Annotated in this window: 45 protein-coding genes and 1 pseudogene; 17 read left to right on the top strand and 29 right to left on the bottom strand. The window is 60.4% G+C overall.

Translation table 11 applies throughout. The annotated features are described in order from the left end of the window. Positions 1-368: AMP-binding enzyme (locus C3Y91_RS28815; RefSeq protein ID WP_425523620.1), on the top strand; the 368-nt coding region annotated here is incomplete at its 5' end. 161 nt (positions 369-529) lie between these two features. On the opposite strand, the gene C3Y91_RS28810 is transcribed toward C3Y91_RS28815, so the two are convergent. The 10 genes from C3Y91_RS28810 to C3Y91_RS28765 form a co-directional block, all read right to left on the bottom strand. After that, positions 530-1,504 carry an ABC transporter substrate-binding protein gene (locus tag C3Y91_RS28810; RefSeq protein WP_245278459.1) on the bottom strand — a complete coding sequence of 325 codons (975 nt, stop codon included), beginning with the start codon at positions 1,502-1,504 and terminating at the stop codon, positions 530-532. Positions 1,505-1,653: 149 nt separating this feature from the next. Further along, positions 1,654-1,809: a hypothetical protein gene (locus tag C3Y91_RS28805; protein ID WP_165417437.1), complete on the bottom strand. Its 156-nt coding sequence runs from the start codon at positions 1,807-1,809 to the stop codon at positions 1,654-1,656. Positions 1,810-1,820: 11 nt separating this feature from the next. Continuing rightward, the gene (locus C3Y91_RS28800) at positions 1,821-2,399 is read right to left on the bottom strand and encodes a YceI family protein (RefSeq protein WP_018073550.1); all 579 of its coding nucleotides are present in this window, start codon (positions 2,397-2,399) and stop codon (positions 1,821-1,823) included. Positions 2,400-2,443: 44 nt separating this feature from the next. After that, positions 2,444-3,313 (bottom strand): hypothetical protein, encoded by an 870-nt coding sequence (locus C3Y91_RS28795; protein ID WP_024323660.1) that lies wholly within the window; start codon positions 3,311-3,313, stop codon positions 2,444-2,446. A 253-nt stretch (positions 3,314-3,566) separates the two neighbouring features. Further along, on the bottom strand, positions 3,567-4,376 hold the full coding sequence (locus C3Y91_RS28790) for an ABC transporter permease (protein WP_024323659.1): 810 nt from the start codon (positions 4,374-4,376) through the stop codon (positions 3,567-3,569). Positions 4,377-4,385: 9 nt separating this feature from the next. Continuing rightward, on the bottom strand, positions 4,386-5,591 hold the full coding sequence (locus C3Y91_RS28785; protein WP_024323658.1) for an ABC transporter permease: 1,206 nt from the start codon (positions 5,589-5,591) through the stop codon (positions 4,386-4,388). 112 nt (positions 5,592-5,703) lie between these two features. Continuing rightward, positions 5,704-6,744 carry an ABC transporter substrate-binding protein gene (locus tag C3Y91_RS28780; RefSeq protein ID WP_024323657.1) on the bottom strand — a complete coding sequence of 347 codons (1,041 nt, stop codon included), beginning with the start codon at positions 6,742-6,744 and terminating at the stop codon, positions 5,704-5,706. 76 nt (positions 6,745-6,820) lie between these two features. Further along, complete coding sequence (locus tag C3Y91_RS28775) at positions 6,821-7,936, bottom strand: ABC transporter ATP-binding protein (protein ID WP_050574289.1); 1,116 nt, start codon at positions 7,934-7,936, stop codon at positions 6,821-6,823. A 112-nt stretch (positions 7,937-8,048) separates the two neighbouring features. Continuing rightward, positions 8,049-8,432, bottom strand: coding sequence for a carboxymuconolactone decarboxylase family protein (locus C3Y91_RS28770; protein WP_003577023.1), 384 nt, complete (start codon positions 8,430-8,432; stop codon positions 8,049-8,051). Then, positions 8,432-9,355 (bottom strand): fumarylacetoacetate hydrolase family protein, encoded by a 924-nt coding sequence (locus C3Y91_RS28765; protein ID WP_024323655.1) that lies wholly within the window; start codon positions 9,353-9,355, stop codon positions 8,432-8,434. Before C3Y91_RS28765 ends, C3Y91_RS28770 begins: the two co-directional genes overlap by 1 nt. 179 nt (positions 9,356-9,534) lie before the next feature. Here C3Y91_RS28765 and C3Y91_RS28760 point away from each other — a divergent pair, with 179 nt between their 5' ends. Next, positions 9,535-10,239 carry an IclR family transcriptional regulator gene (locus C3Y91_RS28760; RefSeq protein ID WP_020397622.1) on the top strand — a complete coding sequence of 235 codons (705 nt, stop codon included), beginning with the start codon at positions 9,535-9,537 and terminating at the stop codon, positions 10,237-10,239. 47 nt (positions 10,240-10,286) lie between these two features. On the opposite strand, the gene C3Y91_RS28755 is transcribed toward C3Y91_RS28760, so the two are convergent. After that, positions 10,287-10,874, bottom strand: coding sequence for a VOC family protein (locus tag C3Y91_RS28755; protein ID WP_003577030.1), 588 nt, complete (start codon positions 10,872-10,874; stop codon positions 10,287-10,289). Positions 10,875-11,000: 126 nt separating this feature from the next. On the opposite strand from C3Y91_RS28755, the gene C3Y91_RS28750 reads away from it, so the two are divergent. Next, the gene (locus C3Y91_RS28750) at positions 11,001-11,564 is read left to right on the top strand and encodes an NADPH-dependent FMN reductase (protein WP_130665047.1); all 564 of its coding nucleotides are present in this window, start codon (positions 11,001-11,003) and stop codon (positions 11,562-11,564) included. A gap of 91 nt (positions 11,565-11,655) precedes the next feature. Here C3Y91_RS28750 and hpaI read toward each other — a convergent pair whose 3' ends face one another. The 7 genes and pseudogenes from hpaI to C3Y91_RS28715 all read right to left on the bottom strand — a co-directional run bounded on the left by hpaI (position 11,656) and on the right by C3Y91_RS28715 (position 18,669). Next, positions 11,656-12,468 (bottom strand): 4-hydroxy-2-oxoheptanedioate aldolase, encoded by an 813-nt coding sequence (gene hpaI, locus C3Y91_RS28745; protein WP_130656143.1) that lies wholly within the window; start codon positions 12,466-12,468, stop codon positions 11,656-11,658. An 11-nt stretch (positions 12,469-12,479) separates the two neighbouring features. Then, the gene (gene hpaH / locus C3Y91_RS28740; RefSeq protein WP_168576099.1) at positions 12,480-13,283 is read right to left on the bottom strand and encodes a 2-oxo-hept-4-ene-1,7-dioate hydratase; all 804 of its coding nucleotides are present in this window, start codon (positions 13,281-13,283) and stop codon (positions 12,480-12,482) included. Between the two features lie 2 nt (positions 13,284-13,285). Beyond that, a complete protein-coding gene (locus tag C3Y91_RS28735) occupies positions 13,286-14,155 on the bottom strand; it encodes a fumarylacetoacetate hydrolase family protein (RefSeq protein WP_130665046.1) in 870 nt (289 codons plus the stop codon). A 20-nt stretch (positions 14,156-14,175) separates the two neighbouring features. Beyond that, a pseudogene (gene gabD / locus C3Y91_RS28730) lies at positions 14,176-15,631 on the bottom strand (NADP-dependent succinate-semialdehyde dehydrogenase). Between the two features lie 65 nt (positions 15,632-15,696). Then, positions 15,697-16,677, bottom strand: coding sequence for a 3,4-dihydroxyphenylacetate 2,3-dioxygenase (gene hpaD, locus C3Y91_RS28725; RefSeq protein ID WP_130656140.1), 981 nt, complete (start codon positions 16,675-16,677; stop codon positions 15,697-15,699). Between the two features lie 38 nt (positions 16,678-16,715). Next, a complete protein-coding gene (gene hpaE / locus C3Y91_RS28720; protein ID WP_130656139.1) occupies positions 16,716-18,233 on the bottom strand; it encodes a 5-carboxymethyl-2-hydroxymuconate semialdehyde dehydrogenase in 1,518 nt (505 codons plus the stop codon). Positions 18,234-18,276: 43 nt separating this feature from the next. Continuing rightward, complete coding sequence (locus tag C3Y91_RS28715) at positions 18,277-18,669, bottom strand: 5-carboxymethyl-2-hydroxymuconate Delta-isomerase (protein WP_024323647.1); 393 nt, start codon at positions 18,667-18,669, stop codon at positions 18,277-18,279. Between the two features lie 122 nt (positions 18,670-18,791). Here C3Y91_RS28715 and hpaR point away from each other — a divergent pair, with 122 nt between their 5' ends. Further along, positions 18,792-19,265 (top strand): homoprotocatechuate degradation operon regulator HpaR, encoded by a 474-nt coding sequence (hpaR, locus tag C3Y91_RS28710; RefSeq protein WP_024323646.1) that lies wholly within the window; start codon positions 18,792-18,794, stop codon positions 19,263-19,265. A 14-nt stretch (positions 19,266-19,279) separates the two neighbouring features. Here hpaR and C3Y91_RS28705 read toward each other — a convergent pair whose 3' ends face one another. The 6 genes from C3Y91_RS28705 to C3Y91_RS28680 are packed head-to-tail and all read right to left on the bottom strand — an operon-like array spanning position 19,280 to position 25,670. After that, the gene (locus tag C3Y91_RS28705; protein ID WP_024323645.1) at positions 19,280-20,293 is read right to left on the bottom strand and encodes a phosphotransferase enzyme family protein; all 1,014 of its coding nucleotides are present in this window, start codon (positions 20,291-20,293) and stop codon (positions 19,280-19,282) included. Between the two features lie 8 nt (positions 20,294-20,301). Beyond that, positions 20,302-21,585 carry an aspartate aminotransferase family protein gene (locus C3Y91_RS28700; protein ID WP_024323644.1) on the bottom strand — a complete coding sequence of 428 codons (1,284 nt, stop codon included), beginning with the start codon at positions 21,583-21,585 and terminating at the stop codon, positions 20,302-20,304. A gap of 1 nt (position 21,586) precedes the next feature. Next, a complete protein-coding gene (locus tag C3Y91_RS28695) occupies positions 21,587-22,948 on the bottom strand; it encodes an aspartate aminotransferase family protein (RefSeq protein WP_024323643.1) in 1,362 nt (453 codons plus the stop codon). 17 nt (positions 22,949-22,965) lie between these two features. Further along, the gene (locus C3Y91_RS28690) at positions 22,966-23,616 is read right to left on the bottom strand and encodes an HAD family hydrolase (protein ID WP_024323642.1); all 651 of its coding nucleotides are present in this window, start codon (positions 23,614-23,616) and stop codon (positions 22,966-22,968) included. Next, positions 23,613-24,884 carry a Tm-1-like ATP-binding domain-containing protein gene (locus tag C3Y91_RS28685; RefSeq protein ID WP_024323641.1) on the bottom strand — a complete coding sequence of 424 codons (1,272 nt, stop codon included), beginning with the start codon at positions 24,882-24,884 and terminating at the stop codon, positions 23,613-23,615. The genes C3Y91_RS28690 and C3Y91_RS28685 overlap by 4 nt, the downstream gene beginning before the upstream one ends. Continuing rightward, positions 24,885-25,670, bottom strand: coding sequence for an IclR family transcriptional regulator (locus C3Y91_RS28680; protein ID WP_024323640.1), 786 nt, complete (start codon positions 25,668-25,670; stop codon positions 24,885-24,887). 322 nt (positions 25,671-25,992) lie between these two features. Here C3Y91_RS28680 and C3Y91_RS28675 point away from each other — a divergent pair, with 322 nt between their 5' ends. Further along, on the top strand, positions 25,993-27,444 hold the full coding sequence (locus C3Y91_RS28675) for an APC family permease (RefSeq protein WP_018073574.1): 1,452 nt from the start codon (positions 25,993-25,995) through the stop codon (positions 27,442-27,444). 58 nt (positions 27,445-27,502) lie between these two features. Further along, a complete protein-coding gene (locus C3Y91_RS28670) occupies positions 27,503-28,981 on the top strand; it encodes an aldehyde dehydrogenase (protein ID WP_024323639.1) in 1,479 nt (492 codons plus the stop codon). Between the two features lie 121 nt (positions 28,982-29,102). Here C3Y91_RS28670 and C3Y91_RS28665 read toward each other — a convergent pair whose 3' ends face one another. Both C3Y91_RS28665 and C3Y91_RS28660 read right to left on the bottom strand, forming a co-directional pair. Further along, positions 29,103-29,615 carry a flavin reductase gene (locus tag C3Y91_RS28665; RefSeq protein ID WP_018073576.1) on the bottom strand — a complete coding sequence of 171 codons (513 nt, stop codon included), beginning with the start codon at positions 29,613-29,615 and terminating at the stop codon, positions 29,103-29,105. 9 nt (positions 29,616-29,624) lie between these two features. Then, complete coding sequence (locus tag C3Y91_RS28660; RefSeq protein WP_024323638.1) at positions 29,625-31,187, bottom strand: 4-hydroxyphenylacetate 3-hydroxylase N-terminal domain-containing protein; 1,563 nt, start codon at positions 31,185-31,187, stop codon at positions 29,625-29,627. Positions 31,188-31,240: 53 nt separating this feature from the next. On the opposite strand from C3Y91_RS28660, the gene C3Y91_RS28655 reads away from it, so the two are divergent. The 11 genes from C3Y91_RS28655 (at position 31,241) to C3Y91_RS28605 (ending at position 42,835) form a co-directional block, all read left to right on the top strand. After that, a complete protein-coding gene (locus C3Y91_RS28655; protein WP_024323637.1) occupies positions 31,241-32,176 on the top strand; it encodes a helix-turn-helix domain-containing protein in 936 nt (311 codons plus the stop codon). A gap of 170 nt (positions 32,177-32,346) precedes the next feature. Then, positions 32,347-33,291 (top strand): helix-turn-helix domain-containing protein, encoded by a 945-nt coding sequence (locus C3Y91_RS28650; protein ID WP_376774820.1) that lies wholly within the window; start codon positions 32,347-32,349, stop codon positions 33,289-33,291. Between the two features lie 126 nt (positions 33,292-33,417). After that, positions 33,418-34,824: an aldehyde dehydrogenase family protein gene (locus C3Y91_RS28645; protein WP_024323635.1), complete on the top strand. Its 1,407-nt coding sequence runs from the start codon at positions 33,418-33,420 to the stop codon at positions 34,822-34,824. Positions 34,825-34,827: 3 nt separating this feature from the next. Next, positions 34,828-36,423 carry a GMC family oxidoreductase gene (locus C3Y91_RS28640; protein ID WP_024323634.1) on the top strand — a complete coding sequence of 532 codons (1,596 nt, stop codon included), beginning with the start codon at positions 34,828-34,830 and terminating at the stop codon, positions 36,421-36,423. A gap of 69 nt (positions 36,424-36,492) precedes the next feature. Beyond that, positions 36,493-37,749 (top strand): ABC transporter substrate-binding protein, encoded by a 1,257-nt coding sequence (locus C3Y91_RS28635; protein WP_024323633.1) that lies wholly within the window; start codon positions 36,493-36,495, stop codon positions 37,747-37,749. A gap of 84 nt (positions 37,750-37,833) precedes the next feature. After that, positions 37,834-38,700 (top strand): branched-chain amino acid ABC transporter permease, encoded by an 867-nt coding sequence (locus C3Y91_RS28630; protein ID WP_168576098.1) that lies wholly within the window; start codon positions 37,834-37,836, stop codon positions 38,698-38,700. Then, a complete protein-coding gene (locus C3Y91_RS28625) occupies positions 38,697-39,734 on the top strand; it encodes a branched-chain amino acid ABC transporter permease (protein ID WP_024323631.1) in 1,038 nt (345 codons plus the stop codon). The genes C3Y91_RS28630 and C3Y91_RS28625 overlap by 4 nt, the downstream gene beginning before the upstream one ends. Beyond that, on the top strand, positions 39,731-40,435 hold the full coding sequence (locus tag C3Y91_RS28620) for an ABC transporter ATP-binding protein (protein WP_003550310.1): 705 nt from the start codon (positions 39,731-39,733) through the stop codon (positions 40,433-40,435). The genes C3Y91_RS28625 and C3Y91_RS28620 overlap by 4 nt, the downstream gene beginning before the upstream one ends. Next, the gene (locus C3Y91_RS28615) at positions 40,435-41,154 is read left to right on the top strand and encodes an ABC transporter ATP-binding protein (RefSeq protein WP_024323630.1); all 720 of its coding nucleotides are present in this window, start codon (positions 40,435-40,437) and stop codon (positions 41,152-41,154) included. Before C3Y91_RS28620 ends, C3Y91_RS28615 begins: the two co-directional genes overlap by 1 nt. Positions 41,155-41,169: 15 nt before the next feature. After that, a complete protein-coding gene (locus C3Y91_RS28610; RefSeq protein ID WP_130682224.1) occupies positions 41,170-41,886 on the top strand; it encodes an SDR family NAD(P)-dependent oxidoreductase in 717 nt (238 codons plus the stop codon). A 10-nt stretch (positions 41,887-41,896) separates the two neighbouring features. Next, positions 41,897-42,835, top strand: a complete 939-nt coding sequence (locus tag C3Y91_RS28605; RefSeq protein WP_024323628.1) for a helix-turn-helix domain-containing protein — start codon at positions 41,897-41,899, stop codon at positions 42,833-42,835. A 21-nt stretch (positions 42,836-42,856) separates the two neighbouring features. Here the strand turns inward: C3Y91_RS28605 and C3Y91_RS28600 are convergent, their stop codons facing one another. The 3 genes from C3Y91_RS28600 to C3Y91_RS28590 are packed head-to-tail and all read right to left on the bottom strand — an operon-like array spanning position 42,857 to position 44,834. Beyond that, positions 42,857-43,246 (bottom strand): nuclear transport factor 2 family protein, encoded by a 390-nt coding sequence (locus C3Y91_RS28600; protein WP_024323627.1) that lies wholly within the window; start codon positions 43,244-43,246, stop codon positions 42,857-42,859. Positions 43,247-43,255: 9 nt separating this feature from the next. Continuing rightward, the gene (locus tag C3Y91_RS28595) at positions 43,256-44,035 is read right to left on the bottom strand and encodes a MoaF C-terminal domain-containing protein (RefSeq protein ID WP_024323626.1); all 780 of its coding nucleotides are present in this window, start codon (positions 44,033-44,035) and stop codon (positions 43,256-43,258) included. A gap of 13 nt (positions 44,036-44,048) precedes the next feature. Then, positions 44,049-44,834: an SDR family NAD(P)-dependent oxidoreductase gene (locus tag C3Y91_RS28590; RefSeq protein ID WP_024323625.1), complete on the bottom strand. Its 786-nt coding sequence runs from the start codon at positions 44,832-44,834 to the stop codon at positions 44,049-44,051. Positions 44,835-45,148 lie beyond the last annotated feature (314 nt).

Genomic DNA, 45,148 nt, shown 5'->3' with positions numbered 1-45,148 from the left:
TGGAATCCGCTCTCGTCTCGCACAATCTGGTCTCGGAAGCCGCGGTCGTCGGTTACCCGCATCCGATCAAGGGCCATGGCATTTATTGCTATGTGACGTTGATGGCCGGCCACGAGGGCTCGGACGCGCTTCGCCAGGATCTGGTGAAACATGTTCGTACCGAAATCGGGCCGATCGCCGCGCCCGACAAGATCCAGTTCGCACCCGGCCTGCCGAAGACCCGCTCCGGCAAGATCATGCGCCGCATCCTGCGCAAGATCGCCGAGGACGATTTCGGGGCGCTCGGCGACACCTCGACGCTTGCCGATCCGGCAGTCGTCGACGATCTGATCGCCAACCGGCAGAATTGGACAGGTGGCGGCGCATAACAAAGGCGATTGAGCAATGTCTGTCGGCAGGCTTCATCGCCTTAAAGTTCCATAAATTAGGATTATCCCACACGATCGGGATTGCGGGTCGTCGGTTCAGATGCGTTTCAAGGCGCTCAGCGGAGGGTCGGAGGTTTGTCTCCTGATGGCGATATAGCCGTTCAGTGCGGAAGGGCTTTTTCCGGGTAGAGGCCAGGGTGGCCGGGAGAGGGTTCGCCCTTGGATTCACCGAGATAGAGACCGATCTGCGCGCGGAAGCGCTCCACGGCTCCCCGGTCTGAAAGGAAACGACCAAAGGCGGTCGGATCGCCGTTGCTATATTCCCAGATCCGCTTGTAGCCCGCCGGCGGGGCCACATCCGTGCGCACTGACCACATGTACCAGACGTTTTTCTGGGTGTCCTTGTCCAGCAGCCAGCTGAGATAAAGCTTGGCTGCCTCGGGATGCGGAGCGCCCTTCAGGATTGCGGCTTGCTGTGGCCATGCGACAAAAGGATCTTCCTTGGGCAGCACAAAACGGGAGACCGTGCCGTCGAATGGCACCAGACCGCCGTCGGTGGAGAAGGTCGCGGTTGCAGCGCCGCTTTCCACCATGTCTGCCGGAGCCTGCGTGCCACGCACATAAATCGGCTCCTGCTTCGCTAGCGCCTCGACATAATCCCAGCCGTATTTGTCGACGACCTGCTTGAACCAGAAGAGCACGGCGTCATCGTCGGTGGGATAGGTCAGAACCAGCTTGCCCTTGAATTCAGGGCGGAGGTAATCCTTGGCTTCGCGTGGCCAGGTTTTTTCATCCGGCATGAGCTTCGAATTGACCACATTCGAAAACGCATCAACAAACACGCCCGTATAGGCGCCATCCGGATCGCGGAATTTTGCATAGACCTTGTCCCAGCCGATGGGCTTGTAGGGCATCAAAATGCCTTCCGCCTTCCAGCGAGGGAAGTTCTGCAGGGTCTGGATCTGGATGACGTCGGCAACGTGCTTGCCGGTCGCGACCTGGTTGTCGATGCGGGCCTCGTGGAACTTGCTGTAGTCTACGACCACGTCCAGTGTGACGCCCGGAAAGCGTGTTTCAAAGGCCTTCTTTATGCCGTCCTGCTGGCCGGGCGTGTCGCCGCCCGCATAGACGATCACGCGGCCACCTTCCTTCAGGGCTGCCTTATAGAGGTCATCAAGACCTCGTGTCTCTGTCGCCTTGGAATTTGCCGCCTGTGAAACAGCAGCGCTGCCCGCCAGCGTTGCTGCTGTGGTGAATGCCAATACGGTTCTTCGGGTCAGTTTCATTACATGTCCTTGCTGATGTTCTTGCTGCCTTGCACGGTGTCTGGCCTGGAGAGGGGGCTGCGAAGGAGCGCCGTCATTTCCATGAATGCGGCGACCTTCGCGGGACGAAGCAGGCCGCCGGGATGCGCATCCCAGCGGCTTTCGGTAAAATCCAAGAAGAATTTCGTTACTTCTTGATGGCTTCGATATCGATGTCGAGCGCAAGGTCCGGACCGAGGCCGAAATCCGTAAGTTTCTTCAAGCCGAAATCCAGGCCGTTGAACTTGCCTGTGGCGGAGAAACCGGTCTTGACGGTCTTGGCATCCCAGGGAAGCGGAGACTCGGCATTCCATACGACATCCAGGGTGACCGGCTTGACGGCGCCGGCAAGCGACAGGTCGCCGGTGACCATGGCGGTCTTGTCACCGGTCTTTTCGATCTTCGTGCTGGTGAAGGTGACATCGGGAAATTCCTCGACATTGAGGAAATCGGGGCTCTTCAGGTCGGAATCACGCTGATCGAAGTTCGTGTCGATGCTGTTGGCATCGAGCTTCAGCGAGATCGAGCTTTTCGCAATGTCTTCCTTGTCGAAGGAGATCGTGCCCCCAACGGTCTTGAAGATCCCGTGGGCATTCGACCAGCCGGCATGATTGATCTTGAACGAGACCCAAGCGTGAGTCGGGTCAACATCATAAGTATCTGCTGCAAAAGCAGATCCCGCAAAAAGCGCGCCGGTCAGGGCCGCGACTAGAGCTGCGAATTTCATTGGTACTCTCCTTTGATTGGGCCGGCCCGTCCTGGGTCGAATGTTCATCCCTGAAAGAGGACGGCGGCGATGGTGATGGCGATGGTGGCCGGAACCGCGGTGGCAATGCCGGCAGCAATGGGTCGAAGGAACCGCGGAAGGCGATGGAAAGCGATGCCTCCGAGAAGAATGAAAGCGGCGACGACAAGGGGGAGAACCGCGAATATGATTGCGGCGGGCGCCGCCTTCGGCGCAAAGAGTGCTGTCATAATCAAATGCACCGAGATCACGGCGGCAAAGGCAAGCCCCTCGAAACCGCGCAGTGCGAGCGCATGGTCGTCGCCCCTGAAATAGCTGATATAGTTGACCAGCAGCCAGCCGCCGGTGAGCGCCGCAAGCGCACCATCGATTTGGGCCATGCCGACGAACGCGCCTAACGCGGCCGAAAGCGCAGCCGCGATGGAAACGCTAAGCAACGCAGTCGCCAACGCCGATGGCTCCCCGCGGCGAGCACCGGCCGGCTTTGCGATCGCTGGGCCGATCGCGGCGGTCGTGACCACAAACACGGCGAGAACGACGATGGATTTGGTGGAATTGGCAACGAGCACGTTCTTGCCCAGCAACCAGCCTGACAGGGCGAGCGCGACGCCAACCAGCATCGTGCTGACCGCCACCGGAAGCGGCCTGCGCACAAGTGCCGGGATCGCAAAGATGCCGGCGCCGAAGAGCAGAATTATCGGGAGCTTCTGCTTTGCGGAAACGGGAGGAAGCACCGGCATACCTTCGAGCATCAAGTGGATGACAACAGCAGCCAGCGGGATCAGCAGGGCGATGATGAACCCGCGCCTGGCTGGAAACACCATCGAGGCCAACGCAACGGCCATGCCGAGAAAAAACGGCACGCCGACAGTCGTCAACAGAAGCTGCTTCATCATGGTTGTATTTCCCCGAAGCCGGATCAAGATTATCGGTCGGCACGCTATAAGCGCCCATTTTATTTAACAAGTGTACTATCTGTGGCGAGGCAACACAAATTCGTGATCAAATCCGAAACACAAGGCGGCAAACTGTTCAAAAATAGTGAACGAGCAAACCCGTTCTCGCCGATGCTGGGGAGGCCCAATCGACTCCCCTCGCGACTGGAACTGGGGATGAGGTAAATGCTTGAACGGGGCTCTGTCAGATCACCTATTTGTCCTTGTCGATCAGCCTGTTGCCACGCTGCTGAAGGGCGGTGAAAACCAGAAGCAGGATGACCGACAGCGTAATCAAGAGTGTTGCCACGGCCATGACCGTCGGGTCGAGGTTCTCGCGCGTGCCGCTTAGCAGTTCGCGCGGCAGGGTGCGTTGGTCGGGGCCGGTGAGCAGGATTGCTACCACCACCTCGTCAAAGGATGTGGTGAAGGCAAAGATTGCGCCCGAAACGATACCGGGCATGATCAATGGCATGGTCACGCGCCGGAAGGTCGTCAGCCCGCCGGCGCCAAGGCTGGCGGATGCCCGCAACAACACTCGGTCAAGCTGGCTCAGCGAGGCGCTGACGGTGATCACCACGAAGGGCACGGCAAGGGCTGTATGGGCGAGCACCAGTCCAGTCAGGCTGTTGGCGAGGCCAAGCCGCGAGAAGAGGAAATAGATGCCGACGGCGGTGATCACCGTCGGAACGATCATCGGCGACATGAAGCTCGCGATGAGGAAGGACTTACCGCGAAAGCTGGAGATGGACAGCCCGAGCCCTGCCAACGTGCCGAGTGGCGTGGCGATGCAGACGGTCGCGGTCCCGACAATCAGGCTGTTTTTGATGGCGATCCACCAGCGCGGGTCGGCGAAGAACTTAGCGTACCATTTGAACGAGAAGCCCTCCAGCGGATAGGCGAGAATGCTCGACGTGTTGAAGGAAAGCGGGATGATCGCAATGATCGGTGCGATCAGGAAAAGCAAGACGATGAAGCCAAATGTCCTGCCCGCTAGTTTCCACCAATATGTGCTGTCGGTCATGACGGGCTCCTATCCCAATCCGATGCGCTGGACGCCGACCAGCCGGATATAGGCCGCGTAGAGCAGGAAAGTCGCAGCCAGCAGTACGGAGCCAAGCGCGGCAGCAAGGCCCCAGTTGACGGTCTGGGTGGTGTTGAACGCGATGTAGTAGGGCAGCAACTGATCGCCCGCACCGCCGAGAAGCAGGGGGGTGATGTAGTAGCCGAGTGAAAGAATGAAGACGAGAAGTCCACCAGCGGAAATGCCCGGCAGGATTTGAGGCAGGTAGACGGAGAAGAAGGTTCTGAGCGGGCCGGCGCCAAGCGAGTTCGCCGCCAGCGTCTGGTTTCTGGGAACGTTGCGCATCGCGCCGAGGATCGGCAGAACTGCATAGGGCAGGAGAATATGGGTCAGCGCGATCAGCACGCCCGTCCGATTGTAGATCAGTTCCAGCGGCTGTCCGATCAGGCCGATGTTGATGAGCAGCGTATTGATGAGCCCATTCTTCTGCAGGATCACCATCCAGGCGGCAGAGCGCACCAGAACGGAGGTCCACAGGGGCAGCAGCAGGACGATCATCAGCAGGCTGGATACGCCGGCACCGGTCGACATCAACAGAAAAGCGGCCGGCAGGGCAAGGACGATGCAGATGACCGTGACGGTGAAGGCAATGGTGAAGGTGCGGATCAAGACATCGACATAGAGGCCGCCTTCATCCCGCGCCGCGTGGAGGCGGCCGGCGGGGTCACGGCGCAGGTCGAAGGCAGAGAGCAGATAGAAATCACTCCATGGTCCTCGTGCCCGGGCGATTGCCTGCCAAATCTCGGGCCTGCCCCAAGCCGGGTCGATGACGGGCAGTTCCGCCGCCCAGTCGGTTCCGGTGCCGGCTGTTTCCGGCAGGCTGCGCACTGTCGCGGTGATAACGGTGCGCAGCGAGGGAGTATCGTAGTTGAGCCGTCTTGCTGCGACCCCTGCGGTGCGTGTCTTCTTGGCAGCCATCAAATCCAATGCAACCGCGTCGTAGACAGCCGGTGCCGGCAGGCCGGTTCCATCCCATCGCTTTATCGCCTCCGCCGTCAAAGGCATGACGCTGGACAGGTCCCTATCCTCTATCGACAGCCGTAACATTCCTGCCAGCGGCACGAAGAACACTGCCAGCAAAAACAGAACAAGCGGCAGGACGAGGAAGAGGCCCGCAGCCTTGATGGAAAACCCGGTAGTCGTCGTCTCGCTCATGGCATCGGCTGCTTCTGTTGCAAGGGAATGGCCGGAAGGCAGCTCCGGGACAAGGAGCCTCTTTGCCGTATGGAAAGCCCCCGGGCTCTGGACGTGCCAGGGGGCCTCGCGTTTACTTCGCTGCCCAGGCGGAGAAGCGCTCGGTCAACTGGTCGATATGGTTGACCCAGAAGCCGGCATCGAGCGTGATGGAGGCTGCCAGATTTTCCGGTGCCGTCGGTAGGTTTGCTGCGAGTTCTGCAGGCACCAGCTTCTGTGCCTCGGTAACACCGACACCGTAGTTCAGCTTGGCCGGCCAATTGGCCTGCACGGCGGGCTTGGCCATGAATTCGATCAGCTTGTAGGCGCTGTCGGCATTGGGCGAGCCTTTCATGATGACCCAGCTGTCGACGTTCAGCATCGCGCCTGGCCACATGATCTTGAAGTTGCGCTTGTCTGCAGCGTTGGCTGCGGGAATGCGGCCATTGTAGGAAGTGGTCATGGACACTTCGCCCGAGCCCAGCAGTTGCATCGGCTGATTTCCAGAGGTCCACCAGACGATATTAGGCTTCAGCGCGTCGAGTTTGGCGAAGGCGCGATCGACGCCCTCAGGCGTTGCCAGCGTTTCATAGACCTTGTTTGCAGCAACGCCATCGGCCATCAGCGCGAATTCGAGATTCATCTTCGGACCGCTGCGCAGCGCGCGCTTGCCCGGAAATTTCTTCACATCCCAGAAGTCGGCCCAACTTTTCGGACCATTGGCGAACTTTTCGCCGTCATAGGCAACCGCGATGCTGAAGATGTTGGCCGGAACACCGCACTCCGATGCCGTGCCCGGAAGGTATTTCTCCGCGCCACCGAACTTTGCGGGATCGAGGACCTCGAACAGGCCCTCCTCGCAGCCTATCGTCAGCTCTTCCGCCTCTACCTCGACAAGATCCCAGGTGTTGCTGTCGCCAGCCTGGGCCTTGGAGCGCAATACGCCGACGCCACCATCCCAGCTGTCTTCTGAAAGCGGCGCCTTGGTTTCCGTCTTGAACGGCGTGAAGAACACGTCACGCTGCGCGTCTTGAAAGATCCCACCCCAGGACACAATGGTAAGGTCACGCGCAGCGGCCATCCCAGGTAAGGCAAGTGCGGCCGCCAGTGCGGCCAGATGGACTATTTGTTTCATGTTGGCATTCCCCTTGTTTTTAGGTTCGTTTTCACACTTGAGATCGCACGGCACCGGTGACCGGTTGTCGCCATGCCTATTCCTTCGGCAGGACCCGGCAGGCGCCGGCCGAGAGTTCGATGTCGATCCGCTCTCCTTGCGCGATCGGCTTTTCGCCGCCAGCACTCGTCTTGAAGACCAGCCGGCCGATGCCGTCGGCCTCGACGAGGATGCGCCTCTGGTCACCGAGATAGACGATGTCGATGACAGCGGCGGAGACGTGCTGGCCGGCATCGGCTGACGCACGGCGAATGTTTTCCGGTCGGATGCTGAGGATGATTTCGTCGCCGGACCTGCACGAAGTCTGGCACCGAGCCCGCAACAGGCCTCCGCCTGCGAAACGGATCGCAACCTCATCGCCGTCCTTGGCTTCAATACGGCCCGGCAGCATGTTGTTCTCGCCGATGAAGGAGGCGACGAAAGGTGTCGCAGGCCGTTCATAGAGAGCTTCCGGGGTGTCTATCTGCTCGATCCGTCCCTTGTTGAATACGGCGACCCGGTCGGAGAGCGTCAGGGCCTCGGATTGATCGTGGGTGACGAACACCATGGTCGTGCCGAGGTCGCGGTGGAGCGCCTTCAGTTCCGCCTGCAAGTGCTCGCGCAGATTTTTGTCGAGCGCGCCGAGCGGTTCGTCGAGAACGATCAGGCGCGGCTTGAAGATGATGGCGCGAGCAAGCGCCACGCGCTGTTGCTGTCCGCCGGACAGCTGCACCGGCTTGCGGTCGCCCAACCCTTCCAGATGCACCATGGCCAGCGCAGCATCCACCCGGCTTCGAATGTCTGCGGCCTCCACCCGGCGCACGCTGAGCGGAAAAGCCAGATTGTCGCGCACCGACATATGCGGAAAGAGCGCGTAATTTTGAAAGACAACACCAATGTTGCGTTTGTGTGCCGGCAGCCTCTCGATGCGGCGTCCATCCATCTCGATTGTGCCTTCGCTCGGCGTTTCGAACCCGGCCAGCATCATCAGCGTCGTGGTCTTGCCCGATCCCGACGGGCCTAGAAACGTGATGAACTCGCCCGGCACAATATCGAGATCGATCCCGTCGATGGCCTGGTAGATTCCATAGTTCTTGGAGACACCGCTGAAGCGGACGATCGGGCTCGCCGTTGCAATGGCCATCAGCGCGACCTCCGGCTCGCGGCAATCCATGCGGACAGCCGGCCTTCCCGCTGAACTCTGGCTTCACGCATTTTCATAGGCGGTGCCCTCTTGGGGGTTAGTGGTCTGTTCGGTCTGCCATCCGGTGCCTGGCGTCAGATGATCATTCGGCGGCCTCGATCTCGGCGAAGACTTCACGGGCCAGGCGAAATGCCTCCACACCGGCCGGTATGCCGGCATAGATGGCGAGTTGGATAAGCGTGTCCTTGATTTCGTCCCGGCTGCAGCCGTTCGTCAGCGCACCTTTCAGGTGCAGCTTGAACTCCGTGCTCCGGTTGAGCGCGCCGAGCATGACCAGGTTCAGCAGGCTTTTGTCGCGCAGACTGAGCGCGGTGCGCCCCCAGCCGGCGCCCCAGCAATACTCCGTGACGAGATTCTGGAAGTCACGGTTGAAATCATCGGCCGCGTCTAGCGATTTCTCGACATAGGCCGCGCCCAGCACCGCCTTGCGAATATCGAGGCCACGTTCGAAGACGTCCTGTCCCATTACGCAGTTCCTTCATCGATAACGGGGTTCGACAGCGTGCCGATACCGGGGATTTCAACGGTGATCCGGTCTCCATGTTTCAGAAAGATCGGTGGCTTGCGCTTGAAGCCGACACCGGCCGGCGTCCCCGTCGGGATCACATCGCCCGCTTCCAGATCGATGAAGTCGGAAATGTGCTCGAGGATCGTCGGAATGTCGTAGATCATCGTTTCGGTGTTGGCGAATTGCATCACTTCGCCGTTCAGCGTCGTGCGGATGTCAAGCTTGTGCGGATCTGCAATCTCGTCGGCCGTGACGATCACCGGACCGAAAGGTCCGGAGGCGCGGAAGTTCTTGCCCGCCGTGTATTGGGTAACCCGGAACTGATAGTCGCGCACGGTCACGTCGTTGAAGATGGAGTAGCCGAAGACGTAGTCCATGGCCTCTTCCTTTTTCAGGCGGCGACCATTGGTATTTTTGCCGATGATGATGGCCAGCTCGCCTTCCCAATCGAGATGGGTGGAGACAGACGGCACGATGACCGGGCCGCCGTCAGCGACAAAGGTGTTGGCGAAGCGCGCGAAGATGATCGGAATCGGTGAGATTTCGAGGCCGGCTTCCTTGGCGTGCTCAGCGTAATTGCGCGCTACGCAGATGATCTTGGGCGGGCGGCCGATCGGCGGCAGCAACTTCACGTCCGAACGCAGCTTCGAGATCGCATCGTTCGCAATGTGGTCCGCTTCGAAACGAGCGATGACTGCACGCGCCGATTCAGAGAAAACATCCGGCTCCTCGAAGAACGTCTCGATGCGTGAAGGGATGATTTCGATCGTCTCGTCGTCTGCGGCGTAAAGTTCACTGGCGCCGGCAAGGTCGATCACACGATCGCCACAGAGGGCGCCAAAGCGTGGGGTGCCATTTTCATCGTAACTGACGAGTTTCATTTTTTTGTTCCGTTATTTGAACATTTATGTTCGTATTTAGATCATATTGTGCGATACTCGTCAATGATCCGCTTGCTACAAAAACGGTGTCGAAGTAGTAGTCTTCTGATCATTTCCGGCCAGAAACCGGTATGACCTACGCAGCGGAACGGGCGGCTCGACCTTCACAGGAGTTGAAATTGGCGGAAATCTCATCGACGGGAGACCAGATGCTGACCGTTCTCGAAACGGTGGCGGGGCAGGGGCCCGTCAGCGCGTCCGACGTGGCGCGAATGTGCGACATCAACCGCACGGTGGCCCATCGTCTGCTCGTGACGCTGGCGCAACGCGCTTATGTCCGCCGAAGCGACGAGGGCTATATCGTCGGGCCTGCCGTCTTCAGTCTTGCACGACAGACCGGCACGGATCTGCGCAGCGTCGCCAAACCCGTCATGCAGAGACTGGCGGCGGAAATAGGCGAGACTGTCGTTCTGCACGGGCTGGACAATTGGGAGGCCGTCGTCATCGACCAGGCCGTCGGCCAGCGGCATCTGGTGCGCGTCGAACACAGTCCCGGTTCGCGCCACCCGCTCTACAAAGGAGCCAGCGGCTGGTCTATCCTGGCGTTCCAGGGCGAAAAAGCGATCACTCGTATCCTGAAGAAAACCGACGACCCGGTTGCGGCCCTTGCACGGATCGAAACGACGAAGGCCGATGGCTGCTCCATTTCTCATGACGAGCTGCAGATGGGCGTTCACGGGATCGCCGCGCCCCTTCTCGAAAAGAACGGGCGCTGCGAAGCAAGCCTTGGCGTTCTTGTGCCAAGTACGCGTGCCCATTTGCTTTTGTCGGTGCAAAAGCCGCTCCTCGAGGCGGCCGCGGAGATCATGAAAGGCCTCAACTGACCGATTGAAGATGCGCATCATCGCGTTGAGGCCCTTCTGTTCAGTTGTCAGGTGTTGAGACCGGAGCGAATGCCCTTGCGTGCCTCGGCTGCATCACGTTCGCGCCGGTCGACATAGGCTTCGAAATCGAAGTTGAGGAGGTCGATTTCCTCGATCGGGTCGTATGCGCGCGATGCGCCTTCCCAGCCGATCTTGTCGATGCCCCAGTAGAATTCCAGCAGATTGCCGTCGGGGTCGCGGGCATAGAAGCGCGGCTGGTTGCCGGGTCCGCCTTTGCGGCTGTTGACGATCTCGACGCCCCCGTCCCGCATCTTCTTGAAGAGCCCTTTCAGGTCTTCCGGCGTATTCAGCTCAAACGCGATATGGTGCAGTCCGAAACCATAGCGCGGCGCATCCGGTGCATCGGCGGCGAGAATGTCGCGGCGCATCCGGAAGATCGACATTTCATGATGAGTGACGTCACAGCGCAGGAAGGCTCCCGCGGCGACGGCCACGCCATGGCCGATCTTCTCTTCCGGATATTCGAACTTTTCCGTCAGACGCATACCCAGATACGTCGAATAGAAATCGATCGTGCGATCGATATCCCTGACTGTGAGGCCAACATGACCGAGCCTGACAACGCGAACCTCCATTCGATGATCCTCCTTTACATTATCCGTTAATTGAACATATATGTTCTTTATACGAACATCATCGTTCGCGCAAGAGGCGCGAAACAGGCAATGTCATCGCTGACAAATGAATGAAAACGAGGGAAAATGACCGATACAATCAGCATCGCGGTAATCTGCGGAAGTCTTCGCCAAGGATCGTTCAATGCGGCGATCGCGCGGGAATTTTCGACGCTTGCGCCAACCGGGATCTCTTTCCACCCGCTGGACGGCATGGAAAGTATTCCTCACTACAATGCGGATATTCAGTCTCAGGGCTGCCCCGCCATCGTACTTGACTGGGCCGAGATCATCCGGTCTTCGGATGCCGTTGTGTTCGTCACACCGGAATACAATTACTCGATCCCCGGCGTTTTGAAGAATGCGCTCGATTGGCTGTCACGGCTGTCTCCGCCGCCGTTCTCGGGCAAGCCGGTCGCTATCCAGACGGCTTCGGTCGGCATGCTCGGCGGTGCGCGGGCGCAATACCATCTGAGACAGGTGCTGCTTTATCTCGATGCACTGGTGCTGAACAAGCCGGAGATCATGATCGCAGATGCAGCCAGCAAGATCTCGCCGCAGGGCGAGCTTACTGACGACACGACACGGCGGCTGATCGCAGAACAGCTCGCCGCGCTTCAGGGGCTTATCCGGAGAGTAGCGGCGTCTTAAGCATGTGCCGCAAAACTGCGCGGCGATCACGACATGGGGACAACCAAAGACTTAAAGCGCCGGCAGCGAATCTGATAGATTGCGACGCGCGTTAGTAAACCTTTGCCGTGTCAAAACTTCCGGCGGTGGTCGCTCCAGCACTCCGAAAATCGGAAAGCTGGCGTGAAGCACCGTTTGCCAGGAGGCCGACATCGTTGCCGATGGCGACGAAGGTGGCGCCAAGTTCCACATAGCGGTTGGCAAGCGACTGGTCAGCGGTCAGGATACCGGCGGCCTTGCCGTGCGACTGGATACGGATCAGCGCCGCTTCCACCGCCTGCTGCACCTCGGCATCGCCAGGCCTGCCGAGATGGCCCATGTCGGCGGCAAGATCGGCCGGTCCGATGAAAACACCATCGACGCCGTCGGTGGTGGCGATGTCATCGAGTGCGGCCAGCCCGGCGCGGCTTTCGATCTGCAGCAGCAGGCAGACCTCGTCATTGGCGGTCTGCAGGTAGTCGGGAATACGATTGAATGCCGAAGCTCGGGCAAGCGCTGCCCCGACGCCTCGCACGCCGTGCGGCGGATAGCGCACCGCGCGCACCATGGCTCTTGCCTGGTCGCCGCTCTCGATCATCGGCACCAGCACCGTCTGCGCGCCGATATCGAGGATCTGCTTCAAGATCCAGGCCTCGCCGATCGGTGCCCGCATGATCGGATGGCTCGGCGAACCCCGGAGCGCTTGCAACTGCGCCATCATCAGAGGGATATCGTTCGGCGCATGCTCGCCATCGATCAGCAACCAGTCATAGCCCGCGCCTGCGCAGACCTCGGCCGCATAGGGGTTGGCGAGCGCCAGCCAGAGGCCGATCTGCGGACGCTTCTCCATCAAGGCCGCCTTGAATGTGTTTTTTGGCGCCGGCATGGGCATCGCTCCTATGCGAAATAGCTGCTAACGGTGCCGTAGGGTCCGAAATCGGCAACGATCGTATCGCCGCGACGTGCTTCGACCGGGCGAATGAAGGAGCCGGCAAGGACGATCTGGCCCGCCTCGATGCCGTCGCCATAATCAGCCAGCCGATTTGCAAGCCAGGCAATGCCGCGCGCCGGCTGGTTGAGAACTCCGGCACCCAGACCGGTTTCCTCGACCTCGGAGTTGCGACTAACAATTGCGCCCATCCAGCGCATGTCGACAGTGTCGGGTCGCATCATGCGTCCGCCGAGCACGATGCCGGCATTGGCCGCATTGTCGGAAATCGTGTCGACGATGGTCCGGGCCTTCTTCGTTTCCGGATCGACACGCAGGATCCGCGTATCGAGAATTTCCAGCGCCGGCGTCACATAGTCGGTGGCATTGAGCACGTCGAAGACCGTGGCGTTTGGGCCCTTCAACGGCGCCTTCATGATGAAGGCGATTTCCGCCTCGATGCGTGGCTGGATAAAACGATCCTGCGGAACCGTCTCGCCGTCCTCGAATATCATGTCGTCGAACAGGACGCCGGAATCGGGAATGTCGATATTCAGCGCATACTGCATCGCCTTGGAGGTAAGGCCAATCTTCCAGCCGATCACCTTGCGACCGGAAGCGACCTTCTTCTTGACCCAGGCCGACTGCACAGCATAGGCGTCGCCCATCGTCATGCCGGGGTACTGCAGCGACAAAAGACCGGTCTGGACGCGTGTCCGCTCTGCGATGTCAAGCCTTTCGGCCGCTTGGCGGATCTCATCGGGTGTCAACATGGTCAAACCTCGTCTGTGATCGTGTTGCGCAAGATGCCGATACCATCGGCCTCGACCTCGACGACATCGCCCGGCTTCAGCCAGATCGGCGGATCGAAGCGGGCACCGGCACCGGTTGGCGTGCCGGTGACGATCACATCGCCGGGAACCAGCGTAGTGAAGGTCGAGATGTAGTTGATGATCTTGCGAAAGGAAAAGATCATCCGGCTGGTGCGGTCGCTCTGGCGGACGTCTCCGTTGACGCGGGTTTCGAGCCTGATGTCGGCGATCTGCGCCTCGTGCGTGAACGGGATCAGCCAGGGGCCGATCGAGCCGGTGCGGTCGAAGTTCTTGCCCTGGGTGACGTTGAACTTGGCGTGGCGGACCCAGTCGCGGATCGTGCCCTCATTGCACAGAGACAGCGCCGCGATGTGGGATAGTGCCTCAGCCTCGGGAATGCGCCGGCCGGTCTTGCCGATGATGATGACGATTTCACCTTCGTAGTCGAGCTGCGGGCTTTCCGGCGGTCGGATCAGCGGCTGATCGTGGCCGGTGAAGGAGCGCGGAAAGCGAGTGAACAGGGAGGGATTGGAAGGCGCTGCCTGCCCATCCTTATATTCCTCGTTGCGGTCGGGGAAGTTCACGCCGACGCAGATGATCTTCTCCGGGGCGGGAACAGGGATTTCGTAGCGGATGTCCGACACCGGGAAATCGGGCTCCAAGCCCGCCGCTTCCTCAGCGAGCTTCAGCAGCACGCCGTCGGCAATCACCTCGCGTAGCGTTGGCCACTTCGTGCCATGGCGGGCGGAAAGGTCAATGATTCCATCTCCGGCAAGAACGCCGTATCCACTGTGGCCGTTGCGGGTAAAGCTGACAAACTTCGGGTGGGACATGGTTTTTCTTCCTATTCAGTTCAGCCGATGCCGCCGAGGCAGACATATTTGATCTCGGTGAATTCCTCGATGCCATATTTCGAGCCCTCACGGCCGAGACCCGACAGTTTGACGCCGCCAAACGGCGCTTCGGCTGTCGAGATCAGGCCGGTATTGACGCCGACCATGCCGTATTCCAGCGCCTCGGCCACACGAAATACCCGGGCGAGATCCTTGGCGTAGAAGTAAGAGGCGAGGCCGAACTCGGTGTCGTTTGCCTGCTCGATGACGTCGGCTTCGTCCTTGAAACGGAACAGCGGCGCTAACGGCCCGAAGGTTTCCTCGCGCGCCACCGCCATGTCCTTGGTGACCTCGCCCAAGATGGTCGCCTCGAAGAAGGTGCCGCCCAGCGCATGCCGTTTGCCGCCTTGCACGACGCGCGCGCCCTTGCCCACCGCGTCTGTCGATATGCTCCTCGACCTTGGCTAGGGCGGCCTTGTCGATCAGCGGTCCGAGGATGACGCCTTCGTCAAAGCCGTTGCCGGTTTTCAGCTTGCCGACGGCCGCCGCCAGCTTCGCGGCGAAGGCATCATAGACGCTGTCCTGGACATAGATGCGGTTGGCGCAAACGCAGGTCTGGCCGTTGTTGCGGTATTTGGCAATCAGCGCGCCTTCGACCGCAGCATCGAGGTCGGCATCGTCAAAGACAATAAACGGCGCATTGCCGCCAAGCTCGAGGCCGAGTTTCTTAATGGTCGGGGCGCTCTGCTTGTAGAGCTCGGTGCCGATTTCGGTCGAACCGGTAAAGGTCAGCTTGCGCACCACCGGGTTCGAGGTCATCTCGGCGCCGATGGCCGCGGCCGAGCCGGTGATGACGCTGAAGAGGCCCTTCGGCAGGCCGGCGCGTTCTGCCAGGATCGCAATCGCGATCGCCGAGAACGGCGTCTGCGAGGCAGGCTTCAGCACCATGGCGCAGCCGGCGGCAAAGGCGGGACCGGCCTTGCGGGTGATCATCGCATTGGGGAAGTTCCACGGCGTGATTGCCGCGACGACGCCGATCGGCTGCTTCATCACCATGATGCGCTTGTCGGGCTGGTGGCCGGGGATCAGGTCGCCGTAGATGCGGCGGCCTTCCTCGGCAAACCATTCGATGAAGCTCGCACCATAGACGATTTCACCGGTCGCCTCCGCCAGCGGTTTGCCCTGTTCCAGGGTCAGAATACGGCCAAGATCGTCCTTGTTTTCGATCATCAGCTCGTACCATTTGCGCAGGATCGCGCAGCGTTCCTTGGCAGTGCGCCCAACCCAGCCCTTCTGGGCCACGCGGGCAGCCTCAATGGCCGTCCTGGTCTCGGCGGCGCCCAGCTTCGGCACCCGGCCGATGATCTCGCCAGTCGCCGGGTTGTTCACCTCTATCGCGTTGTTCGGATCGGCCTCGATCCAATTATCGCCGACAAGAGCGGCTTGGCGGAACAAGGAAGGATCTTGCAATTTCATGGCTGGCTCCTCACCAAGCATTAAAAAAACGGCGGACGCTTTCGCGCCCGCCCAGCTGGGGAAATTCAGGGCGCGACGATCGGCTGGGCCTTCAGCACGGAATCACGCACCTCGGTACCGGCAAAGGTGCTGCCTTCCTCGAACCAGGATTTCGGCGCCGGAGCCCCCCAAAGCGTCTGGCGCTGCGGATCCTTGAGATCCCATTTGATCGGCTCGAGATCGGGATCGACCGTCTGATAATCCGAGCAATAGATCTCGATGCGGTGGCCATCCGGATCGCGGATATAGAGGAAGAAGGCATTCGAAATACCGTGACGGCCGGGGCCGCGCTCGATATTGGGCAGCCAACCGGTGGTCGCCATCAGATCGAGCAGGTCGATGATGTTGAGCGGCGTCGGAACCCAGAACGCGGTGTGATGCAAACGCGGACCGCGACCGTTGGTAAACGCGATGTCATGGACGCCACCCTTGCGATGCGTCCATGCCGCCCAGAGCTTCCCGGTTTCCTCGTCGGCAGTGTATTCCGTCACGCGGAAGCCGATCTCATTGTAGAAGGCAACGCTTTCGTCGACATTCGGTGAGAAGCAGTTGAAGTGATCGATACGGAGCGGCTTTACGCCTCTGTAGAGGGCATATTTCTGGTGGATCGGCGGCAGGCGGTCCATTTTCGAATAGAATTCCAGCGGAATGCCATGCGGATCGCGGGTACGGAAGGTACGCGACTGGTAGGGCCGCTCGATCCATTCGACCGGCAGGCCGTTGCCCTTGAAGAAATGCTCGGCCTTATCGAGGTCCTCGTCGGAGAAGACTTTGAAGCCGAGATCGCGTGCTTCGGCGGCGGCTTCTTTTTTCAGGACGATGCAGTGATGCCCTCGTTCTTCGAGCGCACGCAGATAGATCGTGTCTGCCGTCTCGTCGGTCACCTGCAAGCCGAGCGTGTCGACGTAGAAGGCGCGCGATTTCGCAAGGTCGGTCACGGCAAGCTCGACATGGCTGAGGCGCACGATGTTGAAGGCCGGATAAAGATTGGGTGTGGGCAGGGGCATGGGGTTCTCCTCCAAATTCAATAGGGTGTCCGGTGCACTCAGCCGCCGAGTTTCTGGATCGCATGCGCCTTGGTGGCGAAAGCTACGTTCTTGGTCTCCATGTAGAAATCGAAGGACCAATCGCCGCCGTCACGGCCGATGCCGGAATTCTTGACGCCGCCGAAAGGGGTCGGCAGATGGCGGACGTTTTCCGAGTTCACCCAGATCATCCCGGCTTCCAGGGCATCGGTGAAGCGGAAGGCGCGGGTGACGTCCGAAGTCCAGAGGTAGCCGGTGAGGCCATATTGCACGTCGTTGGCAAGCGCCAGTGCATCGTCCTCGTCCTTAAAGGGGATCGCGGTCAGAACAGGTCCGAAGATTTCTTCCTGCGCAATGCGCATTTGGTTGTTGGCGCTGGTGAAGAGGGTGGGGGATACGTAGCATCCGCCACCCGGCCCTTCGAATTTCGTGCCGCCAGCGGCAACCGTCGCGCCGCCGGCTTTGCCGATCTCGATATAGTCCAGCACCTTCTTTTCGTGCACGGGGTGGATCAGCGGGCCGACCACAGTTTCTGGATCAAGGGGGTGGCCGACCTTGATGCGCTTGGCTTTCTCGGCGACCATCGCCGTGAAGCGGTCGTAGATGCTTTCCTCCACCAGCAAGCGGGAGGATGAGGTGCAGCGCTCGCCATTCAGCGAATAGATCATGAAGACGGCAGCATCGGCGGCGCGCTCAAGGTCGGCATCGGCAAAAACGATGACGGGGTTCTTGCCGCCGAGTTCGAAATGTACCCGCTTCAGCGTGTCGGCGCCCTGTTTCATGATCATCGAGCCGGTGCGGCTTTCGCCGACGAAGGCGATTGCTCTGATGGCAGGATGCTCGGTCAGCGCCTTGCCTGCGTCCTCGCCGAGCCCGTTGACGAGATTCCAGACCCCCTTCGGCAGACCAGCCTCTTCGGCGATTTCGACCAGCAGCCGCGCAGTCAGCGGCGAGAATTCCGCCGGCTTGTGTACGATCGTGCAGCCGGCAGCGAGCGCCGGTGCAATCTTCCATGTCGACAGCATGAAAGGCGTATTCCATGGCGTAATGACGCCGACCGGGCCGATCGGTGCGCGAGTAGTGATGTTGACTTGACCATCCGCACGCAGCGTTTTGCCGTCACGGGCTTCCACGGCGCGATCGGCGAAGAAGCGGAAGTTCTCTGCTCCGCGAAGGGCTGCCTTCGCCATAAATTTCAGCGATTGACCGGTGTCCATGCATTCGACGAACGCGATCTCTTCGGAACGCGCTACGATCGCATCGGCGATCTTATGGAGAAGTTTCTTGCGCACGTCGCCCGACATCGCGGCCCAGGCAGGAAAGGCGGCTTTTGCGGCTTGTGCCGCCCGGTCCACATCCGCCGCCTTGCCGTGTGCCACCTTTGCCAAAACCTTCAGGTCGACCGGAGAGATGATGTCGAACGTGGTGCCATCGGCTGCTGGCATTGCCTCGCCAGCGATATGGTTCAATACGCCGTCTTTGCGAAAGCGGGCCAAATAGGCTTCGGCCTTTGCGATGTTTTCTTCAAGTGTCGACATGCTTTTCTCCGATGTGTCCTGCTTGCGATCACTCGCTGCGGCGCTAACCGTTTGTCTTGCGCAGGCGCGGGTGGATGGCGTTTTTCTTCCAGCTCAGCGCCGGGTCGATTTCGCGGATTTCGAGGGTGAGGGCGAAGTGCGGCGTCTCGAACAGCTTGCGGAGGTGTTTCGTGACGGCGGTAAAGATCGCTTCGCCGGTGCGCCGCTTATCCTCCTGGCTACGACCTTCGCCGATGCGAAAGGACATATCGATGAAGGCATTTTCATCAAGCAGATCGGCAATCGCATAGGCTTCGCAACGGATGGCGCGCACCCGCACGGCACCGGTCTCGAACAGGCCCGTGCCGAGAATCTCGGCGTGGACGACACGGCACAGCGCGCCGAAGTCCACTTTTCCGTCGAGATTCGCCGAATAATCCATGGTGAAATGCGGCATCGTTCCTCCCCGCGCCACGACCTCAGTATATTTAACATGTTAAATATTTTGTCGGCTCTGTCAAGGGCATCGTGGCTGCCGGCCACGTTGCGCGGTTCAAGAAATTGATCCATAGAACCCTTATGACCAAACAATCCCCTGACGATAACGGCATAATGCAGGATGCCTTGCTGCCCCGCGATACACGCCGCTCGCTGCCGATTGCGTTGCTTCGGGCGCGTGAAGCGGTGATGGGGCACTTCCGGCCCATGCTGGCGCTGCATGATGTGACGGAACAGCAATGGCGCGTTATTCGCATTCTGGCGGAAGCCGGAACACTGGATGCATCGGAGATGTCGGAACGGGCCTTTATCCTTGCTCCGAGCCTGACGCGGATCATTCGGTCTCTCGAGGAGCGCGGCTTCATCACCAAGAGCAAGGATGCTGAAGACGGCCGCCGGATACTGTTGCAGATCACGGCCGCGGGACTGAAGATCATCAACGAGGTCAGTCCCGACAGCCGGACGATTTATACTGCGCTTGAGCAGCGGTTCGGCCGCGAGCGCATCGATACCTTGCTCGACATGCTCGACGAACTGGCGACGCTGAACAAATAGCACGGCCTCCGCTCCTATCTGCTGGTGCCGGTTTGGAGGGCGTCTGCCAACGCCAGAGCATCGGCTACATAGGGCTGAAGCCGCTCTGCCGCATCCGGCGCGCCAATTCGCTCACCGATCCAGCCGATATAAGTGATGCTGCGCAGAACCATGAAGAGCGGCAGGGTTTCAAGGGCGCTGTCCGGTAGCGACCGTACGCCGCGATATCCCTCGATCAACGCTGCCTTGATGAGTTCGTAGTGCGGCTCGCCGCGATTCTTGAACAAGGCTGTGGCGATGTCGAACATCCGCCAGCCGTAGCCACCATCGTCAAAGTCGATCAATTCGACATGATCGCCGTCTATGAGGACGTTTTCCCGAACGAGATCGGCATGGATGAGACCATAGTCGAGATGGCGGAGTGCATCGGTTTTCTCTCGCAGCAAGAGCCTGAGATCCGACAATCGCATCACCTGATCCGGCGATAATCCTGCACAATCCCAGAATCGACCCCAAAGCGGCTGCCCGCCAAGCAAACCATCGCCGTCCCATGCCGGGCGGCGGAAGTCGGCCGGTGGTCTCCAGGCATCGGTGGCTGTGTGCATCCGGGCTATCGCTTCACCCAGCGAGCGGAAAATAACGACGAGGCGCTCCCTGGAATGCGCAAGAAGAACACCCGATTGGCCGAGCGGGCTGCCGGTCATCCAACTGACGATGTCGGCGTATTGGTCACCGAACACAGGATTTGCCGCAAGCGCAACGATTTGGCGTCCGTCCAACGTGGAAACAGGTGCCGGAACGCGCAGGCCCGCCTCGCGTAAAGCTGCCATCCAGGAGAGTTCCGAAACCAATGCACTTTTATTGTGATAGCCGGGCCGGTGCAGCCGCAGGGCTGCAGGCTCGCCGCTCCTGAGCGTCACCCGGAATACCGCATTCTCCCGGTATTTCAGGAGCTGGGGTATCTGGACGCCGAGCTCCCAGCTGGCAAGGGCTTCGCGTGCGCGCGCACTCAGCGCCTCCATGAAAGAGGTGGTTTCATGTTCCGACATGGCCACCGTCACAATCCGGACAGAACGTCATCGAGCGTGGAAAGCATCAAATCGGCATTCTCCTTCGAAAATGGCATGGGTGGCCGGATCTTGGTCGCGCATTGATGCACCCCGATTTTGCCCATCAGAACGCCGCGCGCGCGCATGTCATTGATGACCTTTGTGGCGATGTCCGGCGCCGGGGTCTTTTTCTCACGGTCGAGAACCAGCTCCGCCCCGAAGAACAGGCCGCTGCCACGCACGTTGCCGATGACGTCATGTTTTTCGGACAGGTGTTTGAGGCCGTCTTGCGCGTAGGCGCCGACGGCACGGGCGTTTTCCATCAGCCCTTCATCTTCGATCACATCGAGAACCGCCAAGGCCGCAGCACAGGAAACCGGATTGCCGCCAAAGGTATTGAAATAGCGAAAGGCCTTGCGGAATGCGTTCAGCGTGTCGGCATTGGCGACGACGCCGCCGACCGGATGGCCGTTGGCCATCGGCTTGCCGAGCGTCACCACGTCGGGCACGAAGCCTGCGCGCTGGTGGCCCCACATATGGCCGCCAGTGCGCCCGAAACCCGGCTGCACCTCGTCGGATATGACAAGTCCTCCCGCCTTGCGCACGGCAGCGATTGCCTGGTCGAGAAAGCCCGGCGGCAGGTCGGGAAATCCCTCGTTGGCAAAGAATGGGCAGATGATGAGCGCCGAAAAGCCGTGCGGGCTGCTCTGTAGCGAGGCGATCGCATTTTCCACCTCAGCGGCGAAAGCCTCGGCAAAGGCTTCGCCGGGCATACCACCCAGCGGCCGATAGCTGTCGGGCGCCGGCACATGGCGGACATGACCGCCGAAACCGCCGACCGGGGGCATGCGGGTAGAGAGCTGCGACACGGCCGCTGTATTGCCGTGGTAGGTATGGTTGGTCGCGATAACCCCGGTCTTTCCCGTGACCGCCTGCGCCATGCGCAACGCGATGTCGTTGGCTTCGCTGCCGGTGCAGGTCATGATCGCAGTATTGAGGCTCTTGTCGAACGTCGACGTCAGCCGCTCGACATAGTCGAGGATGCCCTCGTGCAGGTAGCGCGTGTGGGTGTTCAGTGTCGACGCTTGCCGGGTGATCGCGTCGACGACGCGTGGGTGGCAATGGCCGACATGTGGCACATTGTTGTAGCAATCGAGATATTTCCGGCCGTCCGCGTCCCACAGCCAGACACCTTCCCCACGCACCAGCTGCACCGGATCGTCATAAAAGGTGGACATGTTTCGGCCGAGAAGCCGCTCTCGGCGGGCGAGGAGTGCTGCGTTTTCCGCCATGTCATTTGCCTCCCGCGGCGGCTGTCAGACCTGTCTCGAGTGCCGCGAGGATCCGATCTACATCGGCCGTGGTGATGACAAGCGGCGGCGAGATGATGACGTTGGAGCCAGAGGTACGCACCATCACGCCGGCGTCGTAGGCCGCATCTTGCAGGCGCTGGACCATATCCTTCGGCGCGCCGGTCTTTGTCGCGCGGTCCGTCACCAGTTCCAGCGCGCACATCAGCCCCTTGCCGCGAACGTCGCCGATCAGTTCATGCTTTTCCTTCAGCCAGTTCAAACCAGCCAGCAGTTCATTGCCGCGCGCGCCTGCATTGGCGGCCACGTTGAGGCGCTTGGTTTCCTTGAGCGTCGCCAGCGCCGCCGCTGCACCCACAGGGTGGCCGGAATAGGTGTAGCCATGACCGATCGTGCCGACGGTGTTCTTGTTGGCCTCGAAGGCTTCCGCGATCTTGTCGGCGATCATCACCGCACCGAAGGGATAATAGCCGTTGGTAATCGCCTTGGCGGTCGACATCAGGTCGGGCCTGGTGCCCCACAGGCGCGATCCCGTCCAGGCACCGGTGCGGCCAAAGGCTGTGATGACCTCGTCGGCGATCAGAAGAATGCCATTCTTGTCGCAGATGGCACGCATCAGCGGCATGAAGGTTTCGTGCGGCACCATGATGCCGCCGGCGCCCAGCACCGGCTCCATGATGAAGGCGGCGATCGTATCGGCGCCCTGGAAGGCGATCTCGTCTTCGAACTGACGACCGATGGCCGCCGCGATTTCCGCCGGATCGTCGGTGCCGAAAGGATTGCGGTAGCCATAGGGAGCCGCCAGGTGCGAAACGCCCGGGAGCAGCGGCTCGTAGTTGCGACGGTTGTTGGCATTGCCGTTGACGGACGCACCGCCGAAATGGGTCCCATGATAGCCTTTCTTCAGCGCCACGAATTTGGTGCGCTCCGGCTGGCCATTGACCTTGTGGTACTGGCGGGCAAGCCGCAGGCAGGTCTCCACGGAATCCGAGCCGCCCGAGGTGAAGAAGGATCGGCTGAGGCCGTCTTCCTTGAACCACTCAGCCAGTTCGTAAGACAGTTCGATCAGCGGCGGATTGGTGGTGCCGCGAAAGGCGGAATAATAAGGGAGTTCCTCGAGCTGGTCACGGATGGCCTGTTTGATCGGATCGCAGGAATAGCCGAGGTTGACGTTCCAGAGCCCCCCGACGCCATCGAGCACCGTCTTGCCGTCGATATCGGTGATTTCAACACCGGAAGCCGCCCTGATGATGCGCGGCGGATTGGCCAACATGTCGGCCGGGTGCGCCATCGGGTGCCAGACATGACGGGCGTTGTTTTCGGTCAGAAAATTGGTTTCGCGCATATCGCAGTCCTCTTCGTTCAAAGTCCAAGCATGGAAAGGGCGCGGGCATAGCCGTCAGCGGGCCGGGTAACGTCGAAATGGACGTTGGGAAGCTTGACGACGTCGGCGCCCTCAATGTTCTTCAACTGATCGTCGACGAAGACGCAGGCTTCGCGCGGAAGCCCGACCTCGGCGATCACCTGTTCATAGGCGCGCGCATCCGGTTTCAGGATCTTGGTGTAGGTGGCATCGACGATAACGTCGAAGAAATCGATCAGCGGGAAACGCTTGCGAAATTCGACACCGTAGAAAAGATCGAGTTCATTCGAAAGGATGGCGAGCCGCAGGCCGGCGGCCTTGGCGCGGGTGATGGCGTCTGCCGCTTCCGGACGCAGCACGAGATCGGCATCGGCGCCGCGCGCCCGCTGGACGAAGGTCTTCATGTCGGTCCAATCCTCACCGACCAGCCGGCCGACTTCCGCGGTCCGTGTCATCCAGTAGTCGCGTTCGGTGATCTCACGGTTCTGCATCGATACCCAGAGTGGATCGGTCGTTGTGTCGAACGGACCGCGCCAGGTGAGTGTGCCGGCGGCAAGGCCAAGCGCCCGCTCGGTGACGTCGTGCGTTTCGAACAGCGTGCGGGTGACGACGCCGCCGAAATCGAGGATGAGTGCGCGATCACCTGTCATGGCCTGCCTTCCGGGATGATGCCCTGTGCAACCCACGCATCGAATACGGCGAGGGCTTTTGTGGAGAATTGAGGGGAATTGATGTGACCATCGACCTCATGCAGGGCGACGGATGGGGGGAGGGCCAGGCGCATCGCATCGATAAAGGCTGAAAGGCCTACCGGATCATGCAACGGTTCACCCGGCTGGTCCCATTCCTGTATGCCTTCGAGCGGCAGGATCAGGGCGACCGGCGCCTGCGCGCCGCCAAGCTTTTCTCCGATCAGGGCAGCCGTTGCCCGGCGTCCTTCAGGCGAGGTGGTGACCGAGCCGATCAGCCGGTTGTGTGCGTGATAAGGTCGGTCGGCAAGTGCTGCCGGCAGCGGCTGCCATGCGGGCAGGTCCACCATATCGACCGCGCCGGGCGCGACGATCTGCGGTATGCCGGAGCGGCCCGCATTTTCCATGCGGTCAGGACCGGAGGTGACCACGGTGCCATTCTGGTGGTTGACGACTTCCTGCATGCAGAAGTCGAACACCGCGGCAAAGCCTTTCTGCGCGGCAATCGCCTCGAAGGCCCGTCCGCCCATGCCGGTCGAGTGGAATACTGCGACCTCATAGCCGCGCTTTTCGAGCTCCGGCTTCAGGTGTTTCATGTATTTGAGGCAGGTGGAACCGAGGGAGGTCATTCCGATCAACGGCCGGTCCGCCTTGGGCTTCCTGCTGGAGCGGGCAGCCCCGACGACGGCGCCGCAGGCCTGGGAAAGCACGGCGCGGCAGATATCATTCAATCCGTAAAGTCCGCCGGCCCAGAGTATCATCATCAGGTCCGGGGCGATGCGCTCCGGCGGCACGAGATGCGAATAGGCAATCGTCGAGACCACGAATTTGGGAACGCCGAGCGGCAGGGCGGCCGCCACGTCAAGCGCAAGGTCCGTACCCATGGAGCCGCCGAGAACAATGATGCCATCCGCCTTTCCGGTCGCATGCAACGTTCCGACGAGAGCCGCAGCGCCGGTCGACATCAGCGCCATTGCTGAATTTTCGTCGCCGCTGTTAATGATCGCTTCGATCGAGGTTCCCGCCGACTTGGCGATGTCGTGCCGGGAATAGTCAGGTGTGTAAGGCGGATCTGACAAGATACTGACGTCGACCATGACCGGTTCTGCGCCGGCATCGCGGATGATGCCTGCCATGAACTGAAGCTCGTCGGATTTGGTGTCGCCGGTTCCAATCAGAAGGATGCTGAGTGGACGTGATTGTTCTGGCGACGGCTCTGCTGGGCTCATTCAACCGGTCCTCTTTGTTTGCATTTTTGTTCCCGAAGGCCGCTCCGGCCCGTAGTATTTTTCTGAGATGCGTTTGGCTGTGTCGACGACGGCTGCGCCGAAGTTTGCCAGTGTGGCGGCGCGCGCGCGCGCCAGCGGCGCCGCGATGGTGATGGAGCCGATCGGTTGACCGGCCGGCGAAAGAATGGGAGCTCCGGTGCTGACGACGCCGACCTCGAGACCCTGGCTGCTGATCGAAAATCCGCGCGCGACCGTTTCGTCTATCATTTTGCGGACGGCGGCCGGATCGGTCACGGTGTGCTCGGTAAAAGCGTCCAGTGGCTGCGACAGGGCCGACTCGATGTATTTCTTATCTGAGAAAGCCAGATAGGCGAGGCCCGACGCCGTAGCGTGGAAAGGCAGGCGCGTGCCGATCTCGACGATGACCCGGTGCGCGCGCGGTGAGTCCTCGACGTGGATCGTTGAAAGTGTGCTGCCGCTGAATTCGGCGAGATGAACAGTTTCCTCAGACTTTTCAGCGAGCTCCCTTACGAAGGGGATGGCGACCCGCAGGAACGGATAACGCGCCTCGCGAATCCGCGCCAGGCGAACCGGCGCTGAACCGATCCGGTATCTGCGCGTGTCCGGATCCTGCTCAACGAAGCCATGCTTTTCCAATTCGACAAGCAGGCGGCGGGCCGTCGCCTTGTCGAGGTCGCAGAGACGGGCGATATCCGTCAATCCCGCTTCGTGGTTGAGTTGCGACAGGCTGTCCAGCAAGGACAGTGCTTTTCCGACGGTGCTCATGCGGTCTCCTCTTTTTGTCCGGTCGCCGTTCGATACCGGTTGGTGTTACGGGCACCTGTCTGGGTCATCATCGTCGATGTCCGGTCCTCCATGCCGGCCAAACTACTTAACATGCGAAATAACTTGACAGGTGTAGCCGTTATTTGCAAGTCTATATTTGAAGCAATGGTTCAATATATGAACCATATGCGCTGACCTGCGCGCGGCCAAGAGCAAAAGAAAAAACGCGGCAGATTAGTCCGGTTCGAAATGACGGCGATTTGGGAGGACGCGTTTTCCCGGAGCGCAATCGGATAGTTGCAACAAGGGGAACTTGAGCAAAATGGACAATCAATTCTCAACAGGCGCAGGTGAAAACCAGCTGCGCAAGAACAGTCTCGGCGTCGGCGCCGTGACATTTCTGGTGGTTTCGGCCGCAGCGCCGCTGACGGCGGTCGCTGGCGGCGTGCCTCTGTCGATGATGCTCGGCAATGGGCCGGGCATCCCGCTGACCTTTCTGCTGGTCACGGCGATCCTCGTACTGTTTGCGGTCGGCTACGTCGCCATGGCGCGCCACATCCGCAATGCCGGTGCCTTTTATGCCTATACCGCCCAGGGTCTCGGCGGCATGATGGGCGGTGCAGCCGCCCTCATTGCCATCCTTGCCTACAATGCCATGCAGATTGGCGTTTTCGGTCTCTTCGGTGCGGCAACCGCAGGGTTCTTCGCGGGCATCGGCCTTGAATTGCCATGGTGGGTCTGGACCTATATCGGCATCGCCGTCGTCGCGGTCTTCGGCTATCGGCGCGTTGATCTGTCGGCTAAGATATTGACGGTCCTCGTCATTCTTGAATATGTCGTCGTGCTGGTCATCGACGCCGCTATCTTGCTCAAGGGCGGTGACAGCGGCATCTCGGCCGTACCCTTCACGCCCGCCGCCTTCATGAGCGGAACGCCGGCAATCGGCATTCTCTTCTGCTTTGCAGCGTTCATCGGCTTCGAAGCAACCACGATATACAGCGAGGAAGCCCGCGAGCCGCACAAGACCGTGCCGCGCGCGACCTATATCTCTGTCCTTATTATCGGCCTCTTCTACATGCTGACCTCGTGGCTGATGGTCAACGGCGCCGGCGCCGATAAGCTCGTTCCCGAACTGCAGGGCCTCGCCGATCCTACGACCTTCCTCTTCGGCCTTGCCGAACGCTATGTCGGTCACTGGATCGTCCCGGTCATGAACGTACTCTTCATCACCAGCCTGTTTGCCGGCGTGCTCGCCTTCCACAATGGCGTCGCCCGCTACATGTATGTCGCCGGCCGCGAAGGTCTGCTGCCGAAGTCTGTTGGGGTCACCCACCCTGTCTTCCAGAGCCCGCATGTCGGTTCGGTGATCCAGACGATTGTTGCCGCTCTCGTCATCGCGCTCTTCGCCTTTACGGGGCAGGATCCCGTGCTTGCCCTCTTTTCGTGGCTCACTAATGTCGGCACGCTTGCCATCATTCTGCTGATGGCCTTCACCGCATTCGCCATCGTCGCCTTCTTCAGCCGCAATCCCGGCCTCGAGGGCAATGTTCTCGTGACCAAGATCTTGCCGGTGATCACCGGCATCATCCTGCTGGGTCTAGTCTACTATATCACGGTGAATTTCGGCGCGATCGCCGGCGCAAGCGGTGTGCTCGCCGTGCTTCTGCCGGGGCTGGTGGTGATTGCCGCCATTGTCGGCTTGATGGCAGCTGCCCGTCTGAAGTCGGAAGATGCTGCCGGTTTTGCCCGGCTCGGCGCCGGACAGGAAGCCTGACATATCTGGATCATGATGGCGGACGCCGGTCCGCCATCTCTTTCGTAAGGAGATTGAGATGCAGGACAAGATCGACCAACTCCGCTCGAGCGTCGTCTCGCCGCAATCGCTGTTCATTGGCGGCGAGTGGCGTACACCTTTAAGCGGCGCGACAATGGATGTCATCTCGCCGATCGACGGATCGAAATTGACAACTATCGGCGATGCCGGGGCGGCGGATGTCGATCTCGCCGTTAGGGCTGCGCGCACCGCTTTCGAGAAGGGCGCGTGGTCGAAGGCAGCGCCCGGCGAGCGCAAGAAAATCCTGTTCCGGATCGCCGAACTGATCGAGCGTGATGCGCTGGAATTGGCGGTTCTCGGCGTGCGCGACAACGGTACGGAAATCAGCATGGCACTGAAAGCCGAGCCCGGCAGCGCCGCCGCCACCTTCCGCTATTACGCCGAAGCCCTCGACAAGGTCTACGGCGAAATTGCACCCACCTCCGAAAGCGTTCTCGGCCTCATTCACCGCGAGCCCGTCGGCGTCGTCGCCGCTATCGTGCCGTGGAATTTCCCGATGATGATCGGCGCCTGGAAGATCGCGCCGGCGCTGGCAGCCGGCAACTCGGTGGTGCTGAAGCCCGCCGAAGGCGCATCGCTCAGCCTTCTGAAACTGGCGGCGCTGTGTGCTGAAGCCGGCTTGCCGGAGGGAGTGCTCAATGTTGTCACCGGCCGCGGCACGGTCGCCGGAGAGGCGATCGGCCTGCATGGCGATATCGATGTTCTCGTCTTCACCGGCTCCGGCGGCGTCGGCCGCCGGCTGCTCGAATATTCGGCGCGCTCCAACCTGAAGCGGGTCTATCTCGAACTGGGCGGCAAATCGCCCAACATCGTCTTCGCCGATGCGCCGGACCTCGAACTGGCCGCCAAGGTCTCGGCATTCGGCATCTTCAGAAACTCGGGACAGGTCTGCGTTGCCGGGTCGAGACTCCTGGTCGAGCGGTCGATCCACGAAGCCTTCGCAGAACGGATCTCAGCCATTGCCGAAAAGATAAAGGTTGGCGATCCGCTGTTGCTCTCGACCGAATCCGGCGCCATCTCCAGCGAGATCCAACTCGAGAAGGACCTCGGTTTCGCCGCCCAGGCGCTGTCCGAAGGTGCAAGACTGAGGACCGGCGGCGGCCGTATTCTTCAGGACACCGGCGGTTTCTACATGCAGCCGACCGTTTTCGACGTGACGCCGCAGATGACGCTGGCCAGAGAGGAGGTTTTCGGACCGATCCTCTCCATCATTCCCTTCGATGACGATGCAGAGGCAATCAGCATTGCCAATGCCACGCCTTATGGCCTCGCTTCAGCCGTGTGGACCAGCAACCTGTCTCGCGCCCATCGCATGGTGCGGGGGGTCAAGGCCGGCGTCGTCCACGTCAATACCTATGGCGGCGCCGACAACACCGTGCCGCTCGGCGGCATCCGCCAGTCGGGCAACGGCCACGACAAGTCGCTACACGCCATGGAAAAGTATCACAATCTGAAAACGGCATGGATCCAGCTCTAGCTTGGTCGAACACTTTGCCGAGAGCAGGGGTCGCAGTTGAAATGTCGGACGCATCTGAAGTTGAAGCTTCCGCGCGCAGCCCATTCGCTGTCAGCTGCAACGTGGCTGACAGCGAATACCTTCAACCTCCGAAGCTGCCAAGTTGCGTCGGGACATGAACATAATTCCGGTCAAAATACAGTAATGCGTTGCCGTCGGGACGGGATCGGATGCCGGCGATCCGCCCGATGAAAATGTGATGGCTGCCGACAAGTCTTGCCTCGGACAGCTCGCAATCAAATGAGACGATCGCATCCGCGAGAGCATCCGTACCTGAAGGCATTGCGACCCAATCCGCAGAGGCGTAGCGCGCCTCCATATCGGCGGTTGCTCCGGCGAATTTCCCGGCTAGCTCTCTGTGGTCGTGACTTAATACGTTCACGCAGAACCGGTGGTTTTCCAGAAACAGTGCAGTTTGGGCGGATCGGCTATTCATGCAGACGAGCAGCGTCGGCGGCTCATCCGTCACGCTGCACATGGCCGTGGCGGTGAACCCGCCGCGACCGGCGGGACCATTGGTGGTGATGACGTTGACCGGCGCGCAAACGCGCGCCATGGCGTTGCGGAACTCGGTTTTGGAAAAGGCCTCCTCCATGGTCGCCTCCTATTCAGCAGCGGACTTGAACTGGTCTGCATTGCCGATCGGCGGCAACCAGGTGTCACCGGTCCAGCCGTTTTCGTCGTAGTCGCTCATGCAGGTATCGACCAAGGCCTCCATTTCGCGCAACCGTCCGCCACGCTCGGCCCCCTTCAACACTTGAAGCCGGACTTCTTCCGGCGCTCCGGCATAGTTCAATTCGTAGAGCGCATGCCGTCCGCCGAACTCGGTTCCGGTTGCGTCCCACAACAGCTTCATGATCTTGATGCGTTCGATATGGCCCATGTCGTTGGAGCCGCGCACATACTGGCCGAGATAGCGGTCGATCTCCGGATTGCCGAAATCCTTGGCCGAGGACGGCAGGTAGATCAGTCCCGAGGCGACGACCTTGCGGACCGTCTCGATGACGCGGGGATAGGCTTCCGACATGAAAGTGCGATAGGCGAGAGCCGCCTCCAGATTGGGCAGCACTGCGCCGTTCGCCCAGTGGATCGGATTGTAGGCCATGGCGTTGGAGAAGCTCCAGAACATGTGGCGCAACGCGATGACTTCACCAAGTGCGGCCTGATTGCCGCGGAAGGCATCGCCGCCGGTCGCCCGCAATGCCTTGGCGAGCAGGCCCGCCAGGAAGTCGAGTTTGACGGCGAAACGCGTGCAGCCCTGGAAGCAGTAGCCGTGCATGAAGCCGGAAGCGGGATGGAAGGACAGGATCTTCGGCGCATCGCGCAGGACCAGCACGTCCTCCCAGGGGATGAAGACGTTGTCCAGAACCAGGATGGCATCGTTCTCATCGAAGCGGGAAGAGAGCGGGTAGTCGAACGGCGTGCCGACACGATTTGCCGTTTCCTCATAGGAGACGCGGCAGAACATCTTGATGCCGGGCGCATTCATCGGGACGATGAACATCACCGACAGCGACGGGTCTTCCGTGACCGTCGCCGAGCTCTGTGCCAGGAAATTGTAGTGCGTCAAAGCAGAGGACGTCGCCACAACCTTGGCGCCCGAGACGTAGATGCCGGCGTCGGTTTCCTTGGTGATATGAACGAATACGTCTTTTACGGCATCCGCCGGCTTGTGGCGGTCGATCGGCGGGTTGACGATCGCGTGGTTCATGAAGAGAGCCGCTTCCTGGGCACGCTTGTGCCAGGCGAGTGCATTGTCCTTGAAGGGACCGTACCAGTCGGCATTGGCGCCCAGCGTATTCATCAATGCTGCTTTGTAGTCGGCGGTTCGGCCCATCCATCCATAGGACATGCGGGCCCAGTCGGCGATCGCACCCTGTTGAGCGACGAGATCGGCGGAGGACTTTGCGACACGGAAATATTTGTGGGTGTAGCCCCCAGAGCCGGTGTCGGTCGGCGATGTCAACCGTTCCTTGGTCTTTTCCGCATGCAGCGCATCGTAAAGCCTGGCGAGCGAGCGGGCGGAATTGCGCATCGAGGGATGCGCGGTCACGTCCTTGACACGCTCACCATTGATGTAGACCTCCCGCCCGTCACGCAGGGATGCCAGATATTCCTCACCGGTGAAGGGCCGCTTGGTATCGGCCCGGAAATCTTCTGATCGCATGTCGTCCTCCCTTGATGTGAGACAAATGCTAGTCCTTGCGTTCGCCTTCCACCATGGACAGAATAGGGAAATCACTTGTACTTTTTACGGCGGCCAGCATGAACGACATCGTCCCAAGTTTCTTTGTCTACGGCGAACCGGATCGCCCTTTGGAGATCGGATTTCTTCATGTCGAAACGGTGATGGCGCGAGCAAATCTCCATTCCGGCCAGGTTCGGGCCCATAAACATGATCGGATGATGCAGGTCACGTTCTGGACCAGCGGCAGCGGATCCTATTTCATAGAAGATCAACGTTTGGACTTTTTGGCGCCTGCCGTCAGCTTCGTGCCGAGCGGCGTCATCCACGGCTTCAACGTCGATCCGCTTGTTTCAGACGCGGTCGTCGTGTCGATCGCAGACAGTCTGCTGCCGTCGATCGCCGGTCAGACGACGCTGCCGCTGGATCGCCCGGTGATGGTGACGGGGCAGGGCGCGGAAGCGTTCTGGGAGAGACTTCGGCGGACCATGCAACTAATTCTGGAGGAGTACTCCGAGGGGAGAGGCCAGGCCGATACGATCCTTTCACCATTGGTTGCCGCCATGCTGACCCAGATCCGACGCCTGGCGTCCGACGCGCCGACGCTGGCACAATCGCCACAACGCCTGCTTGCTGGTGACCTTCGACGGCTGATCGACCGGCATTTTCGCGAGAACTGGCCGGTTGCGCGCTACGTTTCGAGCCTCGGCACCACGCCGCATCTTCTTGCCAAGGCCGGGCACATGGCATTCGGCCAGGGCGTCAAGGACATGATCGCCGAGCGTCGCCTGCTCGAGGCCAAGCGGCTGTTGCTTTTCACCATCCGATCGCTCGAGGACATAGCCTACGAGGTGGGCTTGAAGGATGCCGCTTATTTTTCGCGCTTTTTCCGCGCGCGGACCGGTATGCCGCCCAGTGAATGGCGGCGGCAAAACATAGCTGGTGAGAAGAGTCGGGATGACGGACTCTAGTTAACATGTGAAATATATTGACAGGGCGATCGATCTTCGACACTCTTTCAGTTTACCGGTCTCAGGTGTTGCCGCCTTTTTGCGCTTGTGGGAGAGTCGCGCGAGACGGACATGTCGTTGACTGACACTGTTGGGAGGCAGAGTTGGAGCTCTTGAACAATCAGGCCCTGATGCAACACGCATGGGCAACCGTTCCCTATGATCAATGGACCAGTGATCTCCAATCGATCTGCGGCAACTTCAATCCGAAAGCAATGGAGAGCGGCAAGGCCGTAACGGGGGCAGCCCGGCGTATCGATGTCTGCGGTATGGAGTTCGCCCATGTTTCCAATGATCTCGATCGCGTCCATCGAGATTGGGATGACATTCGCCGCGACGCCAACGAACACCTTTTTCTCATCATGCAGCTCGAAGGGTCCTGTGGTCTCGAGCACGTCGGCCTCCAGGCAGTCCTGGATGTCGGTGATTGCATTCTCGTCGACTCGACCCGGCCCACGACATTCCATTTCGGTGGACAGTTCAGCAATCATCTGTCGCTGCATTTGCCACGCCAGATCATGTATGCCGAAAGCCCGATCGATTTCGACATCGCCCGCAAACTCGAGGCCTTTGACCCGATGGCAATGATGCTGCGTGCGCTGGTGGCGAAGATCATGTCCAATTCGGCATCGGATGCCGCGTCCGCCAATCTGCGGCACCTGATGTTCAATGCGACGCGACAGGCCTTCGTCTCAAACGGCGACGCCATGTCCGCTCTCAACGACAGCGCTTCGCGGCGGCTGGAAATGGTCGACATACTGATCGACCGACACCTGACCGAGAGCGATCTCAGCGCCAAGTGGCTGGCGACACGGATCGGGGTATCCATCCGCACGTTGCAGCAGGATTTTCAAGGTATCGGCATGACCTGCACCACGGTCATCCGTGACAAGCGGTTGCGCCTTGTGCGTGAAAAGATTGCGCAGATCAAAGATCAAAGAAGCCCAAGGACGATCGCGGAAGTCGCCTATTCGGCCGGCTTCAATGATATTTCCTATTTCAATCGCAGCTTCAAGGATCTGTTCGACTGCGCGCCGACCGATCTGCTCAGGCCGGTGACATCAACCGCACAATAGTGCGGTTTGAATACTTGATGAGCCGACGGCCTGTTGCGTTTCAAACCAAGTCGCGGCGCGCTCCTGCCCAAGACGGCTTTCTTCTGCCCCGTCATACTCCTTCCAAAGCTCAGGGAGGAGCCAATCGTGAAGCAGTACAGTCTGTTCATCGGCGGAGCACGCATCGAGACCGCAACCTATGCCGACGTTCGCAACCCATCGACCGGCGAAGTCGTCGGTCAGATGCCGCTGGCGACGGCGGCGGATCTCGACCTTGCCGTTGCCGCCGCCTCAGTCGCCTTTCGCACTTGGAGCCAGGCGTCGGAAGAAGAGCGCCAGGCCGCCTGTCGCGCCATTGCCGAAAAGATCGCAGCCAATGGCGAGGAACTTGCACGCCTTTTGACGCTGGAGCAGGGCAAGCCTCTCAATGGTCTCGGTTCCCGGTTTGAAATAGGTGGTGCACTTGCGTGGACACGCCATACGGCAGAGCTGAATCTGCCCATCGAAATTCTGCAGGACGACAATGAAGGACGTGTCGAATTGCATCGCAAGCCGATTGGCGTCGTCGGTTCGATCACACCCTGGAACTGGCCGGTGATGATCGCTTGCTGGCATATCGTGCCAGCGGTGCGAGCCGGCAATACGGTCATCATCAAGCCCTCGCCGCTGACACCACTTTCGACGATCCGTCTTGTCGAGATCATGAATGAAGTGCTGCCGCCCGGCGTCGTCAATGTCATCACCGGCGAAAACAGCATTGGTGCAGCACTTTCCGCCCATGACGGCATCGCCAAGATGACCTTCACAGGCTCGACCGAGACCGGCAAGAAGGTCATGGCTTCGGCTGTCGCGACGTTGAAGCGCCTGACGCTCGAGCTTGGCGGCAATGATGCCGGTATCGTTCTTCCCGATGCCGACCCTGCACAGATCGCCGAGGGCCTGTTCTGGGGAGCCTTCATCAACAACGGCCAGACCTGCGCAGCGCTGAAGCGCCTTTATGTGCACGACAGCATTTATGAAGACGTCTGCGCACGGCTTGCCGACTACGCCGGCAGGATCGTGATCGGCGACGGCCTTGACGAAACCAGCATTCTTGGCCCGGTCCAGAACGAAATGCAGTTCAACAAAGTTCGCGAACTTGTCGATGATGCGCGCGCCAATGGCGGCCGAATTCTCGCCGGCGGCACGCCGATCGATCGGCCGGGTTACTTCTATCCGATCACGCTTGTTGCCGACGTCGACCATGGTGTTCGTCTCGTCGACGAAGAGCAGTTCGGGCCGGCACTGCCGATCATTCGTTACACCGATATCGATGAGGTCATCGCCCGCGCCAACACCAATCCCGCCGGGCTTGGAGGCTCTGTCTGGTCGGCAGACGCCGAAAAAGCCAAGCGCTACGCAATGCAGCTCGAATGCGGCTCGGTCTGGATCAACAAGCACGGCACGATCCAGCCGAACGCGCCCTTCGGCGGCGTCAAACAATCGGGCATCGGTGTCGAGTTCGGCTCCGAAGGGCTGAAGGAATTCACCACGATCCAGACGGTGTTGAGCTGAGCCATGGCGAACTTCGACTATATCATCGTCGGTGGCGGATCGTCCGGCTGTGTGCTGGCAAACCGGCTCTCCGAGAACCCGGAAAACAAGGTCCTGCTGATCGAATCCGGTCGGCGTGACACCGATCGCTGGATCCATGTTCCAGCGACCTTCTTTAAGGTTCTCGGCAAGGGTGTCGACATTCACCCCTATGCCTCCGAGCCGGAGAAGGGCCTCAACGGCCGCCCTTGCATTACCCCGCAGGGAAACGTGCTCGGCGGTGGCAGTTCCGTCAATGCGATGATCTACATCCGTGGCCACAGGAACGACTACGATACGTGGTCGCAGATGGGGTGTCACGGCTGGTCCTACGACGATGTGCTGCCGGCTTTCCGATCGCTTGAGAATAACGAAAGCCTCAGTGGCGAATTTCATGGCCGCAGCGGCGGCCTGCACGTCTCGAACCCTCGTCACCGCCATCCGCTGAGCGAAGCCTTCATTCAGGCAGCCACGGAAGTCGGCATTCCTTATAATCCCGACTTCAACGGTGCAGACCAGGAAGGCGTCGGGTTCTATCAGAGTACGACTTACCGGGGGCGTCGTTGGAGTTCCGCGCAGGCGTTCCTGCGCGACGCGGAGATAAGGCCGAACGTCACGATCCTGACCGAACGCAAGGTCGCCCGCATCCTGTTCGAAGGTCGGCGGGCGACGGGTGTCGCGTTGCAGGATGGCACCATATTCACCGCTTCCAAGGAAATCGCCCTGACGGCGGGTGCGATCGCGACACCCAAGATCCTGCAGCTTTCGGGCATTGGCGAGGCCGAGCATCTGCGCTCTCACGGCATCAATGTGGTGGCCGACCTGCCGGGCGTCGGCGCAAACTATCAGGATCATCTCGAAGCGCCGGTTCAAGGCGAAACCCACGAGCCGATCTCCATCCTCGGGCATGACAGTGGGATTCGCGCCGCCGGACACATGGCGCGCTACCTGCTGTCGCATCGTGGCCTGCTTTCATCGAACGTCGTCGAATGCGGTGGTTTCGTCGATACGGCGGGCACCGGCCAGCCGGATGTCCAGTTCCATGTCCTGCCGGTTCTTGTGGGCTTCGTCGACCGCGATCCCGAACCCGGTCACGGTCTCAGCATCGGCCCCTGTTACCTTCGGCCGCGCTCGCGCGGCACCATTCGTCTCAGAAGCGCCGACCCGAATGACAGGGCGGAGTTCAACGCCAATCTCCTCTCAGACCCGGCCGACCTCGATACGTTGGTGCGCGGTGTCGAGACAGCGATCCGCATTCTGGATGCGCCAGCACTTGCGAAGCTTATCAAGCGACGCGTCCTGCCGAAACCGGGGGTCGAAAGTGATCCCGCGGCATTGCGAGACTACATCCGCCAGACCGCCAAGACCGTTTTCCATCCGGCGGGCACGGCGCGCATGGGGCGAGCTGACGATCCGATGGCGGTTGTCGGGGCCGATCTGAAAGTGCGCGGCGTCGAGGGTCTGAGGGTATGCGACGCGTCGGTGATGCCGACGCTGGTATCGGGCAACACCAATGCTCCGGTGATGATGATTGCGGCGCGCGCGGCCGCCTTCATGACAGGCAAGGCGATCGCCGGCTGAGGCAGAGATTCCACGATGGAAGACGTTCGCGGGGAGTGCGGACAATAACGGAAACTGGAGGAGGAAACGATGAGAATAGATATGAGGGGGCTGGTGGTCGGCCTCGGCCTGATGCTGCTTTCGGCATTCAGTGCTCATGCCGCTGCATCCTGCGGCGACAATACCGGCAAAGCCGCGACCGGCGAACCGATTGTCATCGGTGCGATCACCGGCAAAACCGGTCCGGACGATTTTTCGAATTCAACCAGGGCGGCCAAGGCCTATTTCGACTGCTTGAACGCCAATGGCGGGATCAAGGGGCGGCCGGTCAAATATCTGGTCGAAGACGATCAGTGGAATCCTGAGACGGCCGCTCAGCTAGCCGCCAAGCTCGTCAACGACGAGAAGGCAGTGCTGATGGTCGGCAATTCGAGCTTTGTCGAATGTGGCGCAAACGCGGATTTCTACAAGAAGTCCGGCATTGTCGTCGTCGCTGGCGTCGGCGTTCCTCGCGAGTGCTTCTTTGCCGAAAACTACGCCGCGACGAATGCCGGACCGCGCGTCTCCACGCTGGGCGCCATGGGCTACGCATTGGATCAGCTCAAGGCAAAGTCGGTGGTCTGTATCGGTCCGAACATCCCGAATGTCGGTACATGGTCCTGCGACGGCATTAAGTCTCTGGCCAAGGAAAAAGGCTTTACGGCCGAAACGATCCTGATGGATCCCGGTACGGCCGACTCGACCTCGATCATCCTGCAGGCGGCGGCTTCCAAGCCTGATGTCATTATCCTCGGCCTTCCCAAGGGCGTCACAATCCCGCTTCTGACCGCGGCCGAAGAACAGGGGCTCAACCAGACCATCAAGTTCCTCAGTGCCGCATCGGCTTATGACCTTTCGGTGCCCGGTACAATTGGCGCAGGCTGGGATGGTAATTTCTATGTCAACATGGAGTTCAACGATCTCGAGGCCGCGACGCCCGACAATCAGAACTGGCTTGCCGTCATGGACAAATATGGTCAGCCGTCCGATCCGCGCGACACGTTCGCCCAGGCCGGATATCTTGCCGCCCGGATTGCCGAGAAGGCACTGATGTCACTTGATCCCAAGGACATCACCCGCGAAAGCACCAGTGCCGCCATCCGGCAGGTCAAGGGCTTTGCCAGCGATATTTTCTGCGCGCCTTGGTATTTCGGCGATGGTCAGCCGCGCCACAATGCAAATTCAACGACGCGCATGGCAGTCAGCGAAGGCGGCAAGTGGAAGGTGATTTCCGATTGCGCGCCATCGCCCGATCCGGAGTTGGCCGACATCCGCGCCTTTGAAAAGAGCGCCGGAATAGCTCCATAAATTGAGGCATCACGCATCATCCCGTGGTCCGGGCCACGGGATACGCTGCCCGCCGTCTCTTCGGCCGCACATCGGAATCCGCTCATGACCTTTTTACCATTTCTGATATCGGGTCTCGGAATTGGGGCCGTCTATGCCCTCTCAGGCGTCGGCCTTGTCATCCTCTTTCGGGCAACCGGGGCCCTTAACTTCGCCTTCGGCGCGTTTGGTGCTATCGGCGCGCATTGCGCCTGGCAGCTTCTCGAATGGAAAATGCCGCTTTCCGTGGCCATCCTCGCGGCCGTCGTCGTGTCCACGGCGATCAGCTTTCTCTACGGGCGGATCTTTGCGCCTATGCTATCGCATCGCGATACGGTCGTGCGCGCCGTCGGGACCTTGGCGCCGGCCTTGGTGCTGATCGCCCTGATGGGAATTATCTGGGGTGAGCTGCCGCGTCGCCTGCAGTTTCCGACCGACCAGATGTTCATTTCCCTCTTCGGTGTTCGCCTGACCTATACGCGCATCATCGCCATCCTGCTTGCTGTGGTGATGGTTGGCTCGATCACACTGCTGCTCAATCGGACGCGCCTCGGCCTTGACATGCGAGCCTTGGCCAACGACCGCGACCTGAGCGCAATTCTCGGTGTTCGCATTCTCTACACAGAAACGGCGGCATGGGTCATTACCGGCATTTTTTCCGGTTTCGCCGGCCTGCTGCTTGCCGACCTCGTCCGCCTCCAGTGCACGTTCCTGACTTTGCTGGTGATCCCAGCGATCGCGGCGGCAATTCTCGGCCAACTGCGCTCGCTTTGGGAAACGGCTGTCGCTGGGCTTCTGATCGGCATTGCCGAAGCTGCGCTCACCCCGGTCGGCTGGATCTCACCCTATCGCGCCGCCGCACCTTTCATTATCGCGCTCGTCGCGGTGACGATCTTGGGGAGTACGGCCAAGGCCGTATTGAAGGACCGATGATGACTTCGCAACAGACGATACAGGCATTACCGGAGCGCGTTCCGGTGGCCCGCTTTCCCAAACAGCTTCTTCAAGTTCCCGCGACGATGGCTCTGTTTGCTGCCGTGGTCACGTGTCTTGCCAATTCCTACTGGCTGTCGGCCGCAACGTCGGCGGTGGCGCTGTCGCTCTCGGTGGCGGGGCTGGCGATCCTCTATGGGCAGCTCGGCCTGGTCTCGCTCTGCCAATTCGCGCTCGTTGGGGTTGGCGGGTGGGTAACGCTTCGTGTCGGCCACGCCTTTCACCCGCCGTTCGAATTCAGCCTTCTGGCCGGAGGCATCGTCGCTTCCGTGGTCGGCCTTGCCTTCGGCTTGCCGGCGCTGCGCTTGAGGGGGCTTTATCTTGCCCTGGTCACGCTGATGCTCGCGGGGGCGTTTCAGATCATCATCAGCGCCTGGGGCTTTCCCGACGGCGGCAGCGGTTTTCTCGGCCGCGCCGACGGTTCCGGCCGTGCCATGCTCCCCCGGCCTGAAATCGCCGAGGGAGCCGTCGGCTATTTCCTCTATGTTTGCCTTGCCGCGACGATCGCTCTGCTGATCGCCCAATGGCACAAACTGGGACGACCCGGCCGCGCCTGGGCTCTGATCCGCAAGGGCGAGACGGTCGCCATTGCAAGCGGCGTCAATGTGCTGACCTACAAGGCATGGGCATTCGCGCTCAGCGGCTTCCTCGCGGGCGTTTCTGGTGCACTGCTTGCCGGAAATGTCGGACAGCTCGATGGTCGTGCGTTTGGCGCCTTCGAAAGCCTGAACCTCTTCGCCCTGGCGATCGTCGGAGGCGTCTACAACTGGTACGGAGCGCTGATTGCCGGGCTGCTGCTGCGGGCGGTGCCGGCACTGCTGACCGATCTCGGGATCGATGGATATGTGACCATCGGTATTTTCGGCGTCGCTCTGTTCCAGGCATTGGCGACGGCACCATCCGGCATCGCCGGACAGATCGCCTCGCTGATCGCCCGGCTGCGATTCGGTTCGGCAAAGGAGAGGGCGCGATGATCGCCATCGACAACCTTGTCGTCCAGTTCGGCGGCGTCAAGCCGATCAATGAATTGACTGCGACGCTTGCTGCGCCAATCGCCGGTCTGATTGGCCCGAACGGTGCGGGTAAGACAACCCTGCTCAATGTTCTCTCAGGTTTCGTTAGGCCGGCTCGTGGCAGCGTCGCACTGAATGGCGAACAACTGCTCGACCTTGCACCGCTGCAGCGCGTGCGCGCCGGCCTCCGGCGGTCTTTCCAGACAGAGCAGGTCGTCGAGGATCTGACGGTGTCGGGCAATCTCGCCGCGATCGCAGATCATGTAGTGGCGCCGCTAAATCGCGCCGCGGCCATCGATGCCGCTCTTGCTTTTGTCGGCCTCCGACCGGTGACCGATAAGCTCGGCCAGTCGCTCAATCTGTTCCAGCGCCGTCTGGTCGAGCTCGGCAAATGCGTGATCGGCAATCCCAGGCTCATCCTGCTCGATGAACCTGCCGCCGGCCTGACGGAAGAGGAGGGCGGCATGTTTCGCGAACTCGTTTTGCGCATCCCCGCCGAAGTCGGAGCGCAAGTGTTGGTGATCGATCACGACGTCGAGCTCATTCGGGCGATGTGCAGCGAGACGATGGTGCTCGATTATGGAAAGCTGCTGGCGCTGGGGCCGACGGAAGCGGTGCTTGCCGACCCGAACGTGCGTCGCGCCTATCTGGGGGAATTCTGATGGCAGCGATCTCATCCGTGGTCGTTAAAAACCTCGCCGTCGAGCGCGGTGGCAAACGGGTCATCCACGATGTCTCCTTTGCCATCAAAAGCGGAGAAATCACCGCTTTGCTGGGTGCCAACGGCGCCGGTAAGTCGAGCACCGTTATGGCGCTTGCTGGCGTCCTGCCTATCGCTGGCGGCAGAATGCGGCTCGACGCGACGTCGCTCACCGGGCTTTCTCCCGATCGCATCCGCCGGGCCGGCCTGGCGCTGGTGCCGGAGGGCCATCGGGTGCTGGGCCAGCTGTCGGTGGAAGACAACATTCTCGTTGCTGCCTTCGATGGATCGCCTTCCGCCCGTCGGGAGGGACTCGAAAGAGCCTATGAAATATTTCCCGAACTTGCCCAGCGCAAACGCCAGCTGGCTTCCGATCTCTCGGGGGGCCAGAAGCAGATGGTCGCGATGGCGCAGGCGTTTATCGCCAAGCCAGGCTTCATGGTGGTCGATGAGCTTTCGCTTGGGCTGGCGCCGGCTGTGGTCAAGCGGCTGGCGGAAGCACTAAAGATAGCAGCCCAAAACGGCATCGGCGTGCTCCTGATCGAACAGTTCGCCAACCTTGCTCTCGATCTGGCCGATCACGCGATGGTCATGGAGCGCGGCCGGCTGGTCTATGACGGTGCTTCCACGACGTTGAGGGCCAATCCCGAAATCCTGCATGGCGCCTATCTCGCCAGCTGATCTCAAGGAGAGACGATGACCTTTGCCAACGATCTTTTTACCGGCCGAACGGTCGTTATCCCCGGCGGAACTTCGGGCATTGGGGCTGCGACGGCTGAGCGTTTTGCTGCGCTCGGTGCCCGGGTCGTCTGCTGCGGCCTTGGCGCCGCCGGCGGACCACGCAGCGAGCGGATCGAGAGCCGGGACATCAACGTCCTTCAGCCCGGCGCTCTCGACGATTTCTTCGCGAGCCTCAATCAGATTGATGTGCTCGTGAATTGCACCGGCGTCAGCCGCGATCGCGACGAATGGAAGAAAGAGAAGTTCGATGAGGTCATAGCAATCAACCTGACGTCCGTCATGGATTGTTGTCGCTTGGGCCGCAGCCGGATGACATCCGGTTCGTCCATCATCAACATTGCGTCCATGTATTCGACGTTCGGCGCCGCAGATCGGCCAGGTTATTCGGCCAGCAAGGGAGCGATCGTACAACTGACAAAGTCGTTGGCGCAGGAGTTTGCGGCGGAGAATATCCGCGTCAATGCCGTCGCGCCGGGCTGGATCGTAACGCCGCTGAGCCGGGCATTGTTTGCCGATGAAGTCGTTTCGGCGCCGATCAGAAACCGCATACCGGCGGGACGATGGGGCGAGGCGGCGGAAGTCGCCGACGCGATCGTCTTCCTGTCGTCCGAGGCAGCACGCTACATAGCCGGCGTCTGCCTGCCGGTCGACGGCGGCTACCTGACCTCATGAGGAAGACAGCATGGAACCGGTTTTCTCATCCGTTAAAGTTGCAGGGGGAAGGGATTTTCCGAGCGTTGCCCGCAGCTTGTTCGGCAATGTGCGGCTCGATTTTCAATCGGGTGACGAAGATCAAAGCCGGCTGTTGTCGGCAATGCTCGGCACCTGCCGCCTGACGCTGCTGGAAGCCGATACGCACACGGTTTTTGGCGAGCACGTGACCCTCGGCTCGGACTCTCCCGATGCCATCAAATTGGTTTTCCAGACACATGGCTTTTCGTCCCTCAACCAAAATGGCCGTAGCGTTCCAGTCGGCGCCGGCGCGAGCATCATGTATGATCCAAGCCGTCCCTATGTGCTGACCAACAGAACGGCTGTCCGCCTGCTTCTCCTGCAATTGCCCCGTCGCGCGCTTCCAGTTCAAGCGGTCAACCGGCTGATGGAGCCGTTTGTCGCCATGCCCGAACATGCGGGGATGCAGCGCATCCTGCTTTCGCTGATGGATTCGACAATCCGGGAGATCGGCAGGTTGGACGACACGGTGCGTGCCAGCCTCGGCCAGACGATGATCGAGCTCGTTCGCACCATGATCGGCGATCCGCAGCGGGAACGATCAAGCGCCCATTCCCTTGACCTGCTGCGACGGCGTGTGAAGGACTTTGTCTCGGACCACATCTCGCGGCCCGATCTCGATGTCGGCATGATCGCGCGCCGTATGGGTTGTTCCATTCGCTACGTCTATCGTGCATTTGAGGCCGAGGGCACGACGCCGGCCGACTATATCTGGAGCCTGCGGCTGGAAAGAGCCGCATCCCGACTACGGGACGCTGCATGCCGCCCGGGCGAAATATCGGAGATTGCCTTTGCGCTTGGGTTTTCTTCGAGCGCGCATTTCTCCCGGGCGTTTCGTGGCCGCTATGCGCTTTCGCCCTCCGATTGGAGAAAGGGCGGCCCGGCGTGAATCCGCGAGGCCGCCACGCGTTTATCGCATTGCGTCCGCTACACGCAGCGTGTCGGTGAATTGTTCGAAGCGCCGGATCTTGTCGTCTGCGACGCTCCAGACGTGAACGACACGCGCCTTGAAGGACTTGCCGGTCTGTCTGTAAGTCCCGGCATAATCACCGATTCCGATCACGTCGCTGCCTGCATCCAGCAGCCGTTCCAGGGCGAACGTGTAGCCGTCGAAGGCTTCTCCGAGTGCGAAAAAAACGTTTTTGAGAACCTCTTGCGGACCGACATAGGTGCCGGCACAGGGAAAGCCATCCATTTCCGTCCATCGGCAATCGGCGGCGATGTCGGCAAGCATGCCGTCCATATCCCGGCGCGCGTTGGCGTCGTAGTGTGCCTTCACGATTTCATAGGCTGTGCGCATCGTTCTGCCTCAAACTGGTTCCTGCCCGGGGAGATAGTAGGTCATCGACGCCTTGCGGATGAAGGCGCCCGCCGGGCTGTTCTGGATATGGCCATCACCAGTGATGCCAAGGAATTTGCCTGTTGAACGCATATCCTTGAAATTGTAGAAGAATGTCGAGGCGACAGCGATCTTGAATTCGCGGAAGGTGAAGATGTACTGATCATCGTCGAACTTGTAGGTGGTCGTCAGGTCGACGTCACCGTGCCCGCGTTGCACGCCGACAAGGCATTGCCATGCATAGCGTTGCGACGACAGATAGGTATGTTCGTAGACGTGGTTCGGGCTATAGGTGAAATGCGCCCTTAGCCCGATCAGATCCCGGCTTTCGGCGGGCACCGGTCCGCTGACCGCGCCGCCTTCGAGAATACCGGGTCGGAAAATCTGCGCCACCTGCGGCTCTCCGACGGATTGCTCCTTTTCGCGAACAATCGAATAGATCGAGAGAACGCGGCGGCTGGAAACGTTCAGGATCAAGGTCTCGGCTTCTTTGGGTCGACCCGCGAAAATGACTTCGACGAAGAAGGTGTCGGGCGCAACCTCGATGACTTCGACCTTGTCGGTTGCGCTGTCATCGCCGTCCGACCATTGCACATTGTCATCGTGGAAGGTGAGTTGAAGCTTGCGTCCGTCGTCAAAGGCGATCGCGTGGGATGAGCCGGAAAGGGCATTCGTCGCCGGCAGTCGGTTCGCGTCGATCCCGTATGCGAACTGATCGTAGGTTTTCCAGTCTTTCGGATTCTGGTTCATTATTGTCTCCTCCTCAGGTGAATGCGAGCGTGGGCAGATCGACAGTCCCGGCTCCGCCGTCGACGGTCAGGATGGCGCCGTTGACCATTGCGGCTTCCGCCGAGGCCAGGAAGCAGACTGCATTGGCGACATCTTCAGGCGTTGCGGGACGGCCAAGCGGCACGTCCTTCGTCACCAGGGCATAAGCGTCCTCGATGCTCTTCAGCTTGAATTTTTCCATGATGAATTCCATCTGCTCGTCGGCCATCGCCGTCGTCACCCAGCCGGGGCAAACGGTGTTGGTCCTCACGCCGAGGCGGCCGTAGTCCCGAGCCAGCGACTTTGCCAGGCCGATACAAGCATGTTTCATGGTGACGTAGCCTGCGGCATCCGGACCGGCAAAAAGCCCCGCTATCGAGGCAAGCACGACGATGTTGCCCTTACTCTCGATCAGATGCGGCAACGTTTCGCGCGCACTGACGAAGGCCGTGTTGAGGTTGAGCCTGATGGCCAGATCCCAGGTCTCGTCCGACATGCTGACCGTGGGGCCGACACCGTGACCCCCGGCATTGGCCACGAGAATATCCAGGCTGCCGAACTGCTCGGCGACGGCAAGAGCGGCAGCCTTCATGCTGGCGCCGTCGGCTGCATCGGCGACAACGACCGCGGCTCCGATCTCTTCGGCAACGGCGTGAAGTGGGTCCGGACGCCGCCCCACGAGCGCAACATTGCCACCCTCCAACCGAATGCGGCGCGCGACCGCCGCACCGATTCCCGTTCCCCCGCCCGTAATCAAGGCGGTCTTGTTCTTAAAGCGCATGATGTCTCCTCTCACCTTGAGGAATATCATGGCCCAAAGCGGCGGAGCCGTCGTGTCCACTTCTGCAGTAAGTTTTGACTGAGAGTGCACAGACCACGGTGAGCAGACGATGTCGATTGGCCTGCCTGCGCCGAGGCCACCATATGCGTTCCATATATAGGCGTTACGCCTCAGAGATATCCTCGAATCTCGACCAATTTTACAAGTCTCTGTGCGATCAGGCCCCCGCAACCAAACAAATAGCCGCCTTCAGGGCGCCTCAGACCGCTGACAAACCCGTCGATTTTTCGGCGGGTTTTGTTTTTGCGGATTGG

It is taken from the genome of Rhizobium ruizarguesonis (assembly GCF_012349115.1).
GTDB classification, from domain to species: Bacteria; Pseudomonadota; Alphaproteobacteria; order Rhizobiales; family Rhizobiaceae; genus Rhizobium; species Rhizobium ruizarguesonis.
Note: the sequence above shows the minus strand (reverse complement) of the source record. Positions and strands in the feature narration are given on the sequence as shown.

Excerpts from the sequence above, each read along its gene's own strand:
- C3Y91_RS28800 (WP_018073550.1), bottom strand. The coding sequence starts at position 2,399 with ATGAAATTCGCAGCTCTAGTCGCGGCCCTGACCGGCGCGCTTTTTGCG.
- C3Y91_RS28795 (WP_024323660.1), bottom strand. The coding sequence starts at position 3,313 with ATGATGAAGCAGCTTCTGTTGACGACTGTCGGCGTGCCGTTTTTTCTC.
- C3Y91_RS28790 (WP_024323659.1), bottom strand. The coding sequence starts at position 4,376 with ATGACCGACAGCACATATTGGTGGAAACTAGCGGGCAGGACATTTGGC.
- C3Y91_RS28785 (WP_024323658.1), bottom strand. The coding sequence starts at position 5,591 with ATGAGCGAGACGACGACTACCGGGTTTTCCATCAAGGCTGCGGGCCTC.
- C3Y91_RS28780 (WP_024323657.1), bottom strand. The coding sequence starts at position 6,744 with ATGAAACAAATAGTCCATCTGGCCGCACTGGCGGCCGCACTTGCCTTA.
- C3Y91_RS28775 (WP_050574289.1), bottom strand. The coding sequence starts at position 7,936 with ATGGATTGCCGCGAGCCGGAGGTCGCGCTGATGGCCATTGCAACGGCG.
- C3Y91_RS28770 (WP_003577023.1), bottom strand. The coding sequence starts at position 8,432 with ATGGGACAGGACGTCTTCGAACGTGGCCTCGATATTCGCAAGGCGGTG.
- C3Y91_RS28765 (WP_024323655.1), bottom strand. The coding sequence starts at position 9,355 with ATGAAACTCGTCAGTTACGATGAAAATGGCACCCCACGCTTTGGCGCC.
- C3Y91_RS28755 (WP_003577030.1), bottom strand. The coding sequence starts at position 10,874 with ATGGAGGTTCGCGTTGTCAGGCTCGGTCATGTTGGCCTCACAGTCAGG.
- C3Y91_RS28750 (WP_130665047.1), top strand. The coding sequence starts at position 11,001 with ATGACCGATACAATCAGCATCGCGGTAATCTGCGGAAGTCTTCGCCAA.
- hpaI (WP_130656143.1), bottom strand. The coding sequence starts at position 12,468 with ATGCCGGCGCCAAAAAACACATTCAAGGCGGCCTTGATGGAGAAGCGT.
- hpaH (WP_168576099.1), bottom strand. The coding sequence starts at position 13,283 with ATGTTGACACCCGATGAGATCCGCCAAGCGGCCGAAAGGCTTGACATC.
- C3Y91_RS28735 (WP_130665046.1), bottom strand. The coding sequence starts at position 14,155 with ATGTCCCACCCGAAGTTTGTCAGCTTTACCCGCAACGGCCACAGTGGA.
- hpaD (WP_130656140.1), bottom strand. The coding sequence starts at position 16,677 with ATGCCCCTGCCCACACCCAATCTTTATCCGGCCTTCAACATCGTGCGC.
- hpaE (WP_130656139.1), bottom strand. The coding sequence starts at position 18,233 with ATGTCGACACTTGAAGAAAACATCGCAAAGGCCGAAGCCTATTTGGCC.
- C3Y91_RS28715 (WP_024323647.1), bottom strand. The coding sequence starts at position 18,669 with ATGCCGCATTTCACCATGGATTATTCGGCGAATCTCGACGGAAAAGTG.
- hpaR (WP_024323646.1), top strand. The coding sequence starts at position 18,792 with ATGACCAAACAATCCCCTGACGATAACGGCATAATGCAGGATGCCTTG.
- C3Y91_RS28705 (WP_024323645.1), bottom strand. The coding sequence starts at position 20,293 with ATGTCGGAACATGAAACCACCTCTTTCATGGAGGCGCTGAGTGCGCGC.
- C3Y91_RS28700 (WP_024323644.1), bottom strand. The coding sequence starts at position 21,585 with ATGGCGGAAAACGCAGCACTCCTCGCCCGCCGAGAGCGGCTTCTCGGC.
- C3Y91_RS28695 (WP_024323643.1), bottom strand. The coding sequence starts at position 22,948 with ATGCGCGAAACCAATTTTCTGACCGAAAACAACGCCCGTCATGTCTGG.
- C3Y91_RS28690 (WP_024323642.1), bottom strand. The coding sequence starts at position 23,616 with ATGACAGGTGATCGCGCACTCATCCTCGATTTCGGCGGCGTCGTCACC.
- C3Y91_RS28685 (WP_024323641.1), bottom strand. The coding sequence starts at position 24,884 with ATGAGCCCAGCAGAGCCGTCGCCAGAACAATCACGTCCACTCAGCATC.
- C3Y91_RS28680 (WP_024323640.1), bottom strand. The coding sequence starts at position 25,670 with ATGAGCACCGTCGGAAAAGCACTGTCCTTGCTGGACAGCCTGTCGCAA.
- C3Y91_RS28675 (WP_018073574.1), top strand. The coding sequence starts at position 25,993 with ATGGACAATCAATTCTCAACAGGCGCAGGTGAAAACCAGCTGCGCAAG.
- C3Y91_RS28670 (WP_024323639.1), top strand. The coding sequence starts at position 27,503 with ATGCAGGACAAGATCGACCAACTCCGCTCGAGCGTCGTCTCGCCGCAA.
- C3Y91_RS28665 (WP_018073576.1), bottom strand. The coding sequence starts at position 29,615 with ATGGAGGAGGCCTTTTCCAAAACCGAGTTCCGCAACGCCATGGCGCGC.
- C3Y91_RS28660 (WP_024323638.1), bottom strand. The coding sequence starts at position 31,187 with ATGCGATCAGAAGATTTCCGGGCCGATACCAAGCGGCCCTTCACCGGT.
- C3Y91_RS28655 (WP_024323637.1), top strand. The coding sequence starts at position 31,241 with ATGGACAGAATAGGGAAATCACTTGTACTTTTTACGGCGGCCAGCATG.
- C3Y91_RS28650 (WP_376774820.1), top strand. The coding sequence starts at position 32,347 with ATGCAACACGCATGGGCAACCGTTCCCTATGATCAATGGACCAGTGAT.
- C3Y91_RS28640 (WP_024323634.1), top strand. The coding sequence starts at position 34,828 with ATGGCGAACTTCGACTATATCATCGTCGGTGGCGGATCGTCCGGCTGT.
- C3Y91_RS28635 (WP_024323633.1), top strand. The coding sequence starts at position 36,493 with ATGAGAATAGATATGAGGGGGCTGGTGGTCGGCCTCGGCCTGATGCTG.
- C3Y91_RS28630 (WP_168576098.1), top strand. The coding sequence starts at position 37,834 with ATGACCTTTTTACCATTTCTGATATCGGGTCTCGGAATTGGGGCCGTC.
- C3Y91_RS28625 (WP_024323631.1), top strand. The coding sequence starts at position 38,697 with ATGATGACTTCGCAACAGACGATACAGGCATTACCGGAGCGCGTTCCG.
- C3Y91_RS28620 (WP_003550310.1), top strand. The coding sequence starts at position 39,731 with ATGATCGCCATCGACAACCTTGTCGTCCAGTTCGGCGGCGTCAAGCCG.
- C3Y91_RS28615 (WP_024323630.1), top strand. The coding sequence starts at position 40,435 with ATGGCAGCGATCTCATCCGTGGTCGTTAAAAACCTCGCCGTCGAGCGC.
- C3Y91_RS28610 (WP_130682224.1), top strand. The coding sequence starts at position 41,170 with ATGACCTTTGCCAACGATCTTTTTACCGGCCGAACGGTCGTTATCCCC.
- C3Y91_RS28605 (WP_024323628.1), top strand. The coding sequence starts at position 41,897 with ATGGAACCGGTTTTCTCATCCGTTAAAGTTGCAGGGGGAAGGGATTTT.
- C3Y91_RS28600 (WP_024323627.1), bottom strand. The coding sequence starts at position 43,246 with ATGCGCACAGCCTATGAAATCGTGAAGGCACACTACGACGCCAACGCG.
- C3Y91_RS28595 (WP_024323626.1), bottom strand. The coding sequence starts at position 44,035 with ATGAACCAGAATCCGAAAGACTGGAAAACCTACGATCAGTTCGCATAC.
- C3Y91_RS28590 (WP_024323625.1), bottom strand. The coding sequence starts at position 44,834 with ATGCGCTTTAAGAACAAGACCGCCTTGATTACGGGCGGGGGAACGGGA.